Here is a 56,240-nt window from a genome sequence, read left to right as displayed (position 1 = left end):
TCGCGCGACGGTTCCGCACCCGAAGCGCTGCGGGGGGCCGGTCGCCGGGAGGTTATCCAGTATGGCGGAGAGATTCTGCAGGGCAACGTCACTCGAATCGAGAACGGTTTCGAGATTCACCTCGGCGACGGCACTGTCTTGGATTCTCGATCGGTAGTGGTGGCCACCGGCCTTCGCGACGAGCTACCCGACATCCCCGGCGTTCAGGAACAGTGGGGTTCGGGGGTTCTGCACTGTCCGTACTGCCACGGCTACGAGGTACGGGATCAGCCCATCGCCGTTGTCGGCGGGTCCAATCGACCGTTCACGGTGCATCAGGCTTCGCTGATTCGCCAGTGGTCGGAAGACGTCGTCTTCTTCACCAACGGCATCGAACTGGGTGACGACGAACGCCTCCGACTCGACGCTCGGTCCGTCGGGGTCGTCGATACACCGGTTGTGCGGGTGGTCGTGAGCGACGGCGTCGTCACCGGCATCGAGCTCGACGACGGGACCGTCGTTCCTCGGTCGGTGGTGTTCGTCGGCCCGACGTTCGTCCCGAACGACGGCCTGCTCACCCAGATCGGATGCTCGCGCCTCGACAACGGATGGGTGAGCACGGACCCCGCCGGCCTCACCAGCGTGGCAGGCCTTTGGGCGGCGGGAAACGTCTCGGATTCTCCCGCCCAGCTGATCAATTCGGCGGCAGCAGGCTCGAAGGCAGCGATCGCCATGAATCACTACCTCCTCGAACTCGATGTGACTCGCGCCATCAGCGCGCTCTGAGGCCCTCCACCAGGGCCGAGGAATGTGTCGGTGCCTCGTTCTACACTTTTCGCAACGGGGTCGAATCAGTGTTCGATCCCTCGTCGCTGGGGGGGTGACATGGGGCTACGACAAGCGGTGTGGACGACCGAGGATCAGTCTGCGCTTGCCGACGTTCTGTGCGCGCGACGGACGATCAACGCTGCCGCCGCATCGGAGCTTGCCCTCATGGACCGCTACGTTCGGGGGCGAACGGCGTGCCCATCTCCGTGGGTCACCGGTGTGACCGAGAAGGATCTGTACAGCTCGGCGATCTGCGAACTGGCAGCGGCGCTGTCCTCCACCTTTGCCGCCGTTCACAACGAGCTACAGATGTGGCGTCGACTGCGTCCCCTCGTGCGGAACAGTTTCGTCGACGGCTCCCTCGACAGGGAACGGGTCAAGACGATCCACGACCATCTGCTCCACGCGCGACCGGAAACAGTCGTCGCCATCGAAGCCGAGATTCTCAAAGCCGCCGCAGAGATGGCTCCGGGCACCCTGGGTCGCGAAATCGACCGGCTGCTCATCGAGGCCGATGCGGACTGGGACCGTGCAGTCCGCAAGCGTGCCGCGCGCACCGAAAAGCGAATCCGCCTTCGCCGCCGGGCACGGGGGCTGTCGAGCCTGACTACGGTCATGACCGACGGCGAAGCCGACGAACAGCTTTCGCGAATCGAGGCCGAGGTCACCCACCTGCACCCCGAGGATCCACGTTCGGACGACCAACGACGTGGCGACGCCCAGACGGCACTGATGCGAGGTGAGACACTGCTGTGCGAGTGCGCGACGTGCGTGGCCTCGCGGGATGCCGACGCGGATCCCGAGGCTCCCGCGCACGGTGAGCCGGTACCGGAGATTCCCGCCCCGTCGGACGCGGGGTCCGACGCACACGATGGAACAGGAACCGAGACTGCAGGTTTCGCGCCGTCGGGATCCGAGTTCCCGCTACGGCAGCCACCGGACACAGGACCACCGAATACCGCGCCACCCGACGCGGTGCGTCCCGAGACACCGGCACCTCTCGACACAGCCACGCGATCGAGACCTGGCGGAGGCACCCTGATCGAACGTTGGCGTGCCATGGTCGAGAACAACCCACACGGCGTCCACGTCCTACACCCCGACGGACACGGAGGCATGACGCAACCGCCACCGGGGGCGCTGACCTATGCGCCGAGCAGGGCCCTTGCCGCGCGGGTTCGCGCCGAACATCCGTACTGCCTGCATCCTGGCTGCAACGTGCCCTCGGAACGGTGCGACCTCGACCACATCGTCGAATTCGATCACCGCCATCCGGAACGAGGGGGCTGGACGATCGAGTCGAACATCGGCCCGCGCTGCCGGCTCCACCACAACCTCAAAACGCGCAAGCTCTGGCGCACCGAATTGCTACCGGAAGGAGTCCTGCACATCGTCGATCCGCTCGGAAATCACTACTTCACCGCGCCGACCCTGTGAAAAAAGAATCGCCTAGGGTTGGTTCGGTGAGCACCGCCAACCTGACCCGGACCGAAACTCGCAGGCGCTCGCGCCACGTCGGCGGGGTGAGTTACCGCGTCCATCTGGATCTCCTGCACGCGGAGGACATGGACGTCGACACGTTCGAGACGGTCACGACCATCGAGTTCGATGCGACCACTGCCGCGACATGGGTGGACTTCATCGGGGCCGACGTGAGCGAAGTGATCGTCAACGGGACCGACTCACCGGTCGACTACGACGGTGCCCGAATACAGTTGGTCGGGCTCACCGAGCACAACATCGTCCGGATCAGCGCGCGCGGTCACTACAGCCGATCCGGTGAAGGTCTGCACCGCTTCGTCGACCCTGTCGACGACAACGTCTACCTGTACACCCAGTACGAGCCGGCCGATGCACGGCGGGTGTTCGCCAACTTCGAGCAACCGGACCTCAAAGCTCCGTTCACCCTGACGGTCACCGCTCCGTCGGCATGGACCGTGTTGTCCAACCGCGAGGGTGTCAGCAACGACACTGTCACCACATTCGCACCGACTCAGCCGATATCGACCTATATCACCGCGGTTGCGGCCGGTCCGTATCACCGCGTTGAATCATCCTGGGCGAGAGGCGAACTCACCGTGCCACTCGGCGCGTATTGCCGAGCCTCGCTCGGGGAGTTCTTCGACGCCGAGAACATCTTCGAGGTCACGAAGCAAGGTTTGGACTTCTTCCACGACAAGTTCGACTATCCGTACCCTTTCGGGAAGTACGACCAGATCTTCGTCCCGGAATACAACCTCGGGGCGATGGAGAATCCCGGCCTCGTCACGTTCACCGAATCGTATGTATTCCGTTCGGCGGCAACCGAAGCCCAGTACGAGGCCCGCGCCAACACGATTCTGCACGAGATGGCGCACATGTGGTTCGGCAACCTCGTCACGATGCAGTGGTGGGACGATCTGTGGCTCAAGGAGTCCTTCGCCGATTTCATGGGTGCGTACGCGTCGGCCGCGGCCACCCGTTTCACCGATGCGTGGGTCAGTTTCGCGAACCGTCGGAAAGCGTGGGCCTATCTACAGGATCAGCTTCCGACCACCCATCCGATCGTCGCCGACATCACCGATCTCGAGGCCGCCAAGCTCAACTTCGATGGCATCACTTACGCCAAAGGGGCGAGCGTCCTCAAACAACTGGGGGCATTCGTCGGTGCCGATGCCTTCTTCGCGGCCTCCCGCAACTACTTCCGAGCCCACGCTTTCGGCAACACGACACTGACCGACCTGCTGAGCGAGATGGCCACCGCCAGCGGTCGTGAACTCGACACCTGGGCGGCAGCGTGGTTGCAGACCACCGGCGTCTCGACCCTTTCCTATACCGGCGATGCCGTCGAGCAAACAGATCCGCGCCCGCACCGCATTGCCGTCGGGCTCTACGATCTGGACGAGGCGGGGAACCTGACGAGAACACACCGCCACGAACTCGACATCACCGATGCACGAACGCCGGTCGACTTTCCCGATGCCGCACTGGTTCTGCTCAACGACGACGACCTGACCTACGCCAAGATCCGATTCGACGAGCGCTCCACGTCCACCGTGCGGAGCCACCTCGATCGCATCGTCGACCCCCTCGCGCGAGGACTGGTGTGGTCCGCGCTGTGGAATTCCACCCGGGACGCCGAGATGTCTCCACTCGAATACATCGACATCGCAACCAGATTCGCACCCCACGAGCCCAAGATCGGCCTCCTCTCGGCGGTCACGGCCAACGTTGCATACACACTCGAGCACTACCTTCCAGAAGATCGGCGGAACGAACCCACCCGGCAGTGGTTGGAGGCGTCGTGGACACAACTGCGGTCCAGCGAACCCGGGAGCGATACTCAGCTGGTGTGGGCGCGGGCGGTCGCCTCGGCTGCTCGGCTGGACGATGTCCGGGCAGAGGACCTGCGCGCACTGCTCGACGGCACCCTCACCATCGATGGGCTGCGACTCGATCCCGATCAACGCTGGGCGTTCTGGCTGGCCCTTGCCTCCACCGGCCACGCGAGCGTGACCGAACTCGACGCCGAGCTGACCGGAGACGGCACCTCCTCGGGACGCACCGCGCACATCGCAGCGTCGACAGCGATACCGGACGCCGGGGTCAAGGCCGACGCGTGGGGTGCGATCACCAACCGCGAGGACGTATCCAACGACGTCCTCGACGCCTTCATCACCGGTTTCGGCGCGGGTCATCACCCGAACCTGACCCAGCCCTACGCCACCGAGTACTTCGAATCAATCGCACCGCTGTGGAGCGCACGCAGCATCGAGATCGCACGGCGCATCGTCGTTCGACTGTTTCCGCAGCAGTCGTCCACCGGCGCCGCTGACACGTGGCTCACCGAGCACGAGTGGGCACCGGCTGCCTTGCGTCGCTTGGTGATCGAGCAACGAGACCACCTGGCCAGAAGTCTGCGGGTTCAGGCGCGACTAGGGTGACGGATATGACCGACCACGATGCTCGACGCTCGATCGCCACGTCCGCACTCGCTGCCGGCGGCTTGCTCGGCGGCTTCGCCGTGGCCCGGCAGTCGCACAATCGCCAACTCGGCGGAGCCGTACTTGCAACCGTCGGGGTGGCGTGCACAGCGCAGTGGCGGAAGACCTCGGGGTCGGCTCGGGCCGGCGCGCTGCTCGGGACCTACCTCGTCGCGTTCGGTGCGTCGCACCCGCTTGCGAAGAAGATCGGTGCGTGGCCTGCTGTCACCACGGTGGCCGCCGCGACTGCGGCGGCGTCGTTGGTACTGAGCAAATAGGTCGACGCAGATAGGCCGACTCAGAACACGCCGGTACGAACGAACCGTTCGAGGACGGCGGTCGGTTCGTCGAGATCCATACCCTGGTTCGCCACCCAGGCGTCGTCGAAGTAGGTCTGCGCGTACCGATCTCCACCGTCGCACAGCAACGTCACCACGCTCCCGGTGCGGCCTGCAGCGATCATTTCTGCGATGAGCCCGAAGGCACCCCAGATGTTGGTGCCGGTCGATCCGCCCACCCGCTTTCCGAGCGCCATCGAGGTGAATCTCGCGGCGGCAACCGACGCGGCGTCGGGAACTGCGATCATCCGGTCGATCACCTGGCCGACGAACGACGGTTCGACGCGCGGTCGGCCGATGCCTTCGATGCGGGAGGACAAGCCGGTCTCGAATCCGGCATCGCCGGTCTCGTAGCCGCCGATGAATGCCGAGTTCTCGGGGTCGACTACCGCCAACTTCGTTGCATGCCTGCGGTATCGGATATACCGGCCGATGGTGGCGCTTGTTCCACCGGTCCCGGCACCCACGACCACCCAGTCGGGAATGGGAGCTTCTTCCAGCCGAAGTTGGTCGAAGATCGACTCGGCGATGTTGTTGTTTCCGCGCCAGTCCGTGGCTCGTTCCGCGTGCGTGAACTGGTCCATGTAGTGCGAGTCGGGCTCGGCCGCCAGCCGATGCGCTTCGGTGTACATCTCGCCGGGATGATCGACGAAGTGACACCTCCCGCCATGGGACTCGATGAGTTCGACCTTGGCCTGACTCGTGCTCCGCGGCATCACTGCGACGAATTCGAGACCGAGGAGCCCGGCAAAATATGCCTCACTGACAGCAGTGGAGCCCGAAGAGGCCTCGATCACCGTCGTTCGCTCGGTGACCCATCCGTTGCAGATCGCGTACAAGAACAACGACCGAGCCAGCCGATGCTTCAAGCTGCCGGTTATGTGAGTGGACTCGTCTTTGAGATACAGCGCAATTCCCCACGCCGCGGGGAGGGGGTATCGCAACAGGTGCGTGTCGGCACTGCGTTGGGAATCGGCCTCGATCAGCCTGACGGCATTGTCGACCCATACCCGCGAGCCCGAGTGGTCGACCGTGGCGGTCATTTCTTGCCGTCTTCACCGCGCAGCTTCGACTGCAGATCCGCGCGAGCGGTGCGCCTGTCCTCGTCGACTGCAGCGATGGATTCGTTCACGCGGATGCGCATCTGCTTGAACAGAAGCAGCGATAGCGGTAGCGAGATCAGCACCGCGAAAATCGCGGCCACGAGTACCGGAACCTTCACGCCGAACGTTAAACCGGAGCCGAAGATGACCGCCGCGATCACGATCACGAGTGCCAGTCGCGCGAACGTGTAGATACCCAGGTTCACCGCGAGAGACTTCTTCGCCGACCTACCTTTCGCGGCATTTCCGCTGGTCGGTTCGCTGTTGTCGGCGTTCGTCGCTTCACTCACAGGCCCCAGGTTACCGGGCTCGGCGGCCGTTCCGGCCCACACCCCGAGTGACCGATTTGTCCATTACCTCCCCTTTACCAACCTTGTATCAGTCGAGTACCTAGGGGTTCGAGTGCAACCATGGGCTTCGAACGCAGCAGACCGATATCTCCGGTTCGACGCAAATGCGCCGAACCGCACCGTAGGAGGACACGACAGATGAGCGCACCAACATTTCACAAGGCTCAGGACTCACTGCTCACGCCGGGTCAGGTCGCAGCGCTTTTTCACGTCGACCCCAAGACCGTGACTCGCTGGGCCCACGCCGGCCGCCTCGGATCGCTCCGCACCCCCGGCGGCCACCGTCGATTCCGCGAGACCGAGGTCATGCAGCTGCTGACCTCTCTGACGACGGAAGCCGGCTCACACCACTGATTCGACGGTCGGAATTACGGGTTACCCGTGGCCTCCGCACTCGCACGAACTCATCGAACTTTCTCAGGAATCTTCGACGCTCGACGGGTGCGGAGGGTGTTGCATGACGGCTACCCTCGTAGTAGGAGGTGCGTCGTGATTTATCTACTGGCGTTGATCGGTTTGGTTGCAGTGGTTGTGTTGTTCTGGAAGGCCTTCGGACCCAGCACTGGAGCTGCGCCCACCCGCACTGTCGGACCCGATGACGATCCTGATTTTCTGTGGCGAATAAACCGTGAGGCTCGCCGCGGCGGAAAAGACGGAACCGGGGCCGGCACCGAACCCACCGAGTGAGGTTCGTCGTTTTTCAGTGGTGGTGTGAAGCACTAGGCGAGTCCGGGAACCCGGCCGCGACCGCCGCCGCCACTTCCAACAGTGCCTTTCGCGTGCGTCCACGAAGGCGATCCAACTCGATTTCGGCCCCCTCCTCGAGATGCGGGTCGAAAGGGATGGTCCGGACGTGCGCGCATCGTTGTTCGAAATGTTCGACGACCTTCTGCAGATCGACTTTCCCTGCCCTGGGTCTCACCCCATTGACCACGGCGACCGACGTCGACACCAGCTCCCGATAGCCGTGCGCATCGAGCCAGTCGAGGGTTGCCGACGCGCTCCGTGCGCCGTCCACCGACCCTGAGCTGACGACCACCAAGGTGTCCGTGCCTTCGAGAATGCTCTCCATGGCCGAATGCATCAAACCGGTGCCGCAGTCCGTGATGACGATGCTGTAGAACTTCTCCAACAAGTCGACTGCACGGTCGTAGTCCTCGCCGCTGAACGCTTCCGACGCTGCGGGATCAGAGTCGGACGCCAACACCTCGAGCCGGTGGACGTTCTGCGACGTATAGGCCCGGACGTCGCTGTACCGGTCGAGCGAATCCATGTCGCGCAACAGATTTCGGACGGTCGCCGCCGTCTCGGAAGGAACCTTCTGCCCCAACGTTCCTCGATCGGGGTTCGCGTCGATCGCGATCACCCGATCACCTCGAATGTCGGCGAACGTCGAGCCCAGCGTCGCCGTCGTCGTCGTTTTGCCGACTCCACCCTTCAGCGAGAGCACCGCGACGCGATAGCAGCCCACAAGATTCCTACCCACTTGTGCGGTCAGCTCGAGACGTCGCTGTTGGGCAGCACTGTTACCCACGTCGATACGACCGCCGGACATCAGATACAGCGCCCTGCGCCAGCCTGCCACCGGCGGAACATTTGATGACCGAACGATCAAGGAGCTACCGAGATCGCGTGAGGAGACCGGCTGCTGACTGGTCCGAGCACCCGACGGACCCGGAGCGACCACCGGCATCTGCAACCCGACCACCTGCGCGTCGGCTGGGCCCGGTTGCCAGGGTCGGCCCTGTTGCGGTGCCACTCGATTCGGCGGTTGAGGCCACGGACCGGGCTGCGGTGCCCACTGGGTCTGTGGATTCCAAGCACCCTGTGGAACCATCTGGCCTTGCGGCCCACCATAATTCTGCGGCCCACCAAGATTCTGCGGCCCACCAAGATCCTGTCGCATCAACTGGTTCTGCGGCATCCAGGGCTGAGGCGGCGGTCCCGGTATCACCGGCGGGTTCCGGACAGGCTCGGGCTCGGGCTCGGAAGGCAGAGGGTCCGCAGGGGCACCGGAATCGACAGGAGTGTTCGACGGTTCCGTGGGCTTCACGGGCGTGGTCGGTGCCGCAGCAGTCTCGGCTGACGTCTCTGCGACCTCATCAGGAGCCGACTCCGCGGGCCTTTCGCCCCTCTCGACCGTCGTCGCCCCAGGGACCGTCTTCGGCGCGCCCGAGGCCGGACTCGGAACCGCTGGACTTCGCGTCACCTCGGGTGGTGCTATCGGCGGGTTGTCGATGCTCTCGGGCGGCATCGTGATCGGAGTCGAGCGGAAGGGCTCACGCTGAACCGCGGGCTCCACGTCGGTCTCGACGATCTCGGCAGCCGCGTCGGATGGCGAGGCCGGCAGCACCGACGGCTCCGGCACGTGGTCACTCGGCACGGGGTCATTCGGCACGGGGTCATCCGGCACATCCTCGTCCAAGGGCCGGACGGGTTGCCAATTGTTCTCGTGCCGATCGGCCATGACCGATTCCCCCCAGTTCGCGTCCTACATCCTTCGATCCGGCTCGGATGTCTCCCCCATCGAGCCGGATCGGACGCTACCAGCTGAGCGGCCTGCGCAGCGGTCGAGTTCTAGTTCAGGCCCGCATAGCTGTGCAGTCCCGAGACCACCATGTTGATGATGAAGAGGTTGAACAGCATGGCGGTGAATCCGGCGACGTTGATCCACGCAGCGCGCGTGTTGCGCCAGCCGGAGGTGGCGCGGGCGTGCAGGTAGGCGGCGTAGATGATCCAGGTGATGAACGACATCGTCTCCTTGGGATCCCAGCCCCAGAAGCGGCCCCACGCGGCCTCGGCCCAGATCGCGCCCAGGATGACGCCTGCTCCGAAGAGCGGGAACGCGACGATGGTCGTCTTGTATGCAAGTCGGTCGAGAGCTTGGGCATCGGGCAGTTTGGAAGCGAACTTGCCCCAGAAACCGACGCTTTCCTCTCCCAGTGGCTGCTTGATGCGCAGCAGGAACAGCAGGGAAGCAACGCCGGAGACCAGCAGAATGCCGCTGCCGACGCTGACGATGGTGACGTGAATGGGCAGCCAGTACGAGCGCAGCGCGGGGACGACCGGGGCGGCGTCGGCGTAGAGCTTGGTGGCGGCGAAGAACATCAGCACGATGATCGGTGCGAGGACGAACACCAGCATCGGACGCATGGCCTTCTTGCGCAGAACAACCACGGAGGTCACCGCGGCAGCCGCGGTGGCCATGGTGACGAACTCGTACATGTTGCCGAGCGGGAATCGATGGGTGGCGAAACCACGCAGCACGACCGACGCGATGTGCAGTGCCAGGGCGGGCACGAGCAACGCGAAGCCCATGCCCGCGAGGCGCTCGGAGAGCGGGCGCTTGGGTGCCTCGGTGACGCGTCCCGGCCGGGTTTCGACCACCGGCGCTCCGGCACCGACGAGTTCCTTGGCCTGAGCAGCCGTGGCCTTGGCGGAGGCGTACTGCGCGATGAGCAGGACGAATGCGAGCACGTAGATGGTGAACGCTGATTCGAACGACCAGTCGCTGTACTGCGAGAGGGTCTCGTTGATCGGCATCGGTCAGTTCTCCTGTTTCGAGGTGTCGCCGAGCAGGCGGGTGCACAGGCGGTCGAACTCTTCGCCCCACCCCGCCTGATCGGTGCGTGCAAGTCCGCCGAGGTCTACTACAGTACGTCGTGCCTGCGCGTCGGTGGTGAGTCGCACCCAAATTCTGCGACGCTTGATCACCAGTGAGACGAGCAGTCCGCCCATCATCGTCAGCGCGAACACCAGCACCCAGGTCTGGGCCGGGTCGTGTGAAACCTGGAGGTTGACGAACTCTTTCGCCCCATCGAACGTGACGACGGTTCCGTCGCTCAGTGTCGCGGATTCTCCCGGCATGAGGTTGACGCGGTCCTGTTTGACGAGCCGGCCCTGGGCCACCATCTCCTGATCCAGCGAGAAGATGGACTGCGGTAGTCCGGTGTCGAGTCCGGTGTCGCCCTTGTAGATGTCGATGGCGACGGCGGGGTCGTTCATGGCCGGGAAACTCGACGACAGCAAGCTGCCGTGGAACGACGCCGTCGGAGCGAACAGCCCTTCGATGGCAATTTGGTTCTTACGGCGCTCCAGAGCGTCGGGGTAGAGGCCACCGGGCGGGTCGACCCGCAGCACGCCACTGGAGAGGAATGTCGTTGCGTCGGTCGGCTGCCACTGGATGGTGTCGGTGCGGGTTTCGCCGTTCGGGAACGTCACGGTGAACGTGGGTGCGTAGCCGTGGCCCTGCAGGTAGACACGATCGCCTGCGACACGCAGCGGGTGATTGACCTGCAACTGGTCGTCACGCCAGACGTTGTTCGTCAGGTCGTCTCCGGCCTGGTACTCGATGTTCGAGGTGAACATCTCGGCCTGGCCGTTGTCGAGGTAGTCGGCCGTGAAGTCCTTGACCCGCACGCACAGCGGCTCGAGGTCGGTACCGTCCACGAGATTGCCTGCGCGGAACGAGTCGTAGTTCGCGGGCGTCGAGGTGCAGAATCCGGGTCCGTCGTCGGCGATGACGATGCGGTTGCCCTCGTAGCCGAGGAGCTTTCCCATGGCGATGGCGGCCAGAAGTCCGACGAGCGAGAGATGAAACACGAGGTTGCCGAGTTCACGGACGTAGCCCTTCTCGGCCGAGAGCGTCACGGCTCCGCCGTCCTCGGTTCGCTGGGCGACGCGCCAGCCGCGCAACTGACTACGGACCTGTGCTGCGATCTCCTCCGGCGTTCCGTCGACGTCGTACCGACTGTGATGCGGCAGCCGCGAGAAATTACGGGGAGCGCGTACAGGCTTGGTACGCAACTGCTTTGCGTGCTCGATGCACCGCGGCAGGATGCAGCCGATCAACGAGACGAACAACAGTGCGTAGATCGCGGTGAACCAGAAGCTGCCGAACACGTCGAACAGCTCGAACTTGTCCATGATCGGGCCGAGGGTCGGCCGGTCGGCGATGTATTGATCGACCTTGCCCGCGTTGAGGCTGCGCTGCGGCACCAGGGCACCGGGCACGGCGGCGAACGCCAGCAGGAACAGCAGCACCAGTGCGGTCCGCATACTGGTGAGCCCGCGCCAGGTGTTGCGGACCAGCGCCACCCCCCGGCCGAGCATGGACTGCTTGTGGGGCGGCGACGCTTCTGTCCGCTCTTCGGTATCGGCGGTCATATCGGCAACACCACATCGGAGACGAAGGCGTCGCGTACCCAACCGACGAACTGATCCCAGGCACCGGTGACCAGTGCAATTCCTACCGCTATCAACATGATTCCGCCGAACACCTGTATCTGTCGTGCATGTGTACGTAGCCAGCCGACGCCTCGCAGAGCGCTGACCGAACCGAACGCGAGGATCACGAACGGCAAGCCGAGGCCGAGGCAGTAGGCCACGATGAGGGTGACGCCGCGCGCTGCCGTCGCACCGTCGGTGCCCGCGGCGAGTGAGATGACGCCTGCGAGCGTGGGACCGAGGCACGGGGTCCACCCGAGCGCGAACACTCCGCCGAGCAGCGGCGCTCCGGCCAGTGAGCCGATCTGCTTCGGCTCGAAGCGCACATCGCGCTGCAGCGCTGGGATCAGTCCGACGAACACCAGTCCCATGGCGATGGTGACCACGCCGCCGATGCGCATGAGCAATTCACGGTTGATCGACAGCACCGAAATTGCCCCGAACACCGACGCGGTTGCCAGAACGAACACCACGGTGAATCCGAGGACGAACAGTCCGGCCGCTCCGGCCACGCGCAACCGGCCGCTGCGCACCTTCGTCTTCACCGCCGCTTCGTCGGCGCTGACGGCAGGCGCGTCGGCGCCGACGACTCCGGCGAGATACGACAGGTAGCCCGGCACCAGCGGCACGACGCACGGCGATGCGAAGGAGACGAGCCCGGCCAGGACGCAGGCACCGAGGGCCAGGACGAGCGGCCCGGAGGCCGCGGCTTCCTGGAAACTCGCACCGATCCCGGCAAGGTAGAACTCGTTCACTGCTGCACTGGCTCCTCTGCTGCTACGCGTTCGACGACGGGTTGCAGGTCCTCGGCGAGCAGTTCGCGCAGGAACACCGCGGCAACGCGGTGCTGCCGGTCGAGCACGACGGTCGTCGGAATGACGGAGGTGGGAACGCCGCCCAGTGCGTTCAGGGTGCGCATCGGCGGGTCGTAGATGGAGGAGTAGCTGACGTTGTTGCTGACGACGAAGTCCTGCGCGGCGGTCTGCGACTCGTCGCGCACGTTGATGCCCAGGAATTCGACGCCTTGCGCCTTGGTGGCTTCGTAGACGTCTTCCAGGTCGTCGGCCTCACCGCGACACGGACCGCACCACTGCCCCCAGACGTTGAGCACGACGACGTCCCCGTCGTAGTCCGACAACGACGTCGTTTTGCCCTCGGTCATCAGGTCGGGCCCGGACAGTTCGCCGATGGTGCCGCGCTCGTCCGGGTCGTAGAAGATGTCGGTCTTGCCGCCGGGCGAGACGAACTGGAAGGTGCCACCCTGAGCAACCGCGTCGGTCCCGGTCGAGCACCCTGCGGCGAGTGCGACCGAAGACGCAGCACAGACGGCGAGGACGAATTTACGCACCGGAGATCCTCGGATCGGACGCTCCTGCAGGCTCGGAGTAGACGAGGTCGACGAGCTGGTCTCCCTCGTAGACCAACGAGGTCAGGGACGCGAGCCCGCACTGACGGTTTCGCGGGTCGTGCCAGAGCCGGTCGCCTTGCAGAAATCGGCGCAGGGTCCAGACCGGGAGTTGGTGACTGACGCAGACGGCCTCGTGCCCGACGGCTGCGACGCGGGCCGCATTGACGGCGGCGAGCATGCGGTGTGCGATCTGAAGGTACGGCTCGCCCCAGGACGGGGTGAAGGGGTCGCGCAGCTTCCACCAGTGTCGCGGTCGGCGCAGTGCGCCGTCGCCGACGGCAACGCGCAGTCCCTCGAACTCGTTACCTGCTTCGATGAGGTTCTCGTCCTCGGCGATGGTCAGGCCGTGAGCCGCAGCGATGGGCCCGGCGGTTTCCTGTGCTCGGAGCAGTGGGGAGGCCACGACGTGGGTGATGTCGTGGCCGGCAAGCGCGTCCGCCACTGCCTTGGCCTGCGACTGGCCGGTCACCGAGAGCTTGAAGCCGGGCAGCCGCCCGTAGAGGATCCCCTTGGGATTGTGCACCTCGCCGTGCCGGAGGACGTGCACGATGGTGCGCGTCGTCGAGTGCGGATGTGTTGCGGGGGCCTCGGTCACGTCGGGGTCCTGTTTCTCGCTAGTCGGGTGATGATCACTTCTGTGTAGACGTCACAGTGGTGCTGCAGCGGCTGCGGCGGCTTTCGCTGCCGCAGGGGCTGCGTCGGCGATGATCTCGAAGGCTCGGTCGTCGAGAGCGGCCGAGACGAACCAGGCCTCGAATGCGCTCGGCGGCGGGTAGACCCCGCGGGAGAGGAAAGCGTGGAAGAACGCCGGGTAGCGCCATGTCTGCGCGGCCTTGGCCTGCGCGTAGTCGGTGACGGGTCCATCGGCGAAGAACACACTCACCATAGTGCCCGCGAACTGCACCTGATGGGTGACGCCTTCGGCGATCAATGCGTCGCCGAGCAGGGTTCCGAGCCTCTGCGAGTTGGCCTGCAGCTTCTCGTACACGGCTGCGTCGGCCAGTTGCAGGCTCGTCAGACCGGCAGCGACGGCCACTGGGTTACCACTGAGCGTGCCCGCCTGGTACACCGGTCCGGCGGGCGCGAGGTAGGCCATGATGTCTGCTCGGCCACCGAATGCGGCAGCCGGCAGTCCACCGGACATGACCTTGCCGAAGGTGTAGAGGTCGCCCGCGACACCGTCGATGCCGTACCAACCGGCGGCGCTGACGCGAAACCCGGTCATCACCTCGTCCATGATCAGCAGCGCGCCGTGCTCGGTGGCCAGGTGCCGCAGTCCCTCGTTGAAGCCGGTGACCGGGGCAATCGCACCCATGTTTCCTGCGGCTGCCTCGGTGATGATGCAGGCGATCTGGCCGGGGTTGGCCTCGAATGCGGCAGAAACGGCGGCGAGGTCGTTGTAGGGAACGACGATGGTGTCCGACGCCTGTGCACCGGTGACTCCGGGCGAGGTCGGGAGCCCGAAGGTGGCCAGACCCGAGCCTGCGTCGGCCAACAGGGCGTCGACGTGGCCGTGGTAGCAGCCGGAGAATTTCAGGATCTTGGTGCGGCCGGTGAATCCGCGGGCCAGACGCACCGCGCTCATGGTGGCCTCTGTGCCCGAATTCACAAGGCGAACCTGGTCGACGGGGCCGACCCGGCGCACGATTTCCTCGGCGAGCTCGATTTCGCGCTCGGTGGGTGCACCGAACGACAGGCCGGTTGCCGCGGCCTTCTGGACGGCTTCGACGATGGCCGGGTGAGCGTGCCCGTGGATCATCGGGCCCCACGACGAGATGAGGTCGACGTAGGACTTCCCGTCGGCGTCGGTCATCGTGTAACCGCTGGCCTGCGTGATGAAGCGAGGCGTTCCGCCGACCGAGGCGAATGCCCGCACCGGCGAGTTGACGCCACCGGGAATCACCGTGCTCGCGCGAGCGAAAAGTTGGGCCGATACGGGGGCGTCGTCGCCGAGAGGAGCAGTCACGACTTCCAGTGTCCCAGGTTCGGCGAAATCACCAACTACAGGGCGTAATAATGCGCTCGCGCGACGGCCTCAATCGTTGTCGGTTTTCTTGTCCTCGGGCATGAACACCATCGCGATCAGGATGATGCCCCAGATTCCGAGGGGCCACAGCGGCCAATAGGAGGTCGGCTCGCCGTCGGAGATCCACTGAACGGCCCAAATTCCGTTCATCACGACGGCACCGCCGAACCACCAGCGCCACTCGTCCAGATATTCGCGCCACTCGCTCCCCGTGTGGGCGACATCGACGGCCGTCGATTCCTCGGCGGCCGGCAAGTCGCGAACGATCTCGGCCAAGTCGCCGCGAGTCGTCGACGCCCATACCGCGTCGAGCCGTTGTTCGTACTCGACCAGCGTCAGGCGGCCCTCGCTCATCGCCAGGCCCAGTGTGTTCACCACGACCTCGCGTTCGTCGTTGCTGACGCGCAGGTCCAGCCGATTGTTCTTGTCGAGATTCTTTCCCATGCGCAGCCTCCCGGTACCCGTGTCCGTTTCGTCACCTTAACGGTTGAGTGGGCTACACACCGGGTAGTTGGTTTCGATGACGAACACCGAGAGAACAGGCACCGACAGCGCCGCAGACGGCGTCACCAAGGTCGCCGAACTGATGTCCGAATCCGGACTCTGCATGTTCACCACGGTCGGCCGAGACGGGCACCTCATCTCGCGCCCGATGGCATTGCAGGAGGCCGAGTTCGATGGAGACCTGTGGTTCTTCGCCGCTCACGACTCGCGCAAGGTGGCCGATATCGCGGCGAATCCCACCGTCAACGTCTCGTTTCAGACCGGCGCGGGCTGGGTGTCGCTCTCGGGGACGGCCGCCGTGGTCGAGAACACCACGAAGGCCGAAGAACTGTGGAACAGCCGGGCGGCCGCGTGGTTCGAGAAGAACCCCGATTCCCGTGAGGTGGCGTTGATCCACGTGGCCGCCGAGGGCGCGGAGTACTGGTCGACTCCCGGGTCGAAGGTGTCCAACCTGTTCGCCTATGCCAAGGCGAAGATCACCAACGAGCGGCCCGATCTCGGCGAGCACGAGGTCGTCGAGCTCGAGCTACCGCACAATTCGACGGATTAGTTCTGCTCGTGCCGGGGTGCCGTCGGGGGCACGTCCGGATCGCCCACGAAGTCCCGGTGGCCGGTGACGTGGCGGTCGTCCGTCACATTGTGGTCGCCCATGGCGTTACGGTCATCTGCAACGTTCCGGTCATCTCGCACGTTCCGGTCATCTCGCACGTTGCGGTCGTGTGTCGTGTTCCGGCCGTTCTTCACGTCCGGGTCGATCCGATTCGCGCGCTCGAACTGCGAGTCGACCTCGTCGCGGGACGACGCTGCGACGCCCTGATGAGACTGCGCCTGCTGGGCGAGCTTGTCCGCCTCGGCGGCTTTGACGTCGGCCTCGGCCTGCGCCCGACGCGCCTTGGCCTCACTTTCGCGAGCCAGCAGCTCACGCTCCTCGACGATGGCCGCTTGATCGGCTGCCTTCTCGCGAATATCGTTCGCTTCCAGCCTCTTTCGTTCCTTGCCTTTGCGCGCCACGACCAAGGCGACGGCAACGACCAGCACTACGACGACTACTGCAACGATGATCCACACAGCGGTACTCATAATTGGAACTCCCGATCTGTTTCGAATGCCGAAGCGGCAGACGATCCTGGTCGGTTACCCGAGTAACGAATCAGTAAACTCGCCGAACATCGTGCGGGCGAGCGCACCGAATTCCTGCTCATCCAACGCGCCTGCACCGCCGGGCACTGATGCGATCAGCTCGAGCCCCGTCACGAGCGGCAACTCGTCGCGGTTGACCCCCGCGGCCAGGCTCGGTTCCGCGGGCCACGACCCGATCACCAACCCCGCACATCCGACGCCCGCTGCCCGCACCGCAGCGACGGTCAGCGCACTGTGGTTCAGCGTTCCCAGCTCTGCACTTGCCACGATGACGATCGGCGCAGACACGGCCCCGGCAACGTCGAGCACGGTGAACCCTTCGGCACCCAGCCGCACCGCGACTCCACCCGCACCTTCGACCAGAACGAGGTCGTGACCCTCGTCGAGCACTCGCACCGCGTCGACGACGGCGCCGAGTTCGAGCATCGGCCTGCCCGATCGACGTGCTGCGACGTCGGGAGCGAGCGGCTCCGGATACCGAGCCAGTTCGATCCCTCGCACCCCCGAAAGACGTTCCACCACATCGATATCCGACTCCTCCGCCGAGCCGTCGCCGACACCGGTCTGCGCCGGTTTGCACACTGCCACCGTCCGTCCGCCTGCGCACGCGGCCGCCGCGATACCTGCGGTCACCACGGTCTTGCCGACGCCGGTCGACGTTCCGGTCACGAGCAGAACCGTCACCGCAGAACCGCCGCATTCAACACCGTCGCATTCAACACCGTCGCCAGAACCGATGCGGCACGGTCGATATCGGCGTCGGTGAGGTCGGCGCGCGCGGTCAGTCGCAGCCGAGATGCATCGGCCGGAACCGACGGCGGCCGGAAGCATCCGACGCGCACACCGAGGTCCAGACAGTCGCCGGCCGCGCGCACTGCCCGCGCAGCATCGCCCAGGATCACCGGAACCACCGCCGATAGCGTCGGCGATACTCCGGCTGCAGCTGCCAGCTGCGTTGCTCGCATGCCGATCGCGTCGACCCGTTCAGGTTCGGCGCGTAGCACTTTCAGTGCTGCCGCCGCTGCGCCCACCGACGCGGGAGCGAGCCCGGTATCGAACACGAACGTGCGCGCTGCGTGCAGCAACTGGGCGCGCACCACTGTCGGACCGAGAACGACGCCACCCTGCGACCCCAGTGCCTTCGACAACGTCGCGGTGATCACCAGGTCGGGTGCACCGGCCAGTCCGGCCTCGTGGACGGCCCCGCGCCCGCCGGCACCGCGAACACCCAATCCGTGTGCTTCGTCCACGACGAGCACCGCGTTCCGTCGCCGACACACCGAGTACAACTCGGCCAAGGGTGCGAGATCGCCGTCTGCGCTGAACACCGAGTCGGTCACCACCAGGGCCCGCTGTTCGGGACGCTCCTGCAACAGTTGGTCCACGTGCTGCGGATCGCAGTGTCGAGCGACAGCCACCCGCGCCCGAGACAATCGACACGCATCGATCAGCGAGGCGTGCGACGCAGCGTCGGAGATCACCAGTGAGCCTCGGCCTGCCAGCGCGGTCACGACGCCGAGATTGGCGGTGTATCCGGAGGAAAACACCAGCCCGGAGGCGGCCCCGACGAACTCGGCGAGGTTCTCCTCCAGTCGCTCGTGCGCCGTCGTCGTCCCGGTGACCAGCCGTGATCCGGTGGACCCGCCGCCCCATCGGCGTACGGCAGCGCAGGCCCCGTCGATGACCGCCGGATGCCGGGCCAGCCCGAGGTAGTCGTTCGACGCCAGATCCAGCACCGTGTCCTCCGCGGTACGCGCGATGACGACGCGCTCGAGGCCCGCGTTGCGTCGGTCCTGCGCGGCTGCGTCGAGCCACTTCAGAGCGGTCATTCCAGCACCATACTTGAACGCTGTTCAAGTATGGCTTCGAGCCACCGCCAGCATGGCCTGAGCGATGGCCGCCACGTCCTCCTCGGTGCAGATGTACGGCGGCATTGCGTAGACGAGGCGGCCGAACGGCCGCAGCCATACCCCCGCGTCGACGGCCGCAGCGGTGGCCCGCACTATGTCCACGGGGTTGTGCAACTCGATGACGCCGATGCCGCCGAGAACGCGAACGTCGGCGACCCCCGCGAGCGACCGGGCGGGCACGAGGCCGTCGACCAGGCCCGATTCAAGCCCGGCGACCTCACCGCGCCAGTCGCGCGAGAGCAGCAATTCCACCGAGGCCACCGCGATCGCGCACGCCAGCGGATTGCCCATGAACGTCGGCCCGTGCATCAGGCCACCGGCCTCACCGCCCGAGACCGTCATGGCCACGTCGGTGGTGCACAGCGTCGCCGCCAGGGTCAGATATCCGCCGGTCAACGCCTTGCCGACACACATGATGTCCGGTGCAACACCCGCGTGATCGGCGGCGAACAACTCTCCGGTCCTACCGAACCCGGTCGCGATCTCGTCGAAGATCAGCAGCACGCCGTACTCGTCGGCCAGCCGGCGCAGTTCCGCGAGATACCGCGGGTCATGGAATCGCATACCGCCCGCGCCCTGAACGATCGGCTCGACGATGATCGCTGCCAGCTCGCTCGCGTGCGCGGCGAGCACCTGCTCGAATTCGGCGACGTAGGACTTGTCGAACTCCGCGGGCGGAATCGGAGCGAACACCTGCTTCGCCAGCACATCGGTCCACAGCGTGTGCATCCCACCGTCCGGATCGCACACGCTCATCGGCGCGAACGTGTCGCCGTGGTAGCCACCGCGCCAGGTCAACAGCCGTGTGCGACCGTGCTTGCCACGGGCACGCCAGTACTGCAACGCCATCTTCACTGCGACCTCGACCGACACCGACCCGGAATCGGCGAGGAACACCTTGTCGAGCCCAGCAGGGGTGATCTCGACCAGCAACTCGGCCAATCTGGCAGCAGGCGCGTGCGTGAGTCCGCCGAACATGACGTGACTCATCCGGCCCAGCTGATCGTGCGCGGCGGCGTCGAGCACCGGATGCCGGTAGCCGTGCACCGCCGCCCACCACGAACTCATCCCGTCGACGAGTTGCCGACCGTCGGCCAGGTTCAGCCGAACCCCGGATGCACTGTCGACCACCAGCGGGGTCGCGCTCGCCGGGAACCGGCTGTAGGGGTGCCACAGGTGGTCGGAATCGATTCGACGGACGTCCTCGGAAGTCAACACGCCACAGCACCCTGCCACAGCAACCCGTGAGCGCCGTCTCCGTCACGCTCGAAGGCGAAATGTCCGAATCCGTTAGCATCGCAGAATGACTATGCCGCGCAGTACGACGAGACTCGCAGTCGTTGCCCTCGCGACAGCCCTGACACTCTCCGCCTGCGGAGGCACAGCCGAAACACCTGCGTCCACAACCACCACGACACCGACCTTCGATGTGGACACCTCGACTCCCCTCGGCGCTCTCAACGACCGGATCCTGCAGTGGATCAACGGAGAGAACACGCCCGATCCAGCTGCAGTGGAGGCTGTCATCGGCCCCGAGTTGGCCGAGGCGGTCGCTCCGCTCGGCGGGCTCGTCACACCACTCGAACAATTGCGCGCCGGAGCACCGAACGTGGCCACGGGCTTCGAGGCCGGCCCCGATACCGGCGTCCTGCGTTTCACCACCGCGGGCATCCCAGCCACGATCTCGACCTCGATCGGTGCCGACGGCAAGCTCAACGGATTTCTGGCCCGGCCGGACACTCCCGAGATCTCGTCGTTCGACGACCTCGATGCGGCACTGTCGAAGGTGGCTCCGAACTACTCCTACAGCGCATCTCGTCTCAACGGCGGTGACTGCGAGGCCGTCTACTCCACCAACGCCGACGCCGTGCTCCCTCTGGGGTCGGTCTTCAAGTTGTACGTCCTCGGCGCGCTCACCGACGAGATCGAGGCAGGCACGGTCCGGTGGGACGAGCAGCTCACCGTCCGTGACGAGACCAAGAGTGCGCCGTCGGGCGAACTGCAGAATCTGCCCGACGGCACCGCGGTGTCGGTTCGGGAGGCAGCCGAGAAGATGATCTCGTTGTCCGATAACACCGCAACAGACCTGTTGATGGAACGCCTCGGCCGCGAACGCGTCGAACGCCAACTGGGCGTCATGGGACATCACGATCCGTCGGTGATGACACCGATGATGGACACCCGGCAGTTCTTCGTCATCGGGTTCGGCGATCCGAACATGCGGGCCGAGTGGTCCGATGCGGATCCGGATGCCCGCGTCGAGTTGCTCGATCGAGCGGACGCGCGACCGCTCGAGATCGACTTCGAGAACTTCCTCGACAATCCGGCGTCCGCCGACGGCGTGGAGTGGTTCGCCAACGCGCAGGATGTCTGTGCTGCGATGGGCTACCTGGCGACCGGCCCGGCAGCCGAGGAGAACCGGCGCATCCTGTCGATCACCCCGGGCGTGCAGCTCGACGCGGCGCTGTGGCCGTACTCGGGCTTCAAAGGTGGCAATGCTCCCGGTGATCTGGCCGCGGCGTTCCTGGCCACCGATTCGTCCGGTCAGGACTGGATCGTCACCGAGCAGTTCCGGGCCGACGGTGCCATCGATCTCATTCCGTCCAGCTACGCGTTCCTCGTGGCGCAGGAGGCGTTCGCCCTGCTGAAGTGAGTGTGATTTGTAACATCGATGTTACTGCTGCATTACACTCGCGGTCGTGGAGGCAGAACACGAACCAGCCCAGCAGGCGTGGCCGACGGGATTCAAAGAGTTCCTGATCGGCGAGTTCACCGACTTCAGTCCCCTGGTCACCAGGGCTCTGGAGGACAATTGTGCGTCGCTGTTCCACGACGGTCCGTACGCGAAATCGGGCTTCTGGCGCACCTTCCGGGCGGTGTGGAAAGAATTCGTCTGGCCGGTCTGAGCTTCCGGCCTTCACAGGCGGCCGCGAAAGGTTACCGTCGAGTATGGCAACCACAACGGATCACCTTCGGAACACTCTGGACGGCCGCTGGCGAGATGTGAAGAACGAGGCGCGCAGGCAATTGGCCCGCGACGAGTTCCGTCCGCACTACACGCCGAACACCGTCATCGCCCGCACCAAGGCACTCGAGCAACTCAAGCTTCTGGCCGCCGCCGGTGCAGCAGACAACGGCTTCAAGAAGGAACACGGCGGTACCGGCGATGTCGGCGCAGCGGTGACGATGATCGAGATGCTCGCAATGAGCGACCTGTCGCTGATGGTCAAGGCCGGCGTCCAGTGGGGACTGTTCGGTGGTGCCATCGAGAACCTCGGCACCGAACGCCACCACGAGGCCTACGTCCCCAAGATCATCAGTCTCGAACTGCTCGGCTGCTTCGCCATGACCGAGACCGGACACGGCAGTGACGTGCAGTCGCTCGAGACCACGGCCACCTACGACCCGAAGACGGACGAGTTCGTCATCAACTCCCCCACACCGTCCTCGCGCAAGGACTACATCGGTGGTGCCGCCGAGACCGCCACTGTCGCCGCGGTCTTCGCTCAGCTCATCACCGCAGGCCCGGGCGAGGAACCCGAGAGCCACGGTGTGCACTGCTTCTTCGTTCCGCTGCGCGACGAGAACGGCGACGACCTGCCCGGCGTCACCACCTCGGACTGTCAGTACAAGGGCGGTCTGCCCGGAGTGGACAACGGCCGCATCATGTTCGATCACGTCCGCATCCCGCGGGACAACCTGCTCAACAAGTACGCCGACGTCTCCGACGACGGTACGTACTCCTCCCCCATCGAGAACAAGTCCCGACGGTTCTTCACGATGCTCGGCACGTTGATCCGCGGCCGCGTCACGGTCGGCGGCAGCGCCGCTGCAGCGGCCCGCGTCGCCCTCGACATCGCGACGCGATATGCGTTGCAGCGCAGGCAGTTCGCCGCACCCGATTCCGATCAGGAGGTCCTGATCATGGACTACCTGGTGCATCAGCGTCGACTGTTCCCACTGATTGCCAAGTCCTACGCCCTGCAGTTCGCACAGAACGAACTCGTGTCGAAGATGCACGAGCTGCAGACCGCGGACAATCCCGACGCCGAGGAGCAACGCGAGCTCGAATCGAGAGCCGCTGGCCTCAAGGCAGCGAACACCTGGCACGCCACCGCCGCGATTCAGGAAGCCCGCGAAGCATGCGGCGGCGCAGGCTATCTCGCCGAGAACCGATTGATCTCGCTCAAGGCCGACACCGACGTGTTCACCACGTTCGAGGGCGACAATCACGTGCTCACGCAGTTGGTGGCCAAGGAACTGCTCACCGCGTACGCCGACGACGTCAAGTCCATGAGCCCGGTCGAATGGGTCAAATTCGCCGCCGACATGGTCGGTGACCGCGTCGTCAAACGCACTGCGGCGCAGGCGATCATGCAGACCATCCTCGACCGCCGTCAGGACAACGAGGAGGAGGGCTCGCTGTTCAACCGCGGCACCCAGGTCAAGATGTTCGAGGACCGCGAGGAGTACCTGCTCTCCACCGTCGCTCGCCGGCTGCAGTCCAAGTCCAAGGAGACCAGCCCGTTCGAGGCGTTCAATGCGGTGCAGGATCACGTTCTGCATGCTGCGAGCGCACACATCGATCGCATCATCTTCGAGGCGTTCATCGCCGGCATCGAATCGTGCGAGGACGCCGATACCAAAGACCTGCTCGAGGAGGTCTGCGACCTGTACGCCCTGTCGGTGATCGAGAAGGACAAGGCCTGGTTCATCGAGCACCGCTACCTGTCCACCGAGCGGTCCAAGGCTGTCACCCGCGCCATCAACGAGCGGTGCCGGACGCTACGTCCGCACGCGGAGTTGCTGGTCGACGGATTCGGGATACCCGACGCGTTGGTCGGCGCTGCGATGCTCGGCGAGCCAGGGGCGGGAGCCGAGGAAGAGCCGGCCGACAACCCCAGTCACGCACACTGACGGGTAACGGGACCTGAGCTAGGGAACTATCGCAAAGACCCGGCAGGGACCGCCGGTCGCGCCCGCGTGCTTCGGTGCGCCGACGACGACCGTCGCCCCTGCCGGGGGTACCGCGTCGAGACCCGCCAGTGCCTCGACGCCGTAGCGCCCGGCCCCGAGAACTGCTGTGTGCGCCGGGTATTCGCGGTCGCTCATCCGGTCGAGACTGAGCGTGTCGACCCCGATTCCAACGACGTTGCGCTCGTGCACCAACATCTGCGCCGCGTCGCCGCCGAACCCGGGTGCTGCGCGCTCGGCCAGCCTGTTCTGCCAGCCACTGTGCATCACCACCAATGCGCGGTCCGGAATCCGGCCGTGCTCGCGCTCCCACTGCGCGATGTCCTCGGTCGTGACCACGGCTTCCGGGTCGGATCCAGCCCGGGCCGAGATGTCCACGACGACAAGCGGGGCGATCAGGTCTTCCAAAGGCAGGATGTCTGCTGTCGCACCGCCGCGAACGCGATGCGCCGGCGCGTCGATATGCGTGCCCGTGTGCTCCCAGAACGAAAGCTTGTTGACCAGGAAGCCGCCGAACTCGTAACCGGCGACGGGGCGCATCGAGAACGGTTCGTTGCCCGGCCACACCGGAAACGTGGGACTCAGGGTGTGGGTCAGATCCACCAAGCGACCTGCCGGGATCGCCGAGGCGACCACAGGCTCGGCACGCACCGCTCCGGCCGCCGCAACAGTCAGCGCGGCGGCCCCCAACGACCCGAACAGCGCCCTACGGCCGATTCTGCGATGTACCGTCTCGACGACCTCGGGGCCACACATCAGTCGGCGGCGGGGGTGACGAGCAGAACCTTGTCGTCGGTTCCGTTGTCGGTGGTCAGCAGGAAGGCCCCGTCATCGCCGAAGCTGGTGAGCGAGCGCAGTCGACCGTATTTACCCTCCAGGGCGTCGGCTTCGTCGACGTACTCCGTGCCGTCCTCGGACAGCTTGAGGAACACGAGCTTCTCGCCCTGCTGACTCGACACCACGGCCGACCCGTTCCACGAACCCCATCCCGCGCCGCTCGCGAACGTCAGACCGGGCGTCGCGATGGTGGGGCTGCCCGAGCTCCACACTGCGGCGCGCGCACCGGGCACGCGGGTCGGATCGGTCATCGGTACCGACTCGTCGTAGATGAACGGGAGTCGATCGGGGCGGTACCCGTAGTTGCCGCCTGCCACCAGGAGGTTCAACTCGTCGTCCCGGGTCGTGCCCTGCTCCACCTCGTAGAGTTGGCCGGTGCCGGGACGAATCGCCAGCCCCTGCACGTTCCTGTGCCCCAGGGTGAAGATGCGATCCGGCGAACCCGCGGCTGCCGAACCGTCGGCGTTGATGTGCAGAACCTTGCCGCCCAACGAGTTTCGATCCTGCGGAACCGTCGGCGTTGCAGTGTCTCCGGTGCCGACGTACAGGGTGCCGTCGGGATGAGCCAGAATTCGGCAGCCGCCGTGACGACCGCCGTCGGCGACGGGAATGTCGTCGACGAGGGTGCCGGTGCGTGTGAGCGCCGTCCACCCCGGGTCGACGGTCCACGAGAGCACGGCGATGTGGTTGTCGCTGCCGCCGCCCGCGCTGCCGGTTCCGGCGCTACCGGTCCCGCCTCCGCCGCCCTGTACGCCCTGGCACGTGTAGATGGTTCTGGAGGTACCGAAATTCGTCGCGAGGGCGATGCCCATGAGGCCGGTCTCGCCCGACGCGTACAGATCGTCGAGGTCCGCGGCCAGCTCGCGCGTGGCACCGCCGACGTCGCGGATCACGAACCGTCCGGCACGCTCACCGGTCAGCACCGTCCCATCCGGCGCGACCACCGCATCCCACGGTTTCGCGAGTCCGGTGAGCACCTCGGTGACCGTCAGATCGGGAAGCGGATCGGCCTGCGCCGTTGCGCCCGTCGAGCATGCGAGCGTCAGGAAGACGCTGGCGGCGAGTACTCCGGAACTGGACACCAGCTTGTTCATCCACACTCCTGACGACGATCCGCGACCAGCCCGATATGACCGGTATCACATGATCTTAAACACATTCAGGGTGTGATTCGCCGACTCACGACGCGATTCGGTACCCGGCCTCGACGATCGCGGCATCCACCGCTGAGCGGTCGAGTTCCGAATCACTGCTCACCACAACCGATCCCGCTTCGACATCGACGTCGACGCCGGTGACTCCCGAGATCTCCGCTACTTCTTCTCGCACCGACGCGGCACAATGTGCGCACGTCATACCCTCGACCGAAAACGTCGTCTGCACGTCGATCACCTCATCTTTCGTCAGGAACGAACCAGGCGCGCGATGGCCTCGGACGCCTCTTTCACTTTCGCGTCCGCCTCGGGTCCGCCCTGCCTCGCGGCCTCGACCACGCATCCCGCGAGGTGGGCGTCGAGCAGTTTGAGCGAGACCGACTGCAACGCTTTGGTCGCCGCGGAGACCTGGGTGAGAACGTCGATGCAATAGCGATCGTCGGCGACCATCCTCGATATCCCGGCCACCTGGCCCTCGATGCGACGCAAGCGCTTCAGCAGATCGTCCTGCTCGGCGGTGTAGCTGCTCATGGGACCGATGGTACCCCTACCCGGTAGGGGGTGCCCCCTCGGTGAGGAGTCGGCGTACGCCGTCGACGATCAGCAGGCCAGCAACGATGACGGCAAGAGCGGCAAGCGCGATCCAGGACCCCGAGTAGAACGTTCCGGTATACGCCGGGGACACATCGGGAACCTCAGGAAATGCTGTGAGGCGAACACCTGCGTTCCAGCAGACCACGGCGCCGATCACCGCGATCAGCGCCGACACCAGCTCCGCCCACCCCACGGACTTCCTCACAGGTACTCCCGCTTCGCCGTCTCGAGGGCCGCGCGCAACCCGTCGTCGTCCTTCGCCCACGCCTGCACCAGTCCGCCGCCCACCAGACGTAGCCCGATGCCGTGGCGTTTGCGTGGCACACCCGCGAGTTCGCCGAGCACGCGCGCGGTCTCCCACCTCTTGGGCTCGTACTCGTCGTCGGCGTACTCGGCCGGCGGAAATATGTCGTCGATGTCGGCGACGTCGACGGTCTCGGTGCCCTGACGCAGTTGCCGGGTGGTGAGTTCGACGCTGACGTGCATCCGAGCAGCGCGCAGCTGCACATAGGTGAGACCGACGAGTATCGCCGAGAACAGCAGGAGGGCGAAGTAGTGGACGACGGGACCGGACAACAGCTCGACCACGAGCACCACGAGGCAGAACACGGGCCCCCACGCCAGCATGCGCCACCGTCCACCGGGCTCGTGGAACAGGACGGTCTCCTCGACGGGGGTCTCACTGCTCACGGTGGAACCATTCCCGCGCGGAGGGCCGATAGACGAGAACGGCCGCGACGACCAGAGCAACGGTGATCACCAGCAACACGAACGGGAACACCAGCGCAGCGAAGGTCAACAGCAACGCGACGGCTCCCGACAGCGCCACCAGGGCACGTCGAAACCTGCGATCTCCGCCGCGGACGGGGCCGGACATCAGCCCTATCGCCAGGCCGACGACCCCGAAGATCACGCCGAGTCCGCGAAAGACGGTGAGGAAGGAATCGATCTGTTGGTCCGACGCTCCGCCGGTCGTGAACGACGCGCGAATCTGGTCGACGGGAAGTGTCAGGGCGATCATGCAGACGACGATCAACAGCACTGCCGAGGCCAACCACAGCCAGTAGGCGGCCGAGACCACCCTGGGTCGAACGAACGGTGCGTCGATGTCTGCGCTCACGCCAGACATCCTGCCATCGTGGGCGGACCCTGGGTTCAGCCGGCAGAGATCCCCAGTGCCATGATCGCGATTGCGGCCGAGACTGCCAGCAACAGTCCGAGCAGCGCCCAACCGGGACGGCCGCTCTCGGCGGGACAGGCTTCGCGGTCGACCGTCGATTCGACTGCCGGCTGCGTGAGGCCTGGTGCTGCAGGGGTGTTCTCTGCCATGTCGGATCCGATCACTCGAGACGATATCGAGAGTGATGCTAGTCACACAGTCGATACCGCGACCGAGAACACGCCCGAAACTATCGCTTTCGAGACTCCACGAAGTATTCGTTGGATTCACGACGGTGCATCAGGTAGATCGCCCCGGCTGCCAGCACACCCTGGCCGATACCGAGCACATTCATCACGATGTTCGCTGCGCCTGCGCTCGACGCGATGGCGAACAGGTCGAGAATCGTGGTGAACACGGTGAACGATCCGATGATGGTGAGCAGCATGCGTGCCCACATTTTGCCTGCGCGCATCCGCTTGACCCAGAACAGGAACAATGCCCCGAAGCCGATCACGACGAACACCGTGACGACGAGCATCACCGTCACCATCGACTGCGCGGATTCGACGGTCATGTCCGCGGCCGCGTCCTGCGCCGCGAGCTCGTCGAGCAACGACTGCGCAAATTCCGTGCGCGCTCCGAACAGCGTCCACACCGAGAACAGAGCCGAGACCGCCCCGATCAGCGCCACTCCCCACCACAGGTGGCGCGCCGTTTCCACGTCGACCGGCGCCGGACGCGCGGTGGGTTCGAGCTCAGGGCCCGATTGCGGGAACCCGTGCTCGAGCTCCCAGCGCTGCCAATCCGGTTGCGACGGAGGATTGTTGGGCTTGTCGGGGTTGTGTCCCGGAGGGAAATCGTTCACAGCCAGCCCGCCACTTCGGTAGCCCAATAGGTCAGTACTACATCGGCACCGGCGCGCCGAATACCGACGAGCGATTCCAGCACCGCGGCGTCGCGATCGATCCACCCGTTCTGCGCAGCGGCGGTGATCATGGAGTATTCCCCGGAAATCTGGTACGCCGCAACCGGAACCGGTGACATCTCGGCGACGTCGCGAAGAATATCGAGATAGGACATCGCCGGCTTGACCATCACCATGTCGGCACCCTCGGCGAGATCGAGCTCGACCTCGTGGGTGGCCTCGCGACGGTTCGCCGCGTCCTGCTGGTACGTCCGGCGGTCACCCTGCAGCGACGAACCCACCGCTTCGCGGAACGGTCCGTAGAACGCCGAGGCGTACTTGGCCGAGTACGCCAACTGCCCCACCTCGACGTGGCCCGCCGCGTCGAGTCCGGCGCGGATCGCACCGACCTGGCCGTCCATCATCCCGCTCGGTCCGAGCAGGTGCGCACCGGCATCCGCCTGCGCGACGGCCATGTCGACGTAGCGCAGCAGGGTCGCGTCGTTGTCGATCGAGCCGTTCTCGCCCAGCACCCCGCAGTGTCCGTGCGAGGTGAACTCGTCCAGGCAGGTATCGGCCATGATGACCGTCGAATCCCCCAGATCGGCTTTCAGGCGCGCCAGCCCGCGGTTGAGGATCCCGTCGGGATCGGTTCCGCCCGAGCCGATCTCGTCCTTGTCCTCGGCCTTGGGCACCCCGAACAACATGACCCCGCCGACACCTGCCGTGACGGCCTCCTCGGCAGCCGCGCTCAGCGAATCCAACGTGTGCTGGAACACTCCAGGCATCGAGCTGATCGCCCGCGGCTCGGAAATGCCGTCGGCCACGAACATCGGCAACACCAGATGCCGTGGCTCCAAGGAAGTTTCGGCCACGAGCCGGCGCAGCGCCGGGGTACGGCGGAGGCGTCGGGGACGGTCGGTGGGGAACACGGTGGAACCTGCCTCACTTCGTTCGGCTCGTGCGCGTTGCGCGTAGTCGGAGCTACGCACAACGCGCACGAGGCGCGTCAACGCCTACGTGACTTCTTTCGCGGCGGGGGCAGTGCACCCTCGGCGCGCAGGCGAGCCGCGTGCTCGGCCAGAGCTTCGACCAGCGGTCCGACCTGAGCCGACTCGGGCTGCACGTCCACCCGCAGACCGAACTCGACGGCCGTCTCGGCGGTCTTCGGGCCGATACACGCAACGAGCGTGCGCGCGTGCGGCTTTCCGGCGATGCCGACCAGGTTCCGGACGGTGGAGCTCGACGTGAAGCACACCGCGTCGAATCCGCCGGTCTTGATCATCTCGCGAGTCTCGGCGGGGGGCGGTGCTGCCCGGACGGTGCGGTACGCGGTGACGTCGTCGATTTCCCAGCCTCGCTCACGCAGACCCTCGGCGAGAGTTTCGGTAGCGATGTCGGCGCGAGGGAGTAGGACTCGGTTGACCGGGTCGAACACCTCGTCGTACGGCGGGAAGTCCTCGAGCAGTCCGAGCGAGCTCTGCTCACCCGACGGCACGAGCTCGGGGTTGATGCCGAACGAACGCACCTTGGCCGCGGTTGCCTCACCGACACAGGCGATCTTGACGCCGGAGAATGCGCGGGCGTCCAGACCGAACTCCTCGAACTTCTCCCACACCGCGCGCACGGCGTTGGTGGAGGTGAAGACGACCCACTGGTAGCGGCCGTCGACCAAGCCCTTGACGGAGCGTTCCATCTGGGCCGGGCTGCGCGGGGGTTCGACGGCGATGGTCGGTACCTCGATGGGGATGGCTCCGTGGGTGACGAGTCGATCGCTCATCTCGCCGGCCTGGTCCTTGGTACGCGGCACCAGCACGGTCCAGCCGTACAGTGCGCGAGATTCCCACCAGGACATCTTGTTTCGGCCCGAGACGACCTTGCCCACGGTGACGACGAGGGAACCGACGAGCTCGGATCCGGCGTCGTTGAGGGTGGCGAGGGTGGCCTCGACCGTGCGCTGCTGACGGGTGGTGCCCCGAACGGTGATGGCCGCGGGCGTCTGCGGTGCCAGGCCGTGTTCGACGAGGGCACTGGCGGTTTCGGCCAGATGCCCCGACGTGGCGTGCAGCACCAGCGGGCCGGGAGCAGCAGCGAGTGCCGCCCAGTCGACCTCGCCGCGGACGTCGGCCTCGGTGTGACCCGAACCCAGTGCCATGCCGGCGTAGCTGGGGACGGCCGATCCTGCGGGCAGGCCGGGAAGCACCTCGAACGGCACGTGAGTGCGAGCGACGGCACTCACCTCGGCGATCACCGAGTCGGTCGTGAGCGGATCACCGGAAACCAGGCGAACCACGTCGTGGCCGTTCTTGGCTTCGGCGAGAAGAGTTTTGGCGACCTCGGCCGGTTCGCCGAGGGCCGGACGAACCTCCACACCGTTCTCGCCCGTCTCCGCGTCCCTCGGGACATCGGCACCGACGAGGGCTGTGACGCCCTTGTCGACGTCGGGATCGGTGAATGCGAGCTCGGCCGCTCCGAGCACTTCCCGTGCCCGGACCGTGAGCAGAGCCGGGTCACCCGGCCCGGATCCCACGAACAGGATCCGTCCGTTGGTGTTCTTGCGGACTGGGCTCATCGGTTGTTCTCCAGTGCTGTCTTGTGTGGGTACTGCAGTTCTATCGGGGTTGCGGTGCCCCGTTTCGGAATCAGTCGAGCGGTGGCGATCGACTCACGTCGTACGACGGGACGGGTCGCCGTGCGTTTGGCGCGTCCGCGGACGGGTGCCGTTATGGCCCTAGACATGAGATCCACCCTGTACCCGAGAACCGGCCTGCGCTGGTTCGGTGACTGAAACGAGTTCGCGCGCACCGAGATCGAGCAGTTCGCGGGCCAATTCCCGGCCCAGCTCCTCGGCTCGGTCGGGGGAACCGACGATCGACGCGCGGATGGTGTCGCTGCCGTCGATGGCGGCGACGCAGCCCCGCAAGGACAGTTCGTCGAAGATGCGGCCGTCCTCGTCGATGGATTCGACGACCTCGGCGATCGCGCCGACCGGAGCGGTGCAGCCGGCTTCGAGTTCGGCGAGCAGTCCGCGTTCGGCTGCCACTGCGGCGCGCGAGTGTGCGTCGTCGAGGGTGGCGATCGCGGTCACCAGATCGGTGTCTTCGACACGACACTCGACTGCCAGCGCGCCCTGTGCGGGTGCCGGGAGCAACTGAACCGGGTCGAGCGCTTCGGTGACGACATCGAGTCGGCCGATGCGGGACAGTCCGGCGCGGGCGACGATGACGGCGTCGAGTTCGCCCGAGGCCACCTTCCCGATCCGGGTGTCGAGGTTGCCACGCAGCGGCTGAACATCCAATCCCTGTCCGAGAGCCCGCAATTGAGCAATCCGGCGGGGAGCGGACGTACCGACCTTCGCGTCGGCGGGGAGTTCGCCCAGTACCAGTCCGTCGCGGGCGACCAGGGCGTCACGCGGATCCTCACGTGCCGGGATGGCGGCGATGGTGAACCGCTCGTCGGCTGCCGTCGGCAGATCCTTGTACGAGTGCACCGCGATGTCGACGGTGCCGTCGGCCAGCGCCTCGCGCAGCGCCGCGGTGAAGACGCCGACGCCGATCGTCTGCACGGGAGCAGCAGACAGGTCGCCGGCCGTCTTGACGATCACCAGTTCCGCTTCGACGCCTGCAGCGGCCAGGGCCACCCGAACGGTATCGGCCTGGGTGGTCGCGAGAAGGCTTCCGCGAGTACCGATCTTGACGATGCCGGTCATTCGGCACGCTCCTGACCGGAGGTGCCATCGGGATAGGAGTCCGAGCGCAGATCGGTGCGGCTGGCGGTGAAATCGTCCACCAGTTCCAGCGAGCCGATCTCCATCGGCGTGGCAACGGCGTCGACCGAGCCGGGGCTCAGCTCGAACAGCTCGCGTAGCGCAGCGGCGTACGAATCTCCGCCCGGTGTGCTGGCGAGCTGCTTGACGCGCACCGTCGGCGAATGCAGCAACTTGTCCACGACGCGGCGCACGGTACGGGCCACCTCGTCGCGCTGCGGCGAATCGAGCCCGGGCAGCCGCGATTCGAGGCGCAGCAGCTCTCCCTCGACCACCTCGGCGGCGCGCTGGCGCAGTGCCGTGACGGTGGGGGTGACCTCGGCAAGTCGTTGTCCGGCAAGGTAACCCGAGAGTTCACTGGAGACGATCTCGCGGGCGGCCGACGCGTCGTTCGCCGCGGCACCGGCAGCGGGATCGCGCTGCAGGGACTCCATGTCGAAGACGGTGATGCCCGGCAGACCCGACACCGCGGCGTCGACGTCGCGCGGCAGACCGAGGTCGCAGATCACCAACGGTCGATCCGAGCCGCGGCGGGCGAGCGCGAGGTGAGCGTCGGCGATGGAGACCACGGCCCCCACCGCTCCGGTACAGGTGACGAGGATGTCGGCCTCGGCCACGGCGTCGGCCAGGCTTTCGAGGGCGACCGAGGTTGCCGCGATGCCGTTGGACACGGCGTTCTCGGCAAGATGGTCGGCCCGCTCGCGGGTGCGGTTGACCACGGTCAGCGCACCGATTCCTGCCCGGCCGAGATGCGCGACGGCGAGGCCGCCCATCGCTCCGGCTCCGAGGACGACGGCCTTGCGGCCTGCGAGGGAACCGTCGAACCGGTCGGCGGCGCGGTCGAGGGCCACCGAGACCACCGAGGCACCGGCAGCGTCGATGCCGGTTTCGCTGTGTACCCGCTTGCCGACGCGCAGCGCCTGCTGAGCGAGCTCGTGCATCACTCGGCCCGACGCCTGCTGCCCGTCCGAGGCGGCGTAGGCCGATCGGATCTGGCCGAGGATCTGCTGTTCACCGATGACCATCGAATCCAGGCCGCTGGCCACTGCGAACAGGTGCTCGACGGCGGCTTCGCTGTAGCGGACGTACGCATGCTTGGTCAGGTCTGCGATCTCGAGCCCGGAGTGCTCACCGAGAACTTCGCCCACAGCGGTCAATGCACCGTGGAAGGCGTCGACGACGGCGTAGATTTCGACGCGATTGCAGGTGGACACCACCATGACCTCGGAAATACTTCCGCTGGCCATGAGCTTGTCGGTCAGTTTCGGGCGATCGGTGTCCGTGATGGCGACACGCTCGAGGACTGCGACGGGAGCGCTACGGTGCGATATCCCGACGAGAAGGACACTCACGGTGCAATCACCGATCCGTTTCTTGTCGAACTGTTGACTGGGCTTGGGTTACCGGCGATACGTGGGCCGTGACTGCGACCGAGACGCGCAGTGGACGTGAGCGGAGGCGGCGAGACCGGTTGGGGCCGAGGCACGGTGACGATGGCAGGCTCGGCGATCCGGGCCGGTTCGGAGACGTTGCGGGAGCTGTTGAAGGAGAGCACCTGCATCTCCACGGCCAGATCCACGCGCCGAACCTCGACGTGCTCGGGGACGTCGAGCACCATCGGCGAGAAGCTCAGGATGCATTCGACGCCGCCCGCGACGAGCTTTTCGGCAACGGCGTGCACGGCGTCGTCAGGGGTGGCGATGACGCCGATGGTCGCTTCGAGTTCACGGCAGGCCTTGTCGAGTTCGTCTACGTGCCGAACGGTCAGGCCGTCGACCGCGGTGCCCACGCGCGCCGGGTCGCGGTCGAAGAGGCCGACCATCGTGAAGCCGCGGCGCGCGAAGCCGCCGTATCCGGCCAGCGCCTGCCCCAGGTTGCCGACTCCGGCCAGCACGACGCGATGGCCGCGATCGAGCCCGAGTGCGCTCTCGATCTTGGCGCGCAGGCGGGCTACGTCGTAGCCGACTCCGCGAACGCCGTTGGGGCCGAGAAAGGAGAGATCCTTGCGTAGTTTCGCCGATCCGACGCCTGCCGCTGTGGCGAGTTCTTCACTCGAGACGATGAGAACGCCCTCGTCCGCGAGGATCGAGAGGACCCGCAGGTACGTCGCCAGACGGGTGACCGTAGCCTGAGGGATGACCCGCTCTACGCCGCTGGGCGACGGGCGCTCTTCGGTCACGTCTGGGGCTCCTCGTCCGAACGGCGTCGATGCCGGTCTTCACGCTGATCCTGCGTTCGTGTCTATTTCACGAATGCTGTTCACACCACGGTAACTGCTTGTGAACGAATGAACAAAGTTGCGCACACCGGCCCTCACCTGCACACAGAGAGCAATCACACGTTCTTAGGGTGCCCTGCCCGGACGAGATCGGCCCGCAATCGAGGCACGTCCACCTCCCAGTAACTGTGTTCGATGCCGTCGAGCAGCACCACCGGCACTCGGTCGCCGTACTCCGCACGCAGGTCAGGCGATTCTGCCGCCGCCTCGTCGACGTCGACGACGGTGACGGTCACGTCGAATTCGCGGCACACCGCGCTCAGCACGTCGAGCGCGTGGGTGCACGAATGGCAGCCGGCGCGGGTGAGAAGTGCCACGCCGTCGGGGGTCGTCTGCATCCGTCCACTGTGACACGGGCCCGATGGAGACGAACGTCACACGTGCACGCCGCTGCGCGAACACCGAGCTCCCTGCGCAGAGCGCTGTCCCGTGCCGGTGCTGTCGGGCTCCACCGCTAGGCTGCGGGGGTAACCGAGTGGCCTGCAATTCAGTACTCGAGTGGGAGGTGGACCGAAGTGAGTGACGGGGGACGCGACCTGCCGATCGAGGACACGCCCGATATCGACATGGTCGATACCGACGATCCACGCGGGGACAAGCAGTTCAAGCGTCGCATTCGCAGGATTCGCAATCCGTTCGGTCCGTCCGACGCCGAGGTCCGCGCCAATGTCGCAGGCGAGGCCAGTGCCGACGCCGCTCTGGCGCTGCAGATCGAATCCGAGGGTGCGATTCCGCGGGACCTCACTGCGGCAGCGTTCTTCGACGTCGACAACACCATGGTGCAGGGCGCGTCGATCATCCACTTCGCTCGGGGCCTCGCCGCCCGCAAGTACTTCACCAGCGGTGACCTTGCCCAATTCGCTTGGCAGCAAGTGAAATTCAGGGTGAGCGGCAAGGAGAACAGCGAGGACGTGGCCAGTGGCCGCGAGAAGGCGCTCTCGTTCATCACCGGTCGTCCCACCTCGGAGCTGACCAGGCTCGGCGAGGAGATCTACGACGAGATGATCGCCGACAAGATCTGGGCGGGTACCCGCGCTCTCGCTCAGATGCACTTGGATGCAGGCCAGCAGGTGTGGCTCGTCACGGCCACTCCCCTCGAGCTGGCGCAGATCATCGCCAAACGGCTCGGGCTGACCGGTGCGCTCGGTACCGTCGCCGAAAGCAAGGACGGGGTGTTCACCGGCCGTCTCGTCGGCGACATCCTGCACGGCATCGGCAAGGCGCACGCGGTGCGCTCTCTGGCTGTGCGTGAGGGCCTCAACCTCAAGCGCTGCACGGCATATTCGGACAGCCACAACGATGTCCCGATGCTCTCGCTGGTCGGTACCGCCGTGGCGATCAATCCCGATACCGACCTGCGTGAGCTGGCCAAGAATCGCGGTTGGGAAATTCGCGACTACCGCACCGGGCGCAAGGCCGCCAAGATCGGCGTTCCGACCGCGTTGGCGTTGGGCGCGGTGGGCGGTGGACTGGCCGCGGTGATCGGCCGACGCAAGGCCTGATCCACCGGCGCTGGTGAGTCAGAGCGTCAGCTGCATCAACGTCAGGTCCAGCCACCGACCGAACTTGACGCCCACCTGGGGCATCTGCCCGACGGTGACGAACCCGAGCTTCTCGTGCAGCGCGATCGACGTCGTGTTCTCGGATTCGATGAATCCCACCAGCACGTGCACGTTGCCCGCGCGTGCCCGCTCGATCAATTCGCTCAGCAGGGCACTGGCCAAGCCCCGACGGTAGAAATCCGGATGGATGTACACCGAGTGCTCGACCGAGTGTCGGTAGCCGCTCTTGACCCGCCACTGCGCGTACGACGCGTATCCGGCCACCCGGCCGTCGACCTCGGCCGTCAGAACGGGGTAGCCCGCGGCGATGCGACCCTCGAACCAGGCTGTGCGATCGGCGAGGTCGACCTGCTCCTCGTCCCAGATGGCCGTGGTGTTGGCGACCGCATCGTTGTGGATGTCGAGAATCTCGGGCAGGTCGGCAGGGGCAGTGTCGCGAATATGCACCGCCACACGATAGCCCGACGGGCAGGCTATCCCAGAAAGACGTTGCGTCTCTTGGCAAGCAGTCGATACAGCGTGTGCTGAATGGTTTCGCGGACGTGGTCGGTCAACTCGAACAGCACCATCGGATCCTCGAATGCGGTGGCGTCGTACGAGTCGGTGTGGATCGGCTTGCCGAACTCGATGTACCACTTGGACGGCAACGGGATCAGACCCAGCGGGCCGAGGTGCGGGAAGAACGGCGTGACCGGAAAGTACGGCATGCCCATCAGTCGTGCCAACGGCGTGATGTCGCCGATCTTGGGATAGATCTCTTCCGAGCCGACGATCGAGCACGGAATGATCGGTGCACCCGTTCGCAGGGCAGCCGAGACGAACCCGCCTCGACCGAAGCGCTGCAACTTGTAGCGCTCACTGAACGGCTTCCCGATGCCCTTGAAGCCCTCGGGGAACACCGCGGCGACCTCACCGGTACGCAGCAGGCGCTCGGCATCGGGATTGCATGCCAGCGTGTGCCCGGCCTTGCGCGCGATCGTCCCGACCCCCGGCATCTCGAATGCCATGTCGGCGGCCAACATTCGCAGCGGGCGGTGCGCCGGGTGGTGATCACGCACGGCGACCGAGGCCATCAGTGCATCGACGGGCACGACACCCGCGTGGTTGGCGACGACGAGCGCTCCACCGTCGGAGGGGATGTTCTCGATGCCCTTCACTTCGACACGGAACCACTTGTCGAACAGAGGCCGCAGCAAGGGCAGCCAGATCGCGTCCGCGAAGTGCGGGTCGTATCCGAACTCGTCGACGCTGTAGTCACCGGCCAGCCGCCTGCGCACGAACTCCGCAACCGAGGAGATCTGGTCGACGACGGTGGTCTTGGTGTCGTCGATCATCGACAGCAGTGGGGCCGGTATCGCCGACGCCATCGCCGACGCGTCGGCCGGGGCCGGGTCGAGGAGCGGCGTCGGCTCACGCGGATCGGTGTAGGAGGAGGGGTGCCGCTCACGCGAGCCCTGGGACGCGCGGACGGAGCGGCCACCGTGCAGTGGAATCACTTTGGCCACGTCGCTCACCTGTCCCCTCCCGAACTGTGCACCGTTTCCGAACTACGCAACGTGTCCGAACTACGCAACGTGTCCGAACTACGCAATGATGCCAGTGCGTGCGCCGTGGACGCACCCGTGTCGACCGCCGCGAGCAGTCGTTCCTCGACGCTGTCGACCCACTCGGTTCTGATGACCGGCCGCAGCGCTGCGCCGCGAACGAAATCGTCGAATGCCTGAACCGTAGTCCACCGGGGCTCGAAGCCGAGGACCGAGCGCATGCGGGTGGTGTCGAGGCCGCATCCGAAATGGAAGTAGTCGAGCTGCTCCATGGTGAACTCACGCATCATGCCGCCCATGAGAGCGCGGCCGACGCTCTTGAACAGCGGAAACGGAACCGGCACCTGGATGCGGCCTGCGCGGCGAATCGCCTGCGAGAGCATGATCGTGCCGTCGGCTCCGATGTTGAACGTCCCTGCGGGTCCTCCGATGGTGGCGCGCTCGAGTGCGGCGAGGGCGTCTTCCTCGTGCAGCAATTGCATACGCGCGTCGCGGCCGATGATGCTCGGAATCAGCGGCGAGGTCATGTACCGGGAGATGGTGCCGTTCAGTCGCGGGCCGATCAGCGGTGCCATGCGCAGTATCGACACCGCGATGTCGGGTCGCCGTCGGCCCAGTCCACGGACGTATCCCTCGATGTCGATGGTGTCCCGCGCGTACGCACCGTGCGGTGGGCGTCGGGCACTCATCTCCTCGGTGAACTTGGCCGGGTCCTTGGCACTGCAGCCGTACACCGACGACGACGAACGCAGCACCACTTTCTCCACCGTCGGCGACTTCTGGCACACCGCGAACAGCTGCATCGCACCGATGACGTTGAGGTCTTTCATCGTGGCGCGGCCGCCGGACCTGGGCGGTTTGGCCACCGTGGCGGCATGCACGACGGTGTCCACGCCGGCATTGCGAATCACTTTGCCGATCAACGGGTTTCGAATGTCTGCGCGGACGAACTCGGCACGCCCCATGCGCCGGAGCAGATCCTTGCTCGGTGACTTCGCGTCGACGGCGATCACCCGCTCGATCTGCGGATTCTGGGCGAGTCGAGTGACGAGGTAACCGCCGAGGAATCGGCTTGCCCCGGTCACCAGAACCACTCGGGGCGCGGCTACCCCACGATCGCTCGGACTCACTGCGCACCCCCAACATCGGTTCCCGTCCAAAGCCTACTGGATGGGCGGGCTCGAGTGAGGTCGAGAAGCAAAGCCCGCCTTCGAACGAAGGAGGCCCGCCACGACGGTGACGGGCCTCTTCGTGAACAGATGTCGGCAGACTACTTGCCGAGTTTCCTGCGCTGCACGCGGGTACGACGAAGCAGCTTGCGGTGCTTCTTCTTCGACATGCGCTTGCGACGCTTCTTGATCACTGAACCCATGCGGGTGTCCTCACGTTCTTCTCTAGCGTTTTCGCGCACGCCGTTTGCGTACGCCTACCTGACAACCAAGCCCTCGCGGGCTGCGGTCACCGAGCTGGCGCTGGGGCCACGTACTCGCCCACGGCTACACACCGGCTGGCTGGCACGACGAGCGCCAATCCTACCGGTGTGAGCCGGAACTTACGAAACCGGCCCCGCGTGCACTACTAGCCTGCGTCGAAGTACGAGGTCTCGAGATAGTCGTGGACCGCCTTGGCGTGCACACGAAAAGATCGACCCACCCGTACAGCGGGCAATTCTCCGCCGTGCACCAGCCGGTACACGGTCATTTTCGAAACCCTCATCAGCGTCGCCACTTCGGCGACCGTGAGGAACTGCGTTCCGGCCAGAGCCGGTTGACCGTCCGGGGACGAACCCTTGGACGGCTTGTTTATAGACGCCATCAATCCACATACCTCCGGCACGTCTCATGCGGCAGGCTTCCCCTCCTGCCGAACAGACACGCACGTGCTGCCCCCGAGCCTATAGGGACAGATGGGGTTACTGCGACGGGAGTGGGGAAAAGATTTTTCAATCTGCTGTGATGCCCATCTCAATGGATCGGGCGTTGGCAGCACCGAGAGCGTCGAAAAACGCTGCTCGGAGGCCGTTTCGCTCCAATTCACGCACCGCTGCGGCCGTCGTTCCGCCCGGCGAGGTCACCGCGTATCGGAGCTCGCTTGCGCTCTGATCCGACCGATCGAGCATCGCACCGGACCCCACCATGGTCTGAGCCACGAGCGCCGACGCCACCTCGCGCGTCAATCCCAGGCCCACTCCTGCGTCGATCATGGCCTCTGCCACCAGGAAGAAATAGGCCGGACCCGACCCGGATACCGCAGTCACGGCGTCGAGTTGATGTTCCTTGACCACGACCACCTTGCCGACGGCCGAGAGGATCGAACGAACCAGTTCCAGGTGCTCGGCGCGGGCGTACTTCCCCGGTGCCAGCACGCTGACGCCCTCCCCCACGAGCATCGGGGTGTTGGGCATGACCCGGACGACCGGGAATCCGGCGGGGAGCTTGGGCTCGAACTTCGCGGTGGGGACGCCTGCGGCCAGCGAGACGATCAGTTGTTCGCGCTCGCCGTCGAGCTCGATCTTGGTGATCTCGGTCAACGCCTGCTCGACGTCGGCCGGCTTGACCGCCAGCACGATCACATCGGCACCCTCGGATGCGTCGGCGACGGCGGCGGTGAGCACACCGAATTCCTTCGCGATCTCCTTCGCGCGGGTCTCCGACTTCTCGGCGACCACCAGATCGCGTACCGCGTGGCCGGACTCGAGGAGTCCCGCAATCAACGCCTCGCCGATCCGTCCGCCGCCGATCACTGCAATTCTCGTCATGCGGCCAAGCCTGCCATGTCAGTTCGAGCGCGGCACCATCGCCAACTGTCTGCTCTGCACCACAACGGCGCCGGTCGAGTCCAGCACCGTATGGTCCTCCTCGAACCAGGTGCTGCCGATGACCGTGCTGGTCGCGGCCACACGCAGCCACCCCGGGGCGGGACGGCGCCGCAGGTAGGTGGTCAACTGCACCGTCGGAGCCCAACCGAACATTCCCCGGTTCATCGTCACCGGAGCCGAGATGTCCCCGGTCATCAGTGCGAACAGCACGGCGGTATCGACGTCGGCCTCGTCGCCCGCGAAGGGACGCACCCACAATCTGATCTCCGCCTCGCCCTTCGCACCGGTCAGAAACGACGCCGACGACGCGTCGATCCGCATCTCACAGCCCTTGGCGACATGCACGATGGACGCCATCGGATGATCGCCGGCAACAGCGAGGGTCTCGGCGGGAGGTTCGACGGGCATCGACACCAGCGACGTCGGAGTCTCGTGCTGCGGTTCGTCGGAATCGACATACCCGAGGGTGACCACCGCCCGCACGGCAACGCGTCCGGCCTGGGTGAGTTCGACGTCGACGATGCAGACCTGACGGCCACGCTTGCGCACCACCGTCGCCAACTCCACCTCACCGGGATCGGGCGCGGCAAGGTAGCTGACACTGACGGCCAGCGGCTGCATGGCGGCCTGCTCGGGAGCGGTACCGACGATGTGCCGGCGCGCCGCGGCGGCACAGACGGCGAGCATCGCGCCGCCGTGCACCTTGGGGCCGATGGTCCAAGTGGAATCGATCGCACCTGCGAACGACGCGGTGTCGGCGTCGACGTCGAGCGTGGTGAGGGTCGTGGCGGCCTTGAAGGGGCTGGTGGAACTCATTCCGGACAACTTACCGGCGGCCTCAGGACAGGTGTGCACGGGCGAACTGCAGCGCCTGGTCGAGCATCGACGAGCGCTCGGGCACCGTGCGCGCGTTCTGAGTGTTGATCTCGATGACCGCTTGGCCCCCGAAGCCGCGGCGCACCAGTTCGGTGCACACCTCGACACACGGCTGGCTGCCGTGCCCGGGGATCAGATGTTCGTCGACGGACGCACCTCGGCCGTCGGCCAGATGCAGGTGTGCGAGACCCTCGCCCATCCGGTCGAGCATCTCGAGGGCGTCCGAGCCCGCGGTGGCCGTGTGCGAGAGGTCGAGGGTGTAATGGTCGTGGCCGACGTCCGTCGGGTCGTACGACGGCGAGAACGCCGACAGGGCAGCCCCGGGACCGCCTCGTCGTTCGAGACGCTGTGCGGACTTCTCCTTGCGCCCGAAGAAGCGGTCGGCGCGCATCGGGAACATGTTTTCGACCGCGACGACCACGTGGGTGTCCGATTCGAGTTCGGCGACCTGGTCGGCGAAGCCGTCGCTGTACTTGCGTTGCCAGCGGAACGGCGGATGCACGACGACCGTAGCCGAGTCCAGCTTCTCGGCCGCCTCCACCGAGCGGGCCAGTTTGGCCACGGGATCCGATCCCCACACCCGCTGCGAGATCAACAGGCACGGCGCGTGGATCGCCTGGACCGGCATCGAGTACTCCCGTGAGAGCGCGGCCACCGCGTCGACGTCCTGGCTGACCGACTCGGCCCACACCATCAGTTCCACGCCGTCGTAACCGAGCTCGGCCGCATACCGAAACGCCGCCTCGGTGTTCTGTGGATACACCGACGCCGTGGACAGCCCGACCCGAATTCGCTTCGCAGCCATCGCCTGTCCAGCTCAGCCGGTACTGAGCTGGAAGGCGAGCGGACCGAGCGTCACGAACACACCCACAGCGATCGCGATGACGATCGATATCAGATCATCGGTGCGCCGCAGAATTCTCACCACCGCGACGAGACCGACAATGACCAGCACCGACAGCACCAACGCGACCCACGGCAACACGTCCCACAGTTGCTCGAAGCCCTTGAACAGCAATGCGCCGACGACGATCGCCACCACGGCCTGGCCGATGAGCACCAACCACTGTCGGACGGCACCGCCCTTGCCCTTGACGGCAGACGCGCGGCGGCCGGATCGAGTAGCTGCAACGGCACTGTCGGCCTCGGTGTCCGACGACCCGATGTCCGACGACCCGGTGTCCGACGACTCGGTGTCCGATGGTGCCCCGGTCGACACCGCAGCGGTGTCGTCCTTCGTACCGGTCCGGGCCTCGGTCTCGACGAGACCGGCGGCCTTCGCGGCAGGAGCCGTGGCCGCGGAAGTCGACGTGGGCTTGCCTGCGGGAACGGATGTGGTGTCGTCGGTGCGCGCGATGCGCGGGGACACCGCAGTCTTGGCGAGGTCGTCGACGTCGATCAGCGCTGCACGCGGAGTGACGTCGGTGTTCGGCTCGGCCACCTCGACCTGGCGCGGCGCGGTGAATCCTGCGGGCTTGCGCTTCCGTCCCTGTTCGGCCGCGGTGGATCCGTACGGCTGCCGATCCGGTGGCGTCGCGGGTGCAGACGGGCGATGACCGCGCTCGGTGTCGTCGTGCGACCGGTTCAGCAGGTCACCGGCGACCGTGGTGGAGCCGGACAGCAGTTCCGGCTCGGGTTGCTGCTTCTCGCGCCTACCAACCGGCTGGAACGGAGCCGGGCGCGCGCTCTGCGGCCGGGCCGGTTGTGAGCGTGCGGACAGGAATGCAGGAGCCTCGTCGTTCGCCGAATCGTCGTCGTCGGCCTCGGCCCGAACAGCCACCGGCGTCTCGGGCTCGGACACCGCCGAAGCAGGCGTGGCGACCACCGGAGCGCTGCGGCTGCCGGGCTCGTCGCGCACGACGGGGATTTCACCGGTCAACTCGGCGACGGAGATGCCGCCCTTGACTCCTCGGCGACGGCGTCCACCTGCACCGAGGTTCGTCTGCTGACCGTTGCGTGCCAGCAGTTCGGCAACCGAGATCTGCCCGGTGTCTTCCGGATTGGCATCGCTCATCTCGAACTCCCCACCAGATCGCCGTCGGTTTCGGTGTCCAGCTTCCTCAAAATCAAACCTTCCCTCAGCGCCCACGGGCAGATCTCGAGTGACTCCACCGACAAAGCCCGCATGCTCGCCTCCGCTACCAATGCCCCGGCCACCAGTTGTGGTGACCTGTCGGCGCTGACGCCTTCCAATTCTGCACGGTCGGCGGCCGTCATCCGCGATATGAAGGCTATGAGTTGCCTCAAGCCACTCGCGGTGAGCGTCCGCGTCACCCTCGGACCGGCGACGGAGGGCGCTGCGCCGGTCAAGCGAGCCAACGAACGGAATGTCTTCGACGTTCCCACGGCCCGGTCGGCATCGCCCGCGGCGAGCAGTTCCTTGGCGGGCGTGGCCAATTCCGCATCGAGCCAGTCTCTGAGCACCGCTATGCGCCGCTTGCCGGGTGGGTCCTCGTCCAGCCAGTCACGGGTGAGGCGGCCGGCACCGAGCTGCAACGAGAATGCGACGTCCGGATTCTCGTCGCTTCCGCTCGCCAGCTCGAGCGACCCACCGCCGATGTCGAGTCCGAGGATGCGGCCCGCACTCCAGCCGTACCAGCGCCGGACCGCGAGGAACGTCAGTCTCGCCTCGTCCACGCCGGACAGTGTCTGTAGTGCGACCCCGGTTTCGGCGAGTACCCGAGCGAGTACGTCGTCGGAGTTGTGGGCGTCGCGCACAGCGGACGTGGCGAATGCCATCAGTTCACTGCAGCCGGATCGGGTGGCGATGGCGGCGAACTCACGAACCTCGTTCACGAGGCGATCCGCGCCCGCAGGGGTGATGTTGCCGAACGCATCGGTGTTCTCGGACAGACGCAACGTCGCCTTGCTCGAGCTCATCGGAGTCGGGTGAGCGCCACGATGAGCGTCCACGACAAGTAGATGCACCGTGTTGCTACCGACGTCGAGCACCCCTAATCGCACAGGTCCACGGTACTGGGTCTAGCGTCGTGGTTTGTGACAGCAGGTCGTGAGCAGCCACCGTTCGCTGCAGAGGTCGAGATGGATTTCCCACGAGAATGGGTCGAATTCCCAGATCCCGACAATTCGGAACACCTCATCGCCGCCGATCTGACGTGGCTGTTGTCCAACTGGACCTGCGTCTTCGGCACTCCGGCGTGTCAGGGAACCGTCGAGGGGCGCCCGGACGACGGGTGCTGCTCACACGGCGCGTTCCTGTCCGACGAGGACGACAAACGCAAGCTCGACGAGTCGGTGAAGTTGCTCACCCCACAGGACTGGCAGCTGATGGACAAGGGTCTGGGCAAGAAGGGATACGTCGAATACGACGATCTCGACGACGAGCAGTCGCTGCGCACGCGCCGCTACAAGGGTGCGTGCATCTTCCAGAACCGTCCGGGATTCGAGGGTGGAATCGGGTGCGCACTGCACTCGATGGCGCTACGCAAGGGCATCGAACCACTCGAGGTCAAACCCGACGTGTGCTGGCAGCTGCCGATCAGGCGCACCCAGGACTGGGTGACACGACCGGACGGCTCCGAGATCCTCAAGACCACCATCGGCGAGTACGACCGACGCGGCTGGGGCGAGGGTGGTCTCGATCTGCACTGGTACTGCTCCGGCTCCCCCGACGCGCACGTCGGCTCGAAGCAGGTGTTCGAGTCCTACAAGCCCGAGTTGACCGAACTGCTCGGCAAGGCCGCGTACGACGAACTGGCATCGCTGTGCAAGCGTCGCCGCGGTCTGGGCCTGATCGCGGTCCATCCCGCCACTCGTGAGGCGCAGCGTCGATAGAGCGGCTGCGCCGCACGTGCACGAAACCTCGTAGCCCACTACGAGTTTCCACTCACATGCCGCAGGCTCTATCCCTCGAGTTTGTAGCCCAGTCCGCGCACGGTGACGAGATGTTCCGGCTTGGCCGGGTCGGCCTCGATCTTCGAGCGCAGGCGCTTGACGTGCACATCGAGCGTCTTGGTGTCGCCCACGTAATCGGCTCCCCACACGCGGTCGATCAACTGTCCGCGGGTCAGCACACGGCCGGAGTTCCGCAGCAGGTACTCGAGCAGGTCGAATTCCTTGAGCGGCAACGTGATCTGCTCGGATCCGACCATCACCACGTGGCGTTCGACGTCCATGCGCACCGGGCCGGCTTCGAGCACTCCGGTGTCGAGCCCACCGTCGACCTCGGCGTCGGAACCCCGGCGCAGAACCGCACGGATGCGGGCGATGAGTTCACGCGCCGAGTACGGCTTCGTGACGTAGTCGTCGGCACCCAGTTCGAGGCCGACCACTTTGTCGATCTCGCTGTCGCGCGCGGTGACCATGATGACGGGAACGCCTGAGCGCGAACGCAATTGCTTGCACACGTCGGTTCCGCTCATGCCGGGGAGCATGAGGTCGAGCAGCACGATGTCCGCTCCTGCGCGATCGAATTCCGCGAGTGCCGACGGTCCGTCGCCGACGACCGTGGCCTCGAAGCCTTCCTTACGGAGCAGGAAGGCCAATGGATCGGCCAACGACTCTTCGTCTTCCACGATCAGAACGTTGGTCACTGATTCTCTCTTTCTGTAACCGAAGCGTCGTCTTCTTCTTCGAAGTACGCAGGGATCTGGAGGGTGAAGGTGGATCCGGTGCCCAGCTTGCTCCACAGCGAGATGCTGCCGTTGTGGTTCGCTGCGACGTGTTTGGCGATGGCCAGGCCCAGGCCCGTGCCGCCGGTGGCCCGCGATCGAGCTTTGTCGACGCGGAAGAATCTCTCGAAGACGCGTTCCTGGTCGCCCTTGGCGATGCCGATGCCGCGGTCGGTGACGGCGAACGCCACGTTGGAGCCGCGCAGTGCCCGGCTGACCGAGACGGGCGAGCCATCGGAGGAGTAGGCGATCGCGTTCTGAATCAGGTTGGCGAGCGCGGTCACCAGAAGAGCTTGGTCTCCGAGTACTTCGAGGCCGCTCGGGTGGTCGGTGGTGACGGAGATCCCGGCGTTCTCGGCGGCCAGCTTCGACCGGTCCATCGCTTCGTTGACGACGGTGTCGACGTCGACGACCTCGAGGTCGGGCAGCTTCTCGGCACCCTGCAGTCGCGAAAGCGCGATCAGTTCGGTGACCATGTTGCCCAGCCGCTTGGACTCGGCGACAACCTTGCCACCGAAGTGCCGGACGGAATCGGGATCGTCCGCGGATTCGAGCAGCGCCTCGGCCAGCAGGCTCATCGCGCCGACGGGTGTCTTGAGTTCGTGGCTGACGTTGGCCACGAAGTCCCGACGCGTCGCTTCCATCCGGACCTGCTCGGAATCGTCGTCGGCGAACAGCACCACGAAGCGCTTGTCTTCCTTGCTGAGCAGACGCGCGACGCAGCGGACGGCGATCTTGTCGCGGCCGGTTCTCGGGTTCTTCGAGCTGAGGTCGACCTCGACGGGATGTCCGTCGGCGAGGACCTTGAGAACCGCGTCCCAGGCCCGATCGTCGATCAGACGGTTACGCACCAGGCCCAACTCCTCGGCGCGCGGGTTGAACAGCACCACGTCGTGAAATTGGTCGACGACGGCGATCCCGCTTTCCGAGGCGAGCACGATCAGGTCCAGTACCTGCGACATCGTGAGGCCGGAGGTGGCCCGGCGTCGCTCGGAATGCCGAGTGTTGAGGTACGGGATCAGAACACCGCCGACGAGGTATCCCACGAAGGCCGCGGCGATAGCCAGTAGTACGGCCGATGCAACACTCACACCGGAATCGTACGTTCGATGGACAGCTCACATACGCAGGGTGCAGGCATTTCCCTGGTCGTCATAGTCCCCGTCGGCAGTGTTCTTCGATCGTTCACCTGCAGTTCCGACAAAACGTCGGTTCGGGCGAGGCGGAGTTACTTACCACCCTGGTTTGCCACGGCAGCTGCGCCTGCGGCCGCTGCTTCGGGATCGAGGTAGGTGCCGCCCGGGTTGGTGGGCTTCAGCTTCCCGTCGACCTCCTCCAGGTCGTACTGCAGCGGGATGCCGGTGGGGATGTTCAGTTCGGCGATGTCGGCGTCGGAGATCTCGTCGAGGTACTTCACGAGCGCGCGCAGCGAGTTGCCGTGTGCGGCGACGAGGACGGTCTTGCCTGCCTTCAGATCGGCGACGATCGTCTCCTCGAAGTACGGGATCAGACGCTCGACGACGTCGGCAAGGCACTCGGTCAGCGGAACGCTGTCCAGGTCGGCGTAGCGCGGATCGGCGTCCTGGCTGTGCTCGCTGCCGATCTCGATGGGCGGCGGCGGGGTGTCGTAGCTACGACGCCACAGCATGAACTGCTCGTTGCCGTACTTGTCCTTGGTCTCGGCCTTGTTCAGGCCCTGCAGCGCGCCGTAGTGCCGCTCGTTGAGACGCCAGTCGCGAACAACGGGAATCCAGTGCCGATCGGCAGCGTCCAGTGCGAGGTTGGCAGTGCTGATCGCGCGACGCAGCAGCGAGGTGTACAGCAGGTCGGGCAGGACACCCGCCTCGGCCAGGAGCTGGCCTGCGCGCTTGCCCTCGGCCTCACCCTTCTCGGTCAGTCGCACGTCCACCCAACCGGTGAACTGGTTGGACGCATTCCATTCGCTCTCGCCGTGACGAAGCAGGATCAGGGTTCCGATACTCATGTGGTCAGTTTCTCATGCTCCACGTCTCTTGGCCTGCGTGCGACCAGGACTGCGACGACGACGATCATGACGACGGCGGTGAGGGTGATCGGGATGGGAATGATCGGGTCGAACAACACGAGTAGGGCACCCAGCGGAACTGCGATGTTGACGATGCGGTCCGCGTGGGCGCGAATAGCGATCAGCCAGACCCCGAGGACGAATATCGCAATCGGCACCGTGACGGTGAACGACGCGGCGACGTCGCCGAGCTTGCTGTGTTCGGTCAACACGTCGATCTCGACCTCGATGCCGGCCGAGAACGCACCCGCTGCCGCGAAGATGAAGTAGTGCGCGTAGCCGTAGACCACCGAGTTGCCGAATTGGCCGATCGCTCGGTGATGCGGGGGCCAGAAGTAGATCCACCACAGGCTCGCGGTGACGACGAGAGTGAGGACGGAGATCGAGATCAACGGTGCCAGGGCGGTCTCGTCGTGGATCGCCTCGATGATCGCATTGGCCGAGGCGAGTAGGGATTCGCCGAGCAGAATCAGTGTGAACAGTCCGTAGCGTTCGGTGATGTGGTGGGGATGCCAGGGTGTGGTGCCGTTCCGTTCGGCGATCAGCGGCACCGACATCTCGACGCCTGCGAGTACGACGAACACGATGACGGCTGGGGTGCCCTCGAGCAGCAGGGCCCAGAGAATCCACAGAACCTGCACCCCCGCAATGCCTGTCGCGTAGGCCAGCGCAGTCTTTCTCAGTTCGGGACTCTTCGAGGCGCGGATCCATTGAGTCACCATCGCCACGCGCATCACCACGTAACCGAGCACCACGATGGCGAAATCCTGGTCCACGAACGCCGGTTCGATTCCGGCGGCGAGTACCAGGACTCCGGCCATCTGCACGACGGTCAGCGCGCGGTACAGCCAGTCGTCGTTGTCGAATGACGTTGCGAACCAGGTGAAGTTCATCCACGCCCACCAGATCGCGAAGAACACGAGTGCATAGCTGAGCAGACCGTCGACAAGGTGGTTCTCGGTGAGCGCGTGATGGAGTTGCACCGCTGCGATACTCACGGCCACCACGAACACCAGGTCGAAGAACAATTCGAGCGGGCTCGCGGCCCTGTGCGGTTCCTTGGGATCACGCGGTCGCATCGGCACCAGACGAGCTGCGAAGTTGTTCACGATCGCAGACTAGGTCATCCGATTCGTCAGTGTTGTCTCGATTGTGTTGCCGGAGTTGGTTCATGGACATTTCGGACATGTTCGACGGGTGGCGCGATGGTTTCCCGGACCTACTCCCCCAGAGTTGCTCCGATATCGCTGACCCGAGCTCCCACACTCCGATCGACCTCTTCGGTCTCGACGAAATAGCGACGGAACACCGATCGCATCAATTCGATGACCTCGATGTGCTGACGAATGGACACAGCCGCCGAACGCTCTTCACCATCCGCAAGTCTCTTGAACTTCGCACCCAACTGCTGAGCAGAAGGAAGAGTGCCGAATGCGCGGACGTCGACCAACCACTTCGTCTTCTCCAGCATCAACTCGAGATGCAGTATGTAGTCTGCACACACTTTGTCGCACTGGAACGCGACGCCCTCCGGGATTTCCAGCTGACCCGACTCAGCCTGCGTGGCCAATTCCCGCCACGTCAGCATCGCAGTCCCAAGCTCATTCGGACCTGAACTCACAAGCTGCCCCTGACTATCGGTTCGACGGTGGCAACGATGAACGGAGCGCACTTCCAAGCCGTTCGACTTCGACACATGGATCGCCCCGAGGCTCTCTCGAAGCCCGCCCGTCGAGAATGAAGTAGACAATTCCCCCAACTACTTCGTACGCGATACCGCAGCTGACCTCCTCGTAGTTCGCAGTTCGCTGGAACTGCACGGCCCCGGCGCTGTCGACCACGGTGAAGTCACCGAACTGATCGTTTCCCTCCAGATACGCGAGATCGTGGTCCGAGGAGAACACTCCGAGGAAATACCAGGAGCCTGGGTCAGGGTTCCTCCAGGAACAGATCATCCAATCGGTGGAGATCGGCCTGTCTCCGACCAACGTCGACGTCTTACTCTCCACATCCAGTCCCGCGGCCTCGACAGCACTGTTGGGGATGGTGCACGGATCCCACGGCTCACTCGGTACCGGCGCAGTAACCACCGACGTCGGCGAATCCGCCACGGGCGCGCTCGACGTCGAGTTGCCACATCCGGCGACCAGAACCATCACCGCGGCCACACCCGCCACCGTCCACCGAGTTCTGCTCACATCTGTTCGACGCATCGAACATCGCGTCGGTTCCACCGATCACAACAACCTCACACCCCTACTGACGACTGCGCGCCCCCGCTCACTTCAGAGCAAGGGCGCGCAGTCGTCAAAGAAGGTGTGAGGTCGTGGAACCTACGTGGCGCGTCCGGTGACTACGCGCAATTCGACGGTGCCGGCTCACCTCGGAATCGCGCGTCCACGTAGGCGTACGCCTCGGGCAGTCCGACGAGCGATCCGCTGAAGTGCTCGGCAAACGGGTAGGCCCGGAACTGGACGGTGGCACCGGCTGCGCAGTAGCGATCGACCGTCTCTTTCACCGGCGCGAACGGGGTGATGAAGTCGTTGATTCCCTGCCACATGTACACCGGGGCCGTCGGAACGCCTTCGTAGTCGACGAGACTGTTCTTCTTCAACACCGCCTGAGCAGACGGCAGCGATGCGATGTCGACGTTCGACAGATCCCGCGCGCTCTTGAACGCTCCGCCGATGATGATGGGCCGCCTGCATTGGTTGCTCACCTGATCTCGCAATGCCAGACCCGCCGCGTTGAGGTTCTCCGAGACGGGGAACTCGGTCGGGTATTCACGTTCGAGTCCCAGAGATGCCGCCAGCGCCATTCCGAAGGCGGGATGCGGAATCGGGCTGTAGCCCAGGTTCTTTGCGATCAGTTCCAGGTCGGCCGGAATTCCGCCCTGAACGCTGGCCACGATGTTCAACTCGGGGGCGTAGGTAGGTGCCATTGCGCCGGCCCACGATGTCGCCAGGGCGCCGCCGGAGTAACCGAGCAGAGCGACGGGGCTGTCCTTCAGCGGCAACTGCTCGAAGTTCTGCACGGCCCGAACGCCGTCGAGTGTCAAGCGGCCTTCGTATTCGGCAGCGCCGTAGGCACCGTTGGGCCCGAGGTAATCCGGAACCGCGACAGCCCAACCACGAGCGACCATTCCCAGATACAGGCTGGGAGCTTCACCGATCTCGTACGTGAAAAGACCATGCGACGGTGCACATTTGACACCCAGAGCGTTGATCACTGCTTGATACGACACGAGCGGCGTTCCCGCACCTCTGCCTCGGGGCATGAGCACGGTGGTCACTGCGGCAACGGGAGCCCCGGCCGAGTTGGTCGACCGGTACTTGAGCTGCCAGATGTCGGTGTTGGGATACATCCATGCGTCGGCTCGGCGGCTGGCGAGGATGTCACCCGGCGCGTGATCGGCTATGTCTGCCGGTGCCGCGTAGAAGACGTCCGGATCGGGAATTGTCGGCGCGGGAGCTGCCGAAGCTATTGCGCCCGTGGTGAACAGGGACGCACAGAGGGCCACCAGAATGGAACCCAGGGAAAAGAATTTTCGGATCACGGCGAGCCTTTCGGAGATATCTGATCGAAGTGTCACAGCACTGTTTTCATGGCACGGTTTTGTCATGTCACGGTGGGCAAGGAGAGTTGGTTGATCCGGTCGGTCGAGGAGACGGTGACGTCCGCCGGGCCGGGCCCACCGGCGAAGGAGGGGTCCGATGCCGTGATCTCGAGGGCGATGCTGTGTCCACGGTCGAATCGGTGGACGATGCTGGGCAGCGAGATCGTCACCGGGTCCGAGGATCCGGTGAGAACGGCGGGTGCGACGAGTCCGTGAATCGGACTCCGCGCACCGTTCGGTGCAACGTCGAGCACGGTGACGTAGACCGTCGCGGGCCCGGACACCGTGGGGTTGATGGACAGTTCCGGTGCGCCGACGACGTCGACGGGTTCGTTCAGCGGCGCGGTTGTCCAGGCCGCGACGGAACCGGGTATCGAGACCCGAGGAACGGGAACCTCAGCGGCAATGCTCGGAAGCCCCAAGGTGGTGTGCGTCGACGATCCCGCATCCCGAATCGTCTGTGTCCATGCGTTGTTCGAGGCGACACCTTCGGACAATGTGCCATCGGCCAAGTCGAATGTGCGCCTGGCACCGACAGGAAATGTGTCCGATTCTTCGTAGGCCGGTGACGCGACGCCGCTGTAGGGCACCCAATCCCGGAAATAGGTGAATGCCGGCCCTGGGTCGACGTCGCGATCCTTGAGGTGTCGGTCCAGCCAGTTGCCCACCAGTGCCGCTTCGTGCTGAGTGAACGGGTCGGGAGCCTTGATGTCGAACTCCCCCGGATACCCCTTCCGATCGTTGTGTCCCCACGAGTGCCAGATCATGGACGTCTCGACGCCACGCGAACGCAAGGTCTCGTAGGTGGCGGCCGCCTCGTCGAGGCTGAACAACGAATCCTTCTGGCCCTGCGTGAGCAACACCGGGACATCGACGCGATCGAGATAGTCCACGGGTGAGACGTGACGCATCGCCTCGAGAGTGGCCGGCTCCGGTTCGCGATTGGCAGCGAAGGCGGATGCAGCGTCGCACACCCACTGGGCGTAGTTGGGGCAGCCATCGGCCCGCGCCGGATCGGCCGCATACCCGCCCGGCCCGGTGAGGATGGCACCGGCCGCGAGAAAGGCAGAACCGAAGACGCTCTTGACCGGGCCGACAGACCTGCGCCCGGCTCCGTCCGGTGCCATGGAGCGAGCCAGATCGTTCCACGTGATCATCGACGCGACGGTGTCCAGTCGCGGATCCACCGATGCCGTCGCCAATCCCGTTGCGCCGGCGTAGGATCCGCCGAGATACCCGACGCGCGGATCGTCGGGGCCGTCGAGCTGCACGACATCGAGGGCCGGTGCCTGCTTCGTGCGCGCAGGATCGAGGAACGCTCCTTCGTTGTCGCCGGCCAGATAGCCGATGAGGGCGGAGGCGGCGACGCCGTCGAAGTCCGGATCGGCGAAGTAGATCTTGCACGTCGAACCGCCGAATCCGAGCGCCGAGTACGACAGCACCACGTAGCCGTGGGTCGCGAACCTCGCCGCGGCACCGGCTTGGTCGTCCTTGGATCCGCCGAAACCGTGGCTGGTCAGGATTGCCGGAGCCCGGCGATCGGGTCCGAGATCGCTAGGAACGTAGATGTCACCCACCACGGTGCAGTGCTGATCTCGCTCGGGACCCACTGCGACATCGAAATATCGGGTCTGGACCGAGAAGTCGCCGAACGATTGCGGGGCCAGCACCGGAAGCTCCGCGGCGTGAGCGGGTGCCATGGCCACGACCAACGCGGTCGTGGTGGCACCGACGACCGTTGCGAATCCCCTCATCGGAGGCAGTTCGTCGGCGGCGCGACATCCCGAAACCTGTTGTCCAGGAATGTGAGCGCGGCGGGCAGACCCTCGAATGCCGCCTGAATGTGCTGCGGGGCATGAACGACGTCGAACTGCAGTGTCGCCCCGCTCGCGCAGTACCGCGCAGCAGTGTCCCGCAACGCAGCGATGGGAATGAGCGGGTCGTTGTCGCTACCCCACAGAAGCGTGGGTGCGGTGGGAACGCCCGGATACTTCACCAAACTGTTCTCGTCGATGATCTGCTGTGCCTCCGGGCTGTCCACCAACGACGTATTGGTCGAGACCGCCAGTGCGCTCTTGAAGGCTCCGGTGGCAAGAATCACCGGTGTGCACGCATTCGAGACCTGATCCTTCAACGCCAGACCGGTGGGATTGAGCTGAGCCGTGATCGGTAGACGGTCGGGGTACTCGCGTTCGAGTCCGATCGCCGCGGCAAACGCGAGCCCGAATGCCTGGTGCGGTTGGAAGCCCAACGCGCGAGCGATGTTGTCCAGATCGGCCGGCACCCCTCCGGCTGCGGCACCGACGATGTTCAGCTCGGGTGCATAGCTCGGAGCGAGCGCCGCGGCCCACGCCGTCGCCATTCCACCACCCGAGTACCCGGCCATTCCGACCGGACTGGTCGACAGTCCGAGTTCGGGAACACGCTGCGCGGCGCGGATGCCGTCGAGCGTGATCTGACCGCCGAGCTTGGCTGCGCCATAGGCACTCTTGGGGCCGAGGTGGTCCGGGACTGCCACCGACCAGCCACGCATCAAGGCCAGGTTGAGAAATTCGCGCTCCTGCACACCGGTCGTCGGATCGGCCCCGAACAGTGATTCCGATGGCGCGCATTGCAATCCGAGAGCGTTGACGAACGGCTGATACGACAGCAGCGGCCCACCGGGTGCGCGGTTCGCCGGCGCCAGCACGGTCGTCACGGCAGCGATCGCGTCTCCTCTGGAGTCGGACGATCGGTACTGGATCTGCCAGATGTCGGCGCCCGGGTACAGGGGACTCGAAAAGCGTCTGTTCGCAACCACATCACCGTTGTTCTTGCCGGTCAGGTCCGCGGCCGCCGCATAGAGCGTGCCGGGCACCGGTGTCGGATCGGTGGGCGCAGCCGATGCGTGAGGTGCAGTGACGAACAACATCGACATCAGTCCGACGGCGGTCGTCAGGGTCAACAGGGTGCGGCGCATGATGAAAGCTCTTCTCGATTTCCTCTGGACCCGGGCCGTTGGTCGAACCGGGGACTGTCTTGCGTCATTTTTTTCGGGTCGATGCTCGTCGTTCGACGGACTGCCGGTCACGGCGACCTCTGGGGCGTCGTCACGGCCTCTCGCACGTGTTCGGTGACCACTCGGTCGCCTCGTGGCAATGCCATCGCGACAGCAGTGGCCACGGCCATGGTCGCTGCCAGTCCGAACAGCACGTTCTGCTGTGCGGCCAGATGATCGGATGCAACGGCCTGTGCGGGGAGCATCGCGAAATACACGGCACCGGTGACCGCAGTACCCACAGCCGACCCGACCTGTTGGACCGTCGGCATGATCCCCGACGCAGAACCGATGGCGTCGGGGCTCACCCCGGCGACGATGGTGCTCTGCAACGGAGCGATCACCGATCCCAACCCTGCCCCGACCAGAATCAGTGGGATGGTCAGCGACCACGGAAAGCCGGGCCGATCGAGGTGGTCGGCGGCGCTACCGAGGACGAACAGAGATGCTCCCATCGTCGCCGCACCTACCGCTACCACACGAGAGTCCCAGCGCCGGAACAGTATCGGCGCGGCCAGTGACGCCACGACGGCTCCGAGCGCGAAGGGGATCGTGATGGCTCCCACCGTCGACGCGCTGTCACCGAGTCCGGTCTGCAACGTCACCGACATCGTCAGAACGAATCCTGTGAAAGTGGCGTACACCAGCGCAGAGACGACGCAACCGTAGGTGAAGCCCCGCTCGGCGAAGATGCGGGTATCGACCATCGCATGTGCACCTGCCGCAGTCCTGTGCCGTTCCCACACGGCGAACACGGACAGTAGAACCAGCCCGATGCCCATAGCGGGTGCTGCAGCCATCAGGCTCGAGCTCGTCATGATGGGGTACACGATCAGCACGGCGCCCATCGACCACAAAGCAACCCCGATCGGATCGAATCTGCCACCCGACCGTTTCTTTCCTGAGCCGGCGCAGACGTACCTACGGCCGAGAACTATCGCCGCTGCTGCGATCGGTACGTTGATCAGAAATATTGCCCGCCAACCTGTTCCGAGGATATCGAGGTGAAGAAGGACCGCACCGACGGACGGCCCGGCCAGACCGGCGATCCCTGCGACGCCACCGTACAAAGCGAACGCGGTGGTACGCCGTGCACCGGAGTACGCTCCGGTCACGATGGCCACGGTCTGGGCCGACATGGCCGCGCCCGCAACCCCTTGCAGAACGCGACCGAAGATCAGCAGCTCGATGGTGGGTGCGTACGCGCACAGCACCGAGGTCGACGCGAACAGCGCAGTGCCGACGACGAACGTGTTTCTACGCCCGAACACCTCACCTGTTCTCGCCATCGTGAGGAGCGCGCACGCGAATGCCAACAGATACGCCGCTGGCACCCAGACTTGCTGTGCGCCGGTTCCGTCGAGGTCGGTGGCGATCGTGGGCAGCGCAACGGTGACGGCGGTGACGTCGAGCATCTGCATCGTGACTGCCAACAAACAGGCGCACAGCGTCATCCACGAGCCGCTGCGTCGGAGCGTCATACCCTGCTGACGTCCGGAAGCTCGCGCGCGAAGGTACTTGCGTCGGGGACCTGCGGTACGTAATCGCCCGATTCGACCACGGCGGTGAAGATCTCGAAGATCTTGGCGAAGTAGAGATCGATCGAGCGATCTGCCTCGTCGGTTCCCGGGTACAGAAATTCCACGCCGGTGTGATCTTCGAATCGGTT

64 protein-coding genes (2 of these 64 cut by a window edge) are annotated in these 56,240 nt (G+C 65.4%); 13 read left to right on the top strand and 51 right to left on the bottom strand.

Annotation, left to right across the window (positions count from 1 at the left end; genetic code table 11):
* From CH275_RS25290 to CH275_RS25275, 4 genes are all read left to right on the top strand, one after another.
* Positions 1-765 carry the 3' portion of an NAD(P)/FAD-dependent oxidoreductase gene (locus tag CH275_RS25290; protein ID WP_094680882.1) on the top strand. 144 nt of this gene lie to the left of the window's left edge, so the window shows 765 of its 909 coding nt (coding positions 145-909); the start codon falls outside the window, past its left edge; it ends in the stop codon at positions 763-765.
* 99 nt (positions 766-864) lie between these two features.
* Complete coding sequence (locus CH275_RS25285) at positions 865-2,244, top strand: HNH endonuclease signature motif containing protein (RefSeq protein WP_094680881.1); 1,380 nt, start codon at positions 865-867, stop codon at positions 2,242-2,244.
* 26 nt (positions 2,245-2,270) lie between these two features.
* Positions 2,271-4,730 carry an aminopeptidase N gene (pepN, locus tag CH275_RS25280; RefSeq protein WP_094680880.1) on the top strand — a complete coding sequence of 820 codons (2,460 nt, stop codon included), beginning with the start codon at positions 2,271-2,273 and terminating at the stop codon, positions 4,728-4,730.
* A gap of 5 nt (positions 4,731-4,735) precedes the next feature.
* Complete coding sequence (locus tag CH275_RS25275; RefSeq protein WP_094680879.1) at positions 4,736-5,047, top strand: hypothetical protein; 312 nt, start codon at positions 4,736-4,738, stop codon at positions 5,045-5,047.
* Positions 5,048-5,067: 20 nt separating this feature from the next.
* Here the strand turns inward: CH275_RS25275 and CH275_RS25270 are convergent, their stop codons facing one another.
* Positions 5,068-6,150 carry a PLP-dependent cysteine synthase family protein gene (locus CH275_RS25270; RefSeq protein ID WP_094680878.1) on the bottom strand — a complete coding sequence of 361 codons (1,083 nt, stop codon included), beginning with the start codon at positions 6,148-6,150 and terminating at the stop codon, positions 5,068-5,070.
* Positions 6,147-6,500 carry a DUF4229 domain-containing protein gene (locus tag CH275_RS25265; protein WP_094681132.1) on the bottom strand — a complete coding sequence of 118 codons (354 nt, stop codon included), beginning with the start codon at positions 6,498-6,500 and terminating at the stop codon, positions 6,147-6,149. The genes CH275_RS25270 and CH275_RS25265 overlap by 4 nt, the downstream gene beginning before the upstream one ends.
* A gap of 198 nt (positions 6,501-6,698) precedes the next feature.
* Between CH275_RS25265 and CH275_RS25260 the strand changes: the two genes are divergently transcribed.
* On the top strand, positions 6,699-6,914 hold the full coding sequence (locus CH275_RS25260) for a BldC family transcriptional regulator (RefSeq protein ID WP_094680877.1): 216 nt from the start codon (positions 6,699-6,701) through the stop codon (positions 6,912-6,914).
* A 135-nt stretch (positions 6,915-7,049) separates the two neighbouring features.
* Positions 7,050-7,247 (top strand): hypothetical protein, encoded by a 198-nt coding sequence (locus CH275_RS25255; RefSeq protein WP_094680876.1) that lies wholly within the window; start codon positions 7,050-7,052, stop codon positions 7,245-7,247.
* A gap of 13 nt (positions 7,248-7,260) precedes the next feature.
* Here the strand turns inward: CH275_RS25255 and CH275_RS30200 are convergent, their stop codons facing one another.
* Positions 7,261-8,484, bottom strand: a complete 1,224-nt coding sequence (locus CH275_RS30200; RefSeq protein ID WP_373453745.1) for a MinD/ParA family ATP-binding protein — start codon at positions 8,482-8,484, stop codon at positions 7,261-7,263.
* A 118-nt stretch (positions 8,485-8,602) separates the two neighbouring features.
* Here CH275_RS30200 and CH275_RS30195 point away from each other — a divergent pair, with 118 nt between their 5' ends.
* Positions 8,603-8,848 (top strand): hypothetical protein, encoded by a 246-nt coding sequence (locus CH275_RS30195; RefSeq protein WP_143546872.1) that lies wholly within the window; start codon positions 8,603-8,605, stop codon positions 8,846-8,848.
* A gap of 289 nt (positions 8,849-9,137) precedes the next feature.
* On the opposite strand, the gene ccsB is transcribed toward CH275_RS30195, so the two are convergent.
* From ccsB to CH275_RS25210, 7 genes are all read right to left on the bottom strand, one after another.
* Entirely contained in the window at positions 9,138-10,103 is a 966-nt protein-coding gene (gene ccsB / locus CH275_RS25240) for a c-type cytochrome biogenesis protein CcsB (protein ID WP_094680873.1), read from the bottom strand.
* A gap of 3 nt (positions 10,104-10,106) precedes the next feature.
* A complete protein-coding gene (gene resB / locus CH275_RS25235) occupies positions 10,107-11,726 on the bottom strand; it encodes a cytochrome c biogenesis protein ResB (RefSeq protein ID WP_094680872.1) in 1,620 nt (539 codons plus the stop codon).
* Complete coding sequence (locus CH275_RS25230; protein ID WP_094680871.1) at positions 11,723-12,541, bottom strand: cytochrome c biogenesis CcdA family protein; 819 nt, start codon at positions 12,539-12,541, stop codon at positions 11,723-11,725. Before CH275_RS25230 ends, resB begins: the two co-directional genes overlap by 4 nt.
* Entirely contained in the window at positions 12,538-13,134 is a 597-nt protein-coding gene (locus CH275_RS25225) for a TlpA disulfide reductase family protein (protein ID WP_094680870.1), read from the bottom strand. The genes CH275_RS25230 and CH275_RS25225 overlap by 4 nt, the downstream gene beginning before the upstream one ends.
* Entirely contained in the window at positions 13,127-13,789 is a 663-nt protein-coding gene (locus tag CH275_RS25220) for a histidine phosphatase family protein (RefSeq protein WP_057475179.1), read from the bottom strand. The genes CH275_RS25225 and CH275_RS25220 overlap by 8 nt, the downstream gene beginning before the upstream one ends.
* Before the next feature lie 51 nt (positions 13,790-13,840).
* Positions 13,841-15,160 carry a glutamate-1-semialdehyde 2,1-aminomutase gene (gene hemL, locus CH275_RS25215; protein WP_094680869.1) on the bottom strand — a complete coding sequence of 440 codons (1,320 nt, stop codon included), beginning with the start codon at positions 15,158-15,160 and terminating at the stop codon, positions 13,841-13,843.
* A gap of 69 nt (positions 15,161-15,229) precedes the next feature.
* Positions 15,230-15,664: a DUF1707 SHOCT-like domain-containing protein gene (locus CH275_RS25210; protein ID WP_094680868.1), complete on the bottom strand. Its 435-nt coding sequence runs from the start codon at positions 15,662-15,664 to the stop codon at positions 15,230-15,232.
* Positions 15,665-15,740: 76 nt separating this feature from the next.
* On the opposite strand from CH275_RS25210, the gene CH275_RS25205 reads away from it, so the two are divergent.
* Positions 15,741-16,274, top strand: coding sequence for a pyridoxamine 5'-phosphate oxidase family protein (locus tag CH275_RS25205; RefSeq protein ID WP_094680867.1), 534 nt, complete (start codon positions 15,741-15,743; stop codon positions 16,272-16,274).
* Here the strand turns inward: CH275_RS25205 and CH275_RS25200 are convergent.
* From CH275_RS25200 to CH275_RS25185, 4 genes are read right to left on the bottom strand one after another with little or no spacing between them, the layout of a single operon-like run.
* The gene (locus CH275_RS25200) at positions 16,271-16,804 is read right to left on the bottom strand and encodes a hypothetical protein (RefSeq protein WP_094680866.1); all 534 of its coding nucleotides are present in this window, start codon (positions 16,802-16,804) and stop codon (positions 16,271-16,273) included. The genes CH275_RS25205 and CH275_RS25200 overlap by 4 nt on opposite strands.
* Positions 16,805-16,858: 54 nt before the next feature.
* Positions 16,859-17,548 carry a dethiobiotin synthase gene (gene bioD / locus CH275_RS25195; RefSeq protein WP_094680865.1) on the bottom strand — a complete coding sequence of 230 codons (690 nt, stop codon included), beginning with the start codon at positions 17,546-17,548 and terminating at the stop codon, positions 16,859-16,861.
* On the bottom strand, positions 17,545-18,693 hold the full coding sequence (locus CH275_RS25190; protein WP_094680864.1) for an 8-amino-7-oxononanoate synthase: 1,149 nt from the start codon (positions 18,691-18,693) through the stop codon (positions 17,545-17,547). Before CH275_RS25190 ends, bioD begins: the two co-directional genes overlap by 4 nt.
* Before the next feature lie 24 nt (positions 18,694-18,717).
* A complete protein-coding gene (locus CH275_RS25185) occupies positions 18,718-19,992 on the bottom strand; it encodes an adenosylmethionine--8-amino-7-oxononanoate transaminase (protein WP_094681131.1) in 1,275 nt (424 codons plus the stop codon).
* A gap of 85 nt (positions 19,993-20,077) precedes the next feature.
* On the opposite strand from CH275_RS25185, the gene CH275_RS25180 reads away from it, so the two are divergent.
* From CH275_RS25180 to CH275_RS25170, 3 genes are read left to right on the top strand one after another with little or no spacing between them, the layout of a single operon-like run.
* Positions 20,078-21,427: a serine hydrolase gene (locus CH275_RS25180; RefSeq protein WP_094680863.1), complete on the top strand. Its 1,350-nt coding sequence runs from the start codon at positions 20,078-20,080 to the stop codon at positions 21,425-21,427.
* A gap of 46 nt (positions 21,428-21,473) precedes the next feature.
* Positions 21,474-21,680, top strand: a complete 207-nt coding sequence (locus CH275_RS25175) for an inositol 2-dehydrogenase (protein WP_094680862.1) — start codon at positions 21,474-21,476, stop codon at positions 21,678-21,680.
* 43 nt (positions 21,681-21,723) lie between these two features.
* Entirely contained in the window at positions 21,724-23,691 is a 1,968-nt protein-coding gene (locus CH275_RS25170; RefSeq protein WP_094680861.1) for an acyl-CoA dehydrogenase family protein, read from the top strand.
* 18 nt (positions 23,692-23,709) lie between these two features.
* Here the strand turns inward: CH275_RS25170 and CH275_RS25165 are convergent, their stop codons facing one another.
* The 16 genes from CH275_RS25165 to CH275_RS25095 form a co-directional block, all read right to left on the bottom strand.
* Positions 23,710-24,504 carry a cyclase family protein gene (locus CH275_RS25165; protein WP_094680860.1) on the bottom strand — a complete coding sequence of 265 codons (795 nt, stop codon included), beginning with the start codon at positions 24,502-24,504 and terminating at the stop codon, positions 23,710-23,712.
* Positions 24,504-25,679 (bottom strand): PQQ-dependent sugar dehydrogenase, encoded by a 1,176-nt coding sequence (locus CH275_RS25160; RefSeq protein ID WP_094680859.1) that lies wholly within the window; start codon positions 25,677-25,679, stop codon positions 24,504-24,506. Before CH275_RS25160 ends, CH275_RS25165 begins: the two co-directional genes overlap by 1 nt.
* 85 nt (positions 25,680-25,764) lie before the next feature.
* Positions 25,765-25,968, bottom strand: coding sequence for a heavy-metal-associated domain-containing protein (locus CH275_RS30190; protein ID WP_094681130.1), 204 nt, complete (start codon positions 25,966-25,968; stop codon positions 25,765-25,767).
* 20 nt (positions 25,969-25,988) lie between these two features.
* A complete protein-coding gene (locus CH275_RS25150) occupies positions 25,989-26,270 on the bottom strand; it encodes a metal-sensitive transcriptional regulator (protein ID WP_057475165.1) in 282 nt (93 codons plus the stop codon).
* A gap of 16 nt (positions 26,271-26,286) precedes the next feature.
* Complete coding sequence (locus tag CH275_RS25145; RefSeq protein ID WP_256991206.1) at positions 26,287-26,538, bottom strand: hypothetical protein; 252 nt, start codon at positions 26,536-26,538, stop codon at positions 26,287-26,289.
* Positions 26,535-26,960 carry a hypothetical protein gene (locus tag CH275_RS25140; RefSeq protein WP_094681129.1) on the bottom strand — a complete coding sequence of 142 codons (426 nt, stop codon included), beginning with the start codon at positions 26,958-26,960 and terminating at the stop codon, positions 26,535-26,537. The genes CH275_RS25145 and CH275_RS25140 overlap by 4 nt, the downstream gene beginning before the upstream one ends.
* Positions 26,961-27,012: 52 nt before the next feature.
* Positions 27,013-27,453 (bottom strand): hypothetical protein, encoded by a 441-nt coding sequence (locus CH275_RS25135; RefSeq protein WP_094680857.1) that lies wholly within the window; start codon positions 27,451-27,453, stop codon positions 27,013-27,015.
* Between the two features lie 35 nt (positions 27,454-27,488).
* The gene (locus CH275_RS29660) at positions 27,489-27,662 is read right to left on the bottom strand and encodes a hypothetical protein (RefSeq protein WP_179276310.1); all 174 of its coding nucleotides are present in this window, start codon (positions 27,660-27,662) and stop codon (positions 27,489-27,491) included.
* A gap of 80 nt (positions 27,663-27,742) precedes the next feature.
* Positions 27,743-28,360, bottom strand: coding sequence for a hypothetical protein (locus tag CH275_RS25125; RefSeq protein WP_094680855.1), 618 nt, complete (start codon positions 28,358-28,360; stop codon positions 27,743-27,745).
* Complete coding sequence (gene hemB / locus CH275_RS25120) at positions 28,357-29,331, bottom strand: porphobilinogen synthase (protein ID WP_094681128.1); 975 nt, start codon at positions 29,329-29,331, stop codon at positions 28,357-28,359. The genes CH275_RS25125 and hemB overlap by 4 nt, the downstream gene beginning before the upstream one ends.
* A gap of 77 nt (positions 29,332-29,408) precedes the next feature.
* Positions 29,409-30,971: a uroporphyrinogen-III synthase gene (locus CH275_RS25115; protein WP_032401867.1), complete on the bottom strand. Its 1,563-nt coding sequence runs from the start codon at positions 30,969-30,971 to the stop codon at positions 29,409-29,411.
* Entirely contained in the window at positions 30,968-31,138 is a 171-nt protein-coding gene (locus tag CH275_RS29655; protein WP_155289207.1) for a hypothetical protein, read from the bottom strand. The genes CH275_RS25115 and CH275_RS29655 overlap by 4 nt, the downstream gene beginning before the upstream one ends.
* Complete coding sequence (gene hemC, locus CH275_RS25110; RefSeq protein WP_094680854.1) at positions 31,131-32,108, bottom strand: hydroxymethylbilane synthase; 978 nt, start codon at positions 32,106-32,108, stop codon at positions 31,131-31,133. Before hemC ends, CH275_RS29655 begins: the two co-directional genes overlap by 8 nt.
* The gene (locus CH275_RS25105; protein WP_094680853.1) at positions 32,105-33,517 is read right to left on the bottom strand and encodes a glutamyl-tRNA reductase; all 1,413 of its coding nucleotides are present in this window, start codon (positions 33,515-33,517) and stop codon (positions 32,105-32,107) included. Before CH275_RS25105 ends, hemC begins: the two co-directional genes overlap by 4 nt.
* The gene (locus tag CH275_RS25100) at positions 33,514-34,344 is read right to left on the bottom strand and encodes a redox-sensing transcriptional repressor Rex (RefSeq protein WP_094680852.1); all 831 of its coding nucleotides are present in this window, start codon (positions 34,342-34,344) and stop codon (positions 33,514-33,516) included. Before CH275_RS25100 ends, CH275_RS25105 begins: the two co-directional genes overlap by 4 nt.
* Positions 34,345-34,499: 155 nt before the next feature.
* Complete coding sequence (locus CH275_RS25095; RefSeq protein WP_094680851.1) at positions 34,500-34,781, bottom strand: glutaredoxin family protein; 282 nt, start codon at positions 34,779-34,781, stop codon at positions 34,500-34,502.
* A gap of 228 nt (positions 34,782-35,009) precedes the next feature.
* On the opposite strand from CH275_RS25095, the gene CH275_RS25090 reads away from it, so the two are divergent.
* Positions 35,010-35,945 carry an HAD family hydrolase gene (locus tag CH275_RS25090; RefSeq protein ID WP_256991228.1) on the top strand — a complete coding sequence of 312 codons (936 nt, stop codon included), beginning with the start codon at positions 35,010-35,012 and terminating at the stop codon, positions 35,943-35,945.
* An 18-nt stretch (positions 35,946-35,963) separates the two neighbouring features.
* Here the strand turns inward: CH275_RS25090 and CH275_RS25085 are convergent, their stop codons facing one another.
* From CH275_RS25085 to CH275_RS25040, 10 genes are all read right to left on the bottom strand, one after another.
* Positions 35,964-36,452, bottom strand: a complete 489-nt coding sequence (locus tag CH275_RS25085) for a GNAT family N-acetyltransferase (RefSeq protein ID WP_094681127.1) — start codon at positions 36,450-36,452, stop codon at positions 35,964-35,966.
* Positions 36,453-36,478: 26 nt separating this feature from the next.
* Positions 36,479-37,519, bottom strand: a complete 1,041-nt coding sequence (locus CH275_RS25080; RefSeq protein WP_094680849.1) for a lysophospholipid acyltransferase family protein — start codon at positions 37,517-37,519, stop codon at positions 36,479-36,481.
* Positions 37,516-38,679, bottom strand: a complete 1,164-nt coding sequence (locus CH275_RS25075; protein ID WP_256991205.1) for an NAD-dependent epimerase/dehydratase family protein — start codon at positions 38,677-38,679, stop codon at positions 37,516-37,518. The genes CH275_RS25080 and CH275_RS25075 overlap by 4 nt, the downstream gene beginning before the upstream one ends.
* Before the next feature lie 140 nt (positions 38,680-38,819).
* Positions 38,820-38,921 (bottom strand): 30S ribosomal protein bS22, encoded by a 102-nt coding sequence (locus CH275_RS25070; protein ID WP_003402602.1) that lies wholly within the window; start codon positions 38,919-38,921, stop codon positions 38,820-38,822.
* A 206-nt stretch (positions 38,922-39,127) separates the two neighbouring features.
* Positions 39,128-39,364, bottom strand: a complete 237-nt coding sequence (locus CH275_RS25065; protein WP_008713658.1) for a helix-turn-helix domain-containing protein — start codon at positions 39,362-39,364, stop codon at positions 39,128-39,130.
* 127 nt (positions 39,365-39,491) lie between these two features.
* On the bottom strand, positions 39,492-40,307 hold the full coding sequence (gene proC, locus CH275_RS25060) for a pyrroline-5-carboxylate reductase (protein ID WP_094680848.1): 816 nt from the start codon (positions 40,305-40,307) through the stop codon (positions 39,492-39,494).
* Between the two features lie 18 nt (positions 40,308-40,325).
* The gene (locus CH275_RS25055) at positions 40,326-41,183 is read right to left on the bottom strand and encodes a thioesterase family protein (protein ID WP_094681125.1); all 858 of its coding nucleotides are present in this window, start codon (positions 41,181-41,183) and stop codon (positions 40,326-40,328) included.
* Positions 41,184-41,205: 22 nt separating this feature from the next.
* Positions 41,206-42,048 carry a sugar phosphate isomerase/epimerase family protein gene (locus CH275_RS25050; RefSeq protein WP_094680847.1) on the bottom strand — a complete coding sequence of 281 codons (843 nt, stop codon included), beginning with the start codon at positions 42,046-42,048 and terminating at the stop codon, positions 41,206-41,208.
* A 12-nt stretch (positions 42,049-42,060) separates the two neighbouring features.
* On the bottom strand, positions 42,061-43,257 hold the full coding sequence (locus CH275_RS25045) for a Yip1 family protein (protein WP_094680846.1): 1,197 nt from the start codon (positions 43,255-43,257) through the stop codon (positions 42,061-42,063).
* Complete coding sequence (locus CH275_RS25040; RefSeq protein WP_179276336.1) at positions 43,254-44,207, bottom strand: Ppx/GppA phosphatase family protein; 954 nt, start codon at positions 44,205-44,207, stop codon at positions 43,254-43,256. The genes CH275_RS25045 and CH275_RS25040 overlap by 4 nt, the downstream gene beginning before the upstream one ends.
* Before the next feature lie 78 nt (positions 44,208-44,285).
* Between CH275_RS25040 and CH275_RS25035 the strand changes: the two genes are divergently transcribed.
* The gene (locus tag CH275_RS25035; RefSeq protein ID WP_179276371.1) at positions 44,286-45,038 is read left to right on the top strand and encodes a hypothetical protein; all 753 of its coding nucleotides are present in this window, start codon (positions 44,286-44,288) and stop codon (positions 45,036-45,038) included.
* A gap of 68 nt (positions 45,039-45,106) precedes the next feature.
* On the opposite strand, the gene CH275_RS25030 is transcribed toward CH275_RS25035, so the two are convergent.
* From CH275_RS25030 to CH275_RS24980, 11 genes are all read right to left on the bottom strand, one after another.
* Positions 45,107-45,796 carry a response regulator transcription factor gene (locus tag CH275_RS25030; protein WP_094680843.1) on the bottom strand — a complete coding sequence of 230 codons (690 nt, stop codon included), beginning with the start codon at positions 45,794-45,796 and terminating at the stop codon, positions 45,107-45,109.
* Entirely contained in the window at positions 45,793-46,965 is a 1,173-nt protein-coding gene (locus CH275_RS25025; protein ID WP_094680842.1) for a sensor histidine kinase, read from the bottom strand. Before CH275_RS25025 ends, CH275_RS25030 begins: the two co-directional genes overlap by 4 nt.
* Positions 46,966-47,102: 137 nt before the next feature.
* Complete coding sequence (locus CH275_RS25020; protein WP_094680841.1) at positions 47,103-47,858, bottom strand: phosphoglyceromutase; 756 nt, start codon at positions 47,856-47,858, stop codon at positions 47,103-47,105.
* A complete protein-coding gene (locus CH275_RS25015) occupies positions 47,855-48,997 on the bottom strand; it encodes a low temperature requirement protein A (RefSeq protein WP_094681124.1) in 1,143 nt (380 codons plus the stop codon). Before CH275_RS25015 ends, CH275_RS25020 begins: the two co-directional genes overlap by 4 nt.
* Before the next feature lie 140 nt (positions 48,998-49,137).
* Positions 49,138-49,506, bottom strand: a complete 369-nt coding sequence (locus CH275_RS25010) for a hypothetical protein (protein WP_256991204.1) — start codon at positions 49,504-49,506, stop codon at positions 49,138-49,140.
* Between the two features lie 46 nt (positions 49,507-49,552).
* Entirely contained in the window at positions 49,553-50,074 is a 522-nt protein-coding gene (locus CH275_RS30460; protein WP_373453744.1) for a DUF3558 domain-containing protein, read from the bottom strand.
* Positions 50,075-50,271: 197 nt separating this feature from the next.
* Positions 50,272-51,471 carry a lipase family protein gene (locus CH275_RS25000; protein ID WP_441347270.1) on the bottom strand — a complete coding sequence of 400 codons (1,200 nt, stop codon included), beginning with the start codon at positions 51,469-51,471 and terminating at the stop codon, positions 50,272-50,274.
* A 65-nt stretch (positions 51,472-51,536) separates the two neighbouring features.
* A complete protein-coding gene (locus CH275_RS24995) occupies positions 51,537-53,288 on the bottom strand; it encodes a CocE/NonD family hydrolase (RefSeq protein ID WP_094680838.1) in 1,752 nt (583 codons plus the stop codon).
* Entirely contained in the window at positions 53,285-54,493 is a 1,209-nt protein-coding gene (locus CH275_RS24990) for a lipase family protein (protein ID WP_094680837.1), read from the bottom strand. Before CH275_RS24990 ends, CH275_RS24995 begins: the two co-directional genes overlap by 4 nt.
* Positions 54,494-54,600: 107 nt before the next feature.
* Positions 54,601-56,052, bottom strand: coding sequence for an MFS transporter (locus tag CH275_RS24985; RefSeq protein WP_094680836.1), 1,452 nt, complete (start codon positions 56,050-56,052; stop codon positions 54,601-54,603).
* Positions 56,049-56,240, bottom strand: the end of a protein-coding gene (locus CH275_RS24980) for a condensation domain-containing protein (RefSeq protein WP_094680835.1). Its footprint extends 1,263 nt past the window's final position; 192 of the gene's 1,455 nt are visible here — the last part of the coding sequence; its start codon lies beyond the right edge, outside the window; it ends in the stop codon at positions 56,049-56,051. The genes CH275_RS24985 and CH275_RS24980 overlap by 4 nt, the downstream gene beginning before the upstream one ends.

The sequence above is a fragment of the Rhodococcus sp. 06-235-1A genome (assembly GCF_002258785.1).
Lineage (GTDB): Bacteria > Actinomycetota > Actinomycetes > Mycobacteriales > Mycobacteriaceae > Rhodococcoides.
This window is presented reverse-complemented; position numbering and strand designations above follow the sequence as displayed.

Coding starts and splice junctions, on each gene's coding strand:
- CH275_RS25285 (WP_094680881.1), top strand. CDS start 865: ATGGGGCTACGACAAGCGGTGTGGACGACCGAGGATCAGTCTGCGCTT.
- CH275_RS25115 (WP_032401867.1), bottom strand. CDS start 30,971: ATGAGCCCAGTCCGCAAGAACACCAACGGACGGATCCTGTTCGTGGGA.
- CH275_RS25210 (WP_094680868.1), bottom strand. CDS start 15,664: ATGGGAAAGAATCTCGACAAGAACAATCGGCTGGACCTGCGCGTCAGC.
- ccsB (WP_094680873.1), bottom strand. CDS start 10,103: ATGCCGATCAACGAGACCCTCTCGCAGTACAGCGACTGGTCGTTCGAA.
- CH275_RS25270 (WP_094680878.1), bottom strand. CDS start 6,150: ATGACCGCCACGGTCGACCACTCGGGCTCGCGGGTATGGGTCGACAAT.
- CH275_RS24990 (WP_094680837.1), bottom strand. CDS start 54,493: ATGCGCCGCACCCTGTTGACCCTGACGACCGCCGTCGGACTGATGTCG.
- CH275_RS25140 (WP_094681129.1), bottom strand. CDS start 26,960: ATGCTGGCGTGGGGGCCCGTGTTCTGCCTCGTGGTGCTCGTGGTCGAG.
- CH275_RS30460 (WP_373453744.1), bottom strand. CDS start 50,074: ATGGTTCTGGTCGCCGGATGTGGCAACTCGACGTCGAGCGCGCCCGTG.
- hemC (WP_094680854.1), bottom strand. CDS start 32,108: ATGACCGGCATCGTCAAGATCGGTACTCGCGGAAGCCTTCTCGCGACC.
- CH275_RS25180 (WP_094680863.1), top strand. CDS start 20,078: ATGACTATGCCGCGCAGTACGACGAGACTCGCAGTCGTTGCCCTCGCG.
- CH275_RS30200 (WP_373453745.1), bottom strand. CDS start 8,484: ATGCCGCAGAACCAGTTGATGCGACAGGATCTTGGTGGGCCGCAGAAT.
- CH275_RS25205 (WP_094680867.1), top strand. CDS start 15,741: ATGACGAACACCGAGAGAACAGGCACCGACAGCGCCGCAGACGGCGTC.
- CH275_RS25190 (WP_094680864.1), bottom strand. CDS start 18,693: ATGACCGCTCTGAAGTGGCTCGACGCAGCCGCGCAGGACCGACGCAAC.
- CH275_RS25055 (WP_094681125.1), bottom strand. CDS start 41,183: ATGAGTTCCACCAGCCCCTTCAAGGCCGCCACGACCCTCACCACGCTC.
- CH275_RS25070 (WP_003402602.1), bottom strand. CDS start 38,921: ATGGGTTCAGTGATCAAGAAGCGTCGCAAGCGCATGTCGAAGAAGAAG.
- CH275_RS25020 (WP_094680841.1), bottom strand. CDS start 47,858: ATGAGTATCGGAACCCTGATCCTGCTTCGTCACGGCGAGAGCGAATGG.
- CH275_RS25035 (WP_179276371.1), top strand. CDS start 44,286: ATGGATTTCCCACGAGAATGGGTCGAATTCCCAGATCCCGACAATTCG.
- CH275_RS25150 (WP_057475165.1), bottom strand. CDS start 26,270: ATGAGCAGCTACACCGCCGAGCAGGACGATCTGCTGAAGCGCTTGCGT.
- CH275_RS25045 (WP_094680846.1), bottom strand. CDS start 43,257: ATGAGCGATGCCAATCCGGAAGACACCGGGCAGATCTCGGTTGCCGAA.
- CH275_RS25170 (WP_094680861.1), top strand. CDS start 21,724: ATGGCAACCACAACGGATCACCTTCGGAACACTCTGGACGGCCGCTGG.
- CH275_RS24985 (WP_094680836.1), bottom strand. CDS start 56,052: ATGACGCTCCGACGCAGCGGCTCGTGGATGACGCTGTGCGCCTGTTTG.
- CH275_RS25260 (WP_094680877.1), top strand. CDS start 6,699: ATGAGCGCACCAACATTTCACAAGGCTCAGGACTCACTGCTCACGCCG.
- resB (WP_094680872.1), bottom strand. CDS start 11,726: ATGACCGCCGATACCGAAGAGCGGACAGAAGCGTCGCCGCCCCACAAG.
- CH275_RS29660 (WP_179276310.1), bottom strand. CDS start 27,662: ATGGCAGAGAACACCCCTGCAGCACCAGGCCTCACGCAGCCGGCAGTC.
- CH275_RS25165 (WP_094680860.1), bottom strand. CDS start 24,504: ATGTGTGGCCCCGAGGTCGTCGAGACGGTACATCGCAGAATCGGCCGT.
- proC (WP_094680848.1), bottom strand. CDS start 40,307: ATGACGAGAATTGCAGTGATCGGCGGCGGACGGATCGGCGAGGCGTTG.
- CH275_RS25095 (WP_094680851.1), bottom strand. CDS start 34,781: ATGCAGACGACCCCCGACGGCGTGGCACTTCTCACCCGCGCCGGCTGC.
- CH275_RS29655 (WP_155289207.1), bottom strand. CDS start 31,138: ATGTCTAGGGCCATAACGGCACCCGTCCGCGGACGCGCCAAACGCACG.
- CH275_RS25090 (WP_256991228.1), top strand. CDS start 35,010: ATGGTCGATACCGACGATCCACGCGGGGACAAGCAGTTCAAGCGTCGC.
- CH275_RS24995 (WP_094680838.1), bottom strand. CDS start 53,288: ATGAGGGGATTCGCAACGGTCGTCGGTGCCACCACGACCGCGTTGGTC.
- CH275_RS25200 (WP_094680866.1), bottom strand. CDS start 16,804: ATGAGTACCGCTGTGTGGATCATCGTTGCAGTAGTCGTCGTAGTGCTG.
- CH275_RS25010 (WP_256991204.1), bottom strand. CDS start 49,506: ATGCTGACGTGGCGGGAATTGGCCACGCAGGCTGAGTCGGGTCAGCTG.
- CH275_RS25160 (WP_094680859.1), bottom strand. CDS start 25,679: ATGAACAAGCTGGTGTCCAGTTCCGGAGTACTCGCCGCCAGCGTCTTC.
- CH275_RS25015 (WP_094681124.1), bottom strand. CDS start 48,997: ATGCGACCGCGTGATCCCAAGGAACCGCACAGGGCCGCGAGCCCGCTC.
- CH275_RS25275 (WP_094680879.1), top strand. CDS start 4,736: ATGACCGACCACGATGCTCGACGCTCGATCGCCACGTCCGCACTCGCT.
- CH275_RS25065 (WP_008713658.1), bottom strand. CDS start 39,364: ATGGCGTCTATAAACAAGCCGTCCAAGGGTTCGTCCCCGGACGGTCAA.
- CH275_RS25050 (WP_094680847.1), bottom strand. CDS start 42,048: ATGGCTGCGAAGCGAATTCGGGTCGGGCTGTCCACGGCGTCGGTGTAT.